We start from the raw sequence: 57,671 nt of genomic DNA on the forward strand, positions 1-57,671 counted from the left end.
GAGATAAAACCTTCAGCGACTGCTTATCCATCAATAGGTTTTGAGCGGGCGTTGCAGCCAACTGGCTTCTTCGAGCCGTTGTTCATCAACATCCTTTAAACGCCAGCCCCGCGCCAGTTGATGAACAACGTCCTCAGAAGCCTTAGACGCCTGGAACCTAGCGTCCGGTACCGCCGTATACGGTAGCCTCCCCGTCAGCATCCAGGTCGAAGGCAGTATGAACAGCCTGAACAGCCTCGTCGAGCTTTTCGATGTCGGTGATAACAGAGATGCGGATTTCGGAGGTTGAAATCATCTCGATGTTCACACCAGCTTCGCGCAGTGCATCAAAGAACTTGAACGAAATGCCAGGGTTAGCCTTCATGCCGGCGCCTACCAGCGAAAGCTTACCAATGGAGTCGTTGTACTGAACCTCAGCGAACCCCAGCTCAGCCTTATGGTTGGTCAGAACCTCAACAGCTTTACCGCCCTGAGCCTGATCCAAGGTGAAGGTAATGTCGGTGACGTTCGGACGGTCAGTAGGAACGTTCTGCACAATCATGTCGAGGTTCACGTCAGCCTCATTCAGCAGACCAAACACCTCAGCGGCAGAACCGGGAACATCGGGCACACCCACCACGGTTACCTTTGCCTGGCTACGGTCATGTGCAACACCAGAAATCAGAGGCTGCTCCAAGGGGATCTCCTTCAGGTTCTCAAACTTAAAATCTTCGGGGTTATCAGGAAGAACGATAGTGCCATCAAGCTGCGAGAACGACGAACGCACATGCAACTTCAGACCGAAACGACGCGCGTACTCAACACTGCGCAAGTGCAGAATCTTCGCGCCGTTAGCAGCAAGCTCAAGCATTTCTTCACTGGTAACAGTATCTAGCTTACGCGCAGAGGGTACGATGCGGGGGTCGGCAGTGAACACGCCGTCAACATCCGAGTAAATTTCACAGACGTCAGCGTCCATTGCCGCAGCCAAGGCGACAGCGGTGGTGTCGGAGCCACCGCGTCCGAGGGTGGTAATGTCGCCGGTTTGGCGGTTCATGCCCTGGAAACCCGCAACAATCGCGATGTGGCCTTCATCCACGGACTTCTGAATACGATCAGGATTAACCTCAACCAGACGAGCAGAACCGTGCACACCGTCAGTAATCATTCCAGCCTGCGAGCCTGTAAAAGACTGCGCCTTAGCCCCAAGAGAATTGACCGTCATTGCAAGCACAGCCATCGAAATGCGCTCACCAGCAGTCAGAAGCATGTCCAACTCGCGTGAAGGACCGGGCACAGCGTTCGTGGCTTCCTCAGCAAGATCAAGTAGCTCGTCAGTGGTGTCACCCATCGCTGAGACAACAACCACGACATCATTACCCGCCTTCTGGGTGTCCACAATGCGGCGAGCAACGCGCTTGATGCCGTCAGCATCAGCAACAGAGGACCCACCGAACTTTTGGACAATTAGGCTCATCGTTATCTCCAGTAAAACGTTTCTACATGCCGGTGCGGTTTGCCGGCTCACTTACATCCTATGGTTTTGAGGTCAGCAAACCACATTGTGTAGTGATTACTACTTTATGACGCGCTGTGACATACCCGCAGGTGAGATAGCGCATGTATTACATGGTGGACGCGAGTAGGTGGCAGTTCACGGCGGTATCCGCAGGGTGGGCGTTGAGTAAACCGTCGAAATGTAGGTGAAGTAGCGTGTTCTCGGAGGGGGCGGTAGCACTCGCTATGTCGGTGTGCGTCCGCTACACTGGTGAGCAGGCGCACAGCCGGTGCCCAGCGTCCTCGCCTACCCAGCGCGGTGAGGTACACGCGAAGGAGAGAGAATCTTCCGGCTGTCTTTACACCTTTTTCGACGCGCGTGAACCGTGCCTAAAACGCATAGCTGGGATGCGCCAAGGTAGGTTATTCGTGACTTCTCAGAAAAACTTTAAGACCCTCGTTCGCCAACGAATGGCTGAAACCGGGCAGAACTTTACCGCCGCTAGGGCACAGCTTCTTGAAGAATATGCGCAGCAAGTATTGGCTGCTGAAAATGAGCATCGCACCGTGGTTACACGCTTTTTCAAGGATGGGGCGCTCACCGCTTTCCCGTCTAAGCGCAAGGCGCGGGCGCACGTGTTGCTGTATCTGGTGAATCTCTTTGATGTCGGGGTTACGTATACAGAGAAGGACATCAACGAGAAGTTGCGCGCGCTGTGGCCAGATTTCGCGTATTTACGTCGCGAACTGATCGATTACGGGTACCTGCAACGAGACAATGCGGGCTCTTACTGGCTCACGAGCGTTGCGCCTAACCGGTGGGAGACCGTCCTTCACAGTGAGGCACCGGAGTGGGAAGCGCTGTGGCTACCTGCCTATTTGAATGGGCAGGTACAGAAGTTCAATCTCGATAACTAGGTGGGCGATGATGCTGACTCGTCAATTTTCAGCTCGCACCGCCCTGAACCTTCTGCTGTTAGGCATTTTTGTCTCTGCTCTTGGCACCGGTTTGTCTTCCATCGGTTTTTCTTTGCTTGCCGCTCAGGCGGGGCAGTCTTACCTGATGGCCGCTGTACTCGCTGCTCATCTTGTCCCCGGTGTGGTACTGGGACTGCTGGGAGGTCATCTGGCCGATAAACATTTGAAATGGTGGTGGTGGCCCGCGTCCCTGGTTATTAATGCGTGCATCATGGCGACTGTTGCGCTCACCCTCCACTGGGGCATCATTATAGCGGGGTGCGCACTGATGAGCTCGTGCACTGCGCTGGTGGGGCCGGTAGCGCAGAAACTGGTAGCCCACTACTCCTTGGACGCCGCAAAAACCGGTGCGCACCTGGCAACAGTTCAGGGGCTCGCGGGCGTTGTGGGCGTCGCCCTTGGCGGAGTGGGATTCGGCGCCGGCATCATCCAGTGGATGTTAGCCGCGGACGCGCTTGCCATGCTTCTTTTTGCGGGGCTTGGCGCCCTGGTGGCTACCCCCGGCGTCATTGTTTTAGATGACGCCAGTGACAAGACTTCCTGGACCACCGGAGTACGTCTTCTGTATTCTCCCGGCGTGTTTGGGCTACTGGGGTTCGCCCTCATTATCACTACAGTCACGAGTACCTCGCTTGATGATGTTTCCGGCGTCTTCGCGCTTACTTATTTTCTGGGGCTAACACCTCAAGAGTTTGGTGTCACGTCTGCTGCTTGGGGTGCGGGAGTCATCTGTGGTGGCTGGATGGGTAGGTTCATCGGCGATCACCCCGTTGCACAACACCCGCTGACAGCTTTGCCTATTGGTATTGCTCTCGGGAGCGTCGGGTTATTTCAGCCTTCGTTTGCTGTGATCATCCTGCTTTTTTGGGCGGGCGGAGCAGGAAACGGCATGTTCAACGCTGTCATTAACCGCGTCATTATTGGATCGGTCTCCCAAGAGTTTCAAGGACGCGCGTGGGCTGGTTTTCGCTGGGTGGTGTACGTATGTCTGCTGGCCGGCTACGCCATAGCCGCCTTTGCGGGGCAGGAGCTTGCCCTTCAGCTGATGGCGGTAGCGGGCATATCAGTGACGGTGTGCTCGTGTCTGAATTTGATAGTGCAAAGAAGAGTACGGAGGAAAAAATATAAAATTTGAACTCATGCGGTTTCGAGTACTCGCGGGGAAAGAAGCACGAGTGCAGGAGTGGATGGAGTTTCTCAATGCGAACATGCCAGCAGTAGAAGAGACCCTCGAACCTGAACAGATGTACGTGGAGTCCATCTTCGCTGAGCAGATAGACGGCGTCTATTACTTGTATTGGTACAGCGTGCAGGGCGATAACCCGCAGTCGGTTCATGACTCTGAGCATTGGCTCGACCGTAAGCATCTTGAATTTTGGCTGGAATGTATCGATCCCAACTACCCCGGGGTGAAACTGACGCCGAAGGTCTTGATGCTACTGCCACATGTGCGGGAATCTATGACGCCTCTACTGTAAGGTGCAGAAGTTCAGCCTCTAAACCGCGTCCTTCTTTTGGACGCTAGATAAACTTTCGGGCGTGGACTTCAACAGTCCACGCCCGAAAAGGATAGTCCGCGCTTGCGGTTTAGCGGCCGAATAGGCCCTTGCTGAAAGGCAAGAAACGAGTAATCTTGCGCCCTAGCAGTTTCTGGACGATCTTACGCGCGGTCTTATTCTTGAACAGGAAGAGAGCCACCTTCAACGGCACGGATGCGGGAAGGTACTTCAAAACCAGCATGATAAGTTTCTTTTTCTGGAGGATGCTCATAGTTTCTCCTTTGAGTAGACTGCCAATAAGTATACTGCCCAATTCTGAAAGTGTGTGAAAACTTCGGGGATGCATCCTGTCAGCTGTGGCGAGGTCCCAGGTTTTGTTCGAGTTCCCACTTAATGACAGGGAACTCGGGCAAAAAGTGGGAACTCGAGCGACTCATCGGATCCTATTCCCAGGGGTTCACGTACGTCTTCCCCGGAATAGGCGGAACATCCGGCTTTGCAGTGCGCAGCGGCGTCTTTCGCAATTCGGCCAACTGTCGCTCGTATTCCGCACGACGCGCGTCCTGACTCTCGCTAGCATCCTGCGACGTCGCTTCTTCCTCATCGAAAGCCGCAGCGGCACGTTCCTCTGCCGTCATTGAACCGGGGACGCGACGTGGAGCCTCCTGCCCAGCGGCGTCATTACTCTCTTGCGAAGCACCAAACTGGTCACTGGCTACCGGTAACGCCTGAATTTCCTGTTCTAACAAAGCCTCATTCAGACTGCCCTGCTCGCCTGCGCCTTGCCCACCGGCGTCCTGCTCAACCGCGCGATCAGAAGCTGACCCCTCGTCGTCGGTGCTACCTGTGTCTTCAGAATCATCAATGTCATCGAACATTGACCCGTTCCAGCGCTGACGCGGTGCAGACGGCTCAGCCGCCTTCTGTGCCTCAACCTCTGCGGTTTCTTCTTCAACAGCCTGCTCAAATTCCTCGGCAGCGTTCGCCTGCGTAAACCGCGTACCCTCCGAAATAATGCGACGGCCTTCGAGCGCGCGCCCCAGCGTAATCTCATCGGCATACTCAAGATCGCCACCCACCGGCAGGCCGGACGCCAAACGCGAGACGCGAATACCCAGGGGAGTGAGCATACGCGACAGATAGGTGGCAGTAGCCTCGCCCTCAAGGTTGGGATCCATTGCCAAAATAATTTCCTGGATGCGTTCATCCGACAGACGCGCCACCAGCTCACGAATACGTAGCTGCTCCGGTCCCATACCCGCCAGCGGGTTAATCGCACCGCCCAGCACATGGTAGCGACCTGTGAAGGAACGCGTGCGTTCCACCGCCACGACATCCTTAGACTCCTCGACCACACACAGCGCAGAAGGGTCGCGACGCTCATCCCTACAAATCACGCAGAGCTTAGTTTCAGAGACGTTACCGCACACCTCACAAAAACTCACGGTCTGCTTGACCTGCGTAATCGCACTTGAGAGTTTCTGCATCTCGGAGGCATCCGCATTCAAAATATAGAACGCGATACGCTGCGCAGACTTGGGCCCAACACCGGGAAGTCTGCCCAACTCATCAATCAAATTTTGGACGGCACCTTCGTACACATACACTCCTGACAATCGTTCAATGCTGTGTTAAGTAAAACCCCGTGGCGGCGAGGAAAATTCCGGACGCTTGGACAGCCCTCGGTGTGCCCGAGATAGAACCTGGGTGATTCGCTAGCAGTCCCCCTCACGCACTCGCGCGGGGCGCTCGCACGTGATTCACGCCAGCCCCGATGCCAGCTAGCGACTCACCCAGCTTCTACCTCTTGAGCCTTAGAAGTTGCTGGTTTCTTCAATCACTTTGCCGCCGAGAATTTGCTCGATTGCTTTTTGGCCCATGAGCACGGTTTCTTCGAGAGCGATGTCTTCATCTGACGGCACAAACTCTGTGGGTTCCTCAACCTCCGGTGCGGCTATGCTGTTCTGTTGCTTAGCGCGGCGTCCTGCCTCAAACTGCGCGGCGTGGCGCTCGCGGAAAGACAATTTCTTGCCGGGAACGCTAGGCTGCGCTGGTGCGGATGCGGGTGCCTCCGAAGCCGCCGGAGCAACTTGCGGCTGTGCCGGCGCACCTTGGAAGCCTTGCGTGCCGTTAGACAGGGGCGGGCGTCCGCCAGCAAGCGGCGCGCCAGCTAACGGCGCACCCGGTTGAGGCGTTACAGCCGGTGCAGGTTGTGCCTGCTGGAACCCTTGAGACTGGGCGAGCTGTGAGGACTGTACCTGCTCACGCTGAGGCTGTTCATGCTGAGACTGTGCTGACTGTTGCGCTGTCTGAGCAGAGTCGCTCACATAGCCAACCCCCGCAATGTACTCAGGCTCATCCTGCGGGCCCTCGTCAAAGTATCCGCCTTCATAATCGCCGTATTCTTCAGCGATTGGACGCGCGGGAGCCTGCGGCTCAGCTACTTTTGGGTTCTGCCCTGCCTGGGGTTCTGAAGAATCCGGCGCATCAGAGTTACGGCTATCATCCACAGAATCGGGAAGGTCCGTTGCGGTAGTACCGTCTGCAACAGGTTCACCCTCGGGCTCAACCGGTTGTGCGGCTGCCGGATGCGAGTCAGCCTCAGTGTCTTCTGCATCGTCATCGGCGGTTGCTTCGTCAGCAGCATCCGGGAAGTACTGAGTATCTTCGGTAGCGTTTTCTACCTGCTCACGCTGTGCCTGAGCGGTTGAATGGTCGACGGGCTCTGAGGCTTCTTGCTCGTGAGCGTCCTCAGCATCAAAACCGTTGGCTGCGCCCTGAGAGAGCTGGTCTTCGGGGTCGTTGCTCTGCTCCGGTGCAGGCTGAGCTGATTCCTGGATCGGTTGGCTATTCTCGGACTCTTCTGATGCTGACTGGCCGCGCGAAGTATCTGATGCTGGGGCTGGCTCACCACTTTGCGGAATGGACGCAACATCCCAGCTCGTGACGGGATTGTTCCAATCGTCCTGGCTCCATTGGGGCTCGGATTGAGTGCGCGGTTGGCCGTGCGCAGCCCATGCGGCTTCACCACTACGCGGACCTTCAGCGATTTCGAGATTCTGAGGACGCTCGTTGTGCTCATTTTGCTGCGGTGAGGATGCTTGCTGCTGTTGAGCCGGGTTCTGCGCAGGCTGGTTTTGGGGCTGCTGAGTCTGTGGATGCTGCTGTGGACGCTGGTTCTGCAGAGGAGCGCCGGGCTGCGGCTGAGACGGCGTGGACTGGCCATTAGCCTGAGCGGGCTGAGTCTGCGAAGCATCACCCTTATCTACCTCGGCACGCACTCGAACCTGCAAGCCTAATACGGCGTTGAGAGCGCTCTCAAGGTCGCCAATATGGTCTTTGACCTGGCGCAATACGGGCATGGTGGCGCGAATATAGAGCTGACCGTTTTCAAATTTAGAGGGGGTGCAGCGCGCCAAGAACTGTTGCGCAACTGGACTTTGCACGCGCGCAATGACGTCATGCCATGCGGTAAGAACCATCTGCACCACGTTCTCGCCCTGAGGGGCTGACTGCTGTGTGGGGTGAGCGGGCTGAGTTGGCTGCTGTTTCTGAGCCTGCTGCGCAGGGGTGGGGTTCGGGTTCTGAGCTTGGTTTTGCGTGGCCTGGTTCGGCGCTGAGTTCTGAGCACTCTGATTTTGCGCAGAAACCTGTTGTTGGGCAGTGGCGTGGGAGCTACCTTGCCCCTGCTGTCCTTGTCGCTGAGAGTTCCACTGCGCCAGGGGAGCGTTGCCCTGCGATGCTAAGGGTGCAGCATTCTGCGCCTGTGTTGGTTCCTGTGTCGGTGCTTGCTGTGACGCAGATGCTTGTGGTTGAGCAGTCTGGCCGCTCACCGCCTGCTGTCCACCTTGGTTACCCTGAACCGAGGCAGTCTGCTTACCCTGCGCCTGACGTGACGCGTTCAGCGCGGCTTGTACAGCGGCGCGTCCTGCCCCTTGGACGGGTGCGGGTTGCTCGCTGAGACCTTGTGTCTGACCAGCAGAAGCACCCGCTGAAGGCACTGCAATAGTAACGTCTCCACCGGAGATGCGTCGTTCAATGCGGTCCAAACGCGCACCAAAACCACCGGCACTTTGATCGGAAGTGGGCAGCATGATGCGCGCACACAAAAGTTCCAAGTGAAGCTGGGGGTTGGTGGCGCCACTCATCTCGTTCAGCGCCGTGTTTGTAATATCCGCCGCGCGAGAGAGCTCGCCCGCACCCAGCTTGTCTGCCTGGGCGCGCAGGCGCACAATGTGATCAGCCGATGCGCCATGCAAAATCTGCTCGGCAGCATCCGGCACAGCCTTGATAATAATCAGATCGCGCAGACGTTCAAGGAGGTCCTCGATAAAGCGGCGAGGATCCTGACCGGTCTGAATCACGCGGTCAACAGAGCCAAAGAGAGTAGCTGCATTGTTGGATGCGAAAGCCTCAATGACCTCGTCCAGCAACTCGCCGTGAGTAAAGCCAAGCAGCGCAACGGAAAGATCGTAAGTGACGCCGTCGGCATCTGATGCGCCGGCAATCAGCTGATCCAAGATTGAGAGCGAATCACGCACTGAGCCACCACCGGCACGCACTACCAGCTGCAGAACGCCGGGAGCGATCTTAACACCCTCTTCATCGGCAAGTTTCTGCAGGTAAGCAGTAAGAGTTTCAGGCGGAACAAGTCGGAAAGGATAGTGGTGGGTACGCGAACGAATAGTGCCCAGCACCTTGTTGGGCTCGGTCGTCGCAAAGATGAACTTGATGTGTTCCGGCGGCTCCTCAACGATTTTGAGCAGGGCGTTAAACCCCTCACGGGTGACCATGTGGGCCTCATCGATGATGAAGATTTTGTAGCGGTCACGCACAGGCGCGAAGGACGCACGCTCACGCAGATCGCGCGCATGGTCAACACCGCCGTGGGACGCCGCGTCCATCTCAATCACGTCGAGTGAACCGCCACCGTCGCGGGAGAGCTCACGGCAAGAATCGCACACACCACACGGGGTAGGCGTAGGGCCTTCAGCGCAGTTGAGGCAACGCGCCAAAATACGAGCCGACGTTGTCTTACCGCAACCGCGCGGACCAGAAAAGAGGTAGGCGTGGTTGACGCGGTTCTTCTCAAGCGCAGTCATAAGGGGCTCAGTCACGTGCTCTTGACCGATAACATCGGCAAAAGTTTCGGGACGATACCGGCGGTACAAAGCAGTGCTCACAGCTAAACCCTCATTTTTCGTTCAATTCAACAGGTGCGATGCGCGAGCTTTCGGCGCTCGCGTCAACGACTCTTACCAAGTTTAGCGAGGGGGACTGACAATTTAAGGGTGGTTCACGCCGAGCATGCTAAGACATTTACCTCATTAACGAACGGCCGCGTTGCAGACCGCTGGTGGCAAGCACTGTGCGATGGGCGGGGTGCCGGGGGGCGTCGGATGGGCATATAAAGCAGGACGCGCGTCGGCGGGATGTGCGTCTGCCGGGTGATCGCGTCGAGACTACCTGGGTGAAAAGTGACCACGTAAACGTCAAAATACTCCGAAAAGTAGGGTGATTGTGACGTTTTTATGGTCACCTTGACGGTTTTGTGGTCACACCCGCGGCAGAAACGGGCAGGCAGGAGGCGAGGGCTATCACCCGGATGCGGACGCGGGCGTTAAACAAAAAAGACCCCTCACGCACCCGTCAGAGCCCAGATACCCTTGCTACCTTCCGGTCCTGGGGGAGTTCTCCAAGATAACGCCACGTGAGAGGCAAGTAAAAGTCTACAGTAAAGATATAGCTGAGGCAATCTGCGACAGGACGCCCTAGTCAGCAACACCCTTCTTGCCAATCCATCTGCTCCCTAAATCAAGGATGCGAGCTTACACGCCTGCCTATAGTAAGACCTTGCACTCGCCTCACCTTCTGTCTTTAGTCGTTATCGGCGTTCTCACTGAGCTACCTCTAATTGCGAACCGTACACCTTATAAGGTAAGCTCGTATCTGTTCGCTTTCGTGACTGCGTATTTTGTGCAGAAGCAACGCTTGGAGGATTCGCCTAGCGGCCTATGGCGCACGCCTGGAACGCGTGTTGGGTTCACGCCCTCAGGGGTTCAAATCCCCTATCCTCCGCTATGAGAAAAGCCCCGGCTCATGTGAGCCGGGGCTTTTTAGTGTCTGTGCGCCGCCCCCTAGTTGGCGGGTATGGGGGGGATAGGCTGAACCCATGTCTACTATTGCAATTGCTGGAGCTTCCGGTTTTCTTGGAAAGCTCATTGTTGAAGAATCAAAGAAGCGCGGCCACGAGCTCGTTGAGATTTCCCGTTCAAAGGGTGTCAATCTAAGCACTGGCGAAGGCTTGGCTGATGCGCTCAAGAAAGCGGACGCTGTAATCGATGCTTCGCAGGTGGCGACTCCTGACGCTGCTGACCCCGTCCAGCCGATTGTTGATGCTGCTCAGACTCTGACTCGAGTGGCGAACGATCAGGGTGTTGAGCGCGTCGTGATGCTTTCTATCAACGGTGTTGAGAAAGAGAACTTGCAGGAGTTCCCTTTCTACAAGGCGCGTTTTGAGCAAGAAGGTGTAATCACAAAAAATGCCAAGTTGCCCGTCGTGGTGCGTAGTGCTCAGTGGTTTGAATTTGTGCTGAATCCCGCGGGCACCGAAGAAGCCGATCATGAAGTTCGCGTGCAGAACTGGGACATTCAGCCGGTAGCTACCCGTAGCGTCGCCCGTTTCTTGGTAGAAGCCGCAGAGGGTGAGCACGGTGAAGGTGTGGTGACCGTCGCCGGTGCTGAGCGCATCACCCTGCCACAGCTGACTGAAAAGGTTCTCGCAGCTAGGGATGATTCTCGCAAGGTGGTGACTGTCGACCCTGCGCTTGAAGGTTTGGGTGACGGTTCGCTTCATGCTCCTGCGGATGCGGTTATTCTTGAGCCGAACATCGAGCAGTGGGTGCGCGAGCAGGCATAAGGCGGTACTGGCCTCTGCCAAACCACCTCACCTTACCCCACCGCTCCTGTTCTCGGCGTTTAAGGCGTTTAAAGAGTCAGGACACGAAAACCTCCCACTGACGTGGTGTGAAACACCGAGAGGTTGTTTGTCACCACTAAACAGCCCACAAAATACCCGCACTTTGTTGCTTGTCCTGGCGTAAGGCATCTGCATAAAGTAAAGGTGACTGTCTATATGCCTTGTGACGGGTAAGTCCCCAACTTGCCGGTAGTCACAAGACATACATACTGGCTGTAACCACCTGAAATCCCCGTTTGAGGTTGCTACAGCAGGCATGAGAACCACAACTTATTGCGATGCAGCACCATTGCACCCGTGGATTCTTGGCGCAGTCCTATCTTTATCGACAATCCCAGGAAAATCCCAGACATATGGCTAATATCAGCTTTAACTCCCCGTACCTCAACGGTGTTGAACTGACCAGCAGAGAAGGCTGGTTTTTCGCACGCAAACTGTGTGCAGCACCTACCGCAGCACGCGCATCCGCTATTGAATCAATGGGCGTGGACGCGTGGATCGAGAAACAGCTAAACCCTGATTCTCTGACCGAAAGCGCCCAGTACAACAGCGAGCGCAAGGCAATTTTCCCTTCGTGCTTTATCAAGGCACCGGCGGGTAAGACTCTCGATAAGAATTTCTACGACACCTATCACGGTGGTAATCGTCACAAAAACTATGATGTGGCGACTTACGTTCTAGAGGCAGCTTTCCACCGTAGTTGGGCATCTGAGAAGCAGTTACAGGCTAAGATAGCTCAGTTTTGGGCTGATACTGTGGCTGCAAGCATTGAGAAGTCACCGGATGGTTTTCACGACTACGTGAACGTGCTTTTTGATGGCGCCCTCGGTAAGTACAGTGACCTGCTGTGGGAGCTGATCAATACTCGTACGATGAATCTGTTTCTCGATAACATCACGAATACTCAGTTCGCGCTGAATGAGAATATGGGCCGCGAGATTATGGAGCTACACACGTGGGGTACTGATAAGGGTTACTCGCAGGATGATGTGGTTGCAGTGGCTAAGCTCATGACCGGTTTTAAGGGTAATTATGATGGTGTATTGAGCGAGGCTCGTCCTGACCTTCATTTCTTTGGTCCGATTACTGTCTGCGGTCGTACCCTTGAGAACGGTGGTTCTACCGCTGAAGATATGTATGCAACTTTGCGTGAGTTAATTGATTATCTGACGCACGATCGCGGTACCGCCATGCGCATTTCGCGTCGTCTGATTCAGTATTTTGTGGGGGAGCACCAAGATTGGCAGGGGCTTCAGCAGAAAATGGCTGACGCTTATCTTGAGGCTGATACGGATATTCGTCCCGTTCTGCGAATTTTGTTTAAATCTGCTGAATTCCGTGCTTCGGGTGGTCAGACTATCCAGCGTCCGGCAAGTGTCTTGGCTTCGCTATTTGCTTCAGGAAAATTGAAACTCAAGAACACTAATAATCTTTCTGATATGAGCGTTATCTATACACCCTTGTACAGAGTGTTTATGATGCTTAGCTATTACTCGGCCGGTATGCCCTACACCGCACCGGCAACTGACGGTTACCCGCTGAGCCCGCGCGCGTGGATTAATTCCACCAATGTCAATAGCATCTCTAAGTTCTCGCGGTTTACCAACTACATTTCAACGTGGGACGGCAACGCGAAAGATAGTTTTGCTCGCTGGGCTGAGCCTATTGATTGGGCGGACGCGCTGGGTATCACGGTGGGTAAAACCAGCGTGAACGATGCGGCGCGCAAGGTTTTTGTAACCCTCACCGGTTATTCCATTGAGAACGAGCCCAACATTGTGGGGGCTTTGGCAACGTTCGCTAAGAACACGACCCCGGAGGCTGTCTCTGGTGATGCTCGTGTTGCAGATAGCGAACGCATCAGCAGTGACGATGAAGTAAAGCGTCTTGTTGAGGCTACTTTGACCGCTCCCCACTTCTTGCTTGTCTAAGGATTTACCGTGAAACATTTCAAAACACTTTTTCTAAAAGAAGACTCTTTGCATCAGGTGCATCATCACTCGGGTGATGACTCCCGTAATTTTCTGGTGGATACTCGCACCGGTGAGAACATCCGCTCTTTTGATCAGGCAAATAGCATTGCTTGTGAGCGCCTGAGTGAGAATGCTGGCGGTTTTGGCCGTCGTAGCCTGCTCAAGGGCGGCGCGCTGGGTGTGCTGTCGTTGAGTTCTATGATGTTGCATGAGTCGATTTACCCGCGCTATGCCTATGCGGCAGAACCTGTGGGTGATGGCACCGTGCTCGTTGTGGTCTACCTGCGCGGCGGCGCTGACGGGCTCTCACTCGTCACCCCATACAACGATGACCATTACAATGCCAACCGTAAGACCACGCGCAAGTCGCTGTCTATGAACGGTGCCTACAAGCTGGATGGCACCTTCATGCTGGCACCTGAGCTGTCCGGCCTGAAGAAGGCGTGGATTGCCGGCGACCTGTCGATTGCGCACTCGGTGGGTATCGACAACAACACGCGCTCGCACTTTAGCAACTACATCATTTCTGACCGCTCAGCACCGGTGCAGTACAAGACCGGCTGGCTGGCGCGTCTGCTGGATGCCACCTATAACAATGAGTCGCAGTTCCGCGCGTTTTCCCATGCCGGACGCGTCTCTGGCGCCTTCTACGGCCACGACCAAGAAATCCTGTCCATCAACGCGTTCAGCGATTTCAAGGTATCGACCTCCTTCAAAGACACTGAAACCATTTCTGCGGTGGCTTCACGCATCAGCCGAAATGTCGGTGGCGATTTGGGTGTCAGCGTCAAGACCACCCTCGGTGCTATGAACCAGGTTCAGGAGATCTCAAACGCCGGTTACAAGCCTGAAAACGGTGCCGATTACCCCGACACCGCGCTGGGCGCCGGTATGAAGGATATCGCTCAGATTATTAAGGCAAACAAGGGTGTGCAGGTAGTGACCGTTGACCAGGGTGACTGGGATACCCACCGTGGACAGGCAGATCGCCTGAATACCTTGGCAAAGGACTTGGGCGATTCCCTCGGCGCTTTCTACCAAGATATGGGTGCACTTCGTATGCAGAACGTCGTGGTCATGACTGTCTCTGAATTCGGCCGCACCACGGTAGAAAACCAGTCGCTAGGCACCGACCACGGCGCGGGCAACTTCTCATTCGTGCTCTCCGGCAAAGCAACCGGACGCATCGCCGGCGGCTCGTGGGGCGGACTCAAGAACGATGACGATAAAGACAACGCCATCCGCACCGACTACCGCTCAGTTGCTGCTGAAGTGATGTCGAAGGGCCTTGGCGTGGATTCCGCCCGCATCGCCCAGATCTTCCCCGAATTTACGCCCAAGCCGGTTGGTCTACTCGCATAAAGAAAAGACTTTCTTAACCAGCTTATAAAGTGCTCCCGATCTGATGCACCAGACCGGGAGCACTTTATTTAACAACGATTTTTAGAACAGCTGGTATGAGACCGATGGACGCACGTCTGCCAGCAGTCCCTCTCGCTTCACTCGCGCGGGGTGCTCGGAAGCGACTCACGTCGGCGACCCGTACTTACAAGGTGAAGAACGCGCGTCCATCGGTCTCTGCGCATCAGCATCGCGTCCGCTAACGCCGCAGGTTAGGATGCTCGCACTGCGCCCTCGTCCGGGGTGGCTGAGAGCTTTGACCAGTTGTACCAGCCGTAGATGGAGTTGAAGATGAAAGCGATGTACATGACCACCATGTCCATAGATCCCGCGGTGTCGCTGGTGAGCCAGAGGACGATTTGGGCGAGGTTGAGAACAATCCACAGTGCCCACTGTTCGCGGTAGCGGTAAACCATGAGAATCTGCGCGATAACGGCGATGGTGGTGGTAAATGAGTCAATGTAAGGCTGGTTAGAGCCGATGCTTGCAAGGAGCATGCCGTAGAGCCAGGTGCCCAGTGCCAGAATGACTGCTACCGCTGCCCAGCCGGTGAAAGCGATGCGCCTGGTTTTGACGTCCTTCGCATCGCCCTCGTTTGCCTGACGCGTCAGGTTTTTGCGCCAGGTGTACAGTCCCCAGAACTGGGTGAGCACGTAGAACACTGCGATCATGACCTCGCCGTAGAAGACCGCCTGCAGCGAAAGGTAGAGGTAGAGAACGTTTTGAATGACGCCGAAGAAGTAGTTTGAAATGCGTCCTTTGCCGACCAGCGCTACACAGATGACGCCACTGATTGCAACGATGGAACCAATGATTCCCTGGGGGTATACCACCGCAAAAATGACTTGGAGCAAGATGATGGCGGGGTAAAAGATTTTTTCAAAGGGCGTGTAGCCGACGAAGAGGTCTTCGTAGACTTTTCGACTGAAGCTTTTGTGGTGGATTGCAGGTGCTGTCATTCTTTTACTTTCGAAGAAATAGTGGAAAGACGGTGGGCGATGAGGACGCTAGTTGGCTAGCACCGCGTTGATGGCGGCTTTGGCTTGTTCGTAGCGGGCTGCGTATCCGTTGCCGGTGAGCGAGACGAGTTTATTTTCTAGGCCTGCGGCTTTTACTTCTTCCAGCATCAGGTCTGAGATTTCGGTGAGGTAGGCGTCTGTGTTGTTGGTTTGCGACCTGAAACCGTCGTCGGTGTAGCTTGCCTGGCTGACGGGTGGGATGAACAGAATAAGATCCCAGCGTGCTTTGGCGATGAGCGAGTCTGCCATGGGTTTGAGGGCTGTTGTCCAGTCGTCCATGGTCAGCGCACTGGCGGGGTCTGCTACCGATAGCGCCGCGTAGCATTTGGTGACCATCGCGTCGGTATCCATCAGCGCTAGCCCGCGGTTACCGGGATTATCAATGACCTCGCGGTTGAGCTGGTATTGGCCGGTGAAAACATTCTGGTAGTCCAGCAGGTCGTAGTCTTCATCGCGAATGTTCGCCTCGACCTGGTAAACCCGCGCGTACTCGTAGGAGTACGGTGCGATGTAGAGCTTGGCGAGGTCTTCGATCAGGGTGGTTTTACCGCCGGACGCTGCGCCCATGACTAGCACGTTCTTGGTGAAGAAACGTCTGAACGGGGGAGCGATGAAATCCCAGTAGTGTAGAGGATTCTCAAGGATGCGTTCGCTAGTGAGTGCGTCGTCGCTGCAGTCTTCACTGCACTCTGTGCCGGTGCGAGCTGAAAACGTAGAAGCATGCACGAGTTTTCCACCGGCGTCCTGAGCTAGGTGCTGGACGCGGGCGTCGTTCTCGGCGTCGTACCAGGTACGTGTGGCGGTGGCTTGGACGTGCTTTTCGCAGAGCTCTTCTATGGTCTGTGCGGGGAGCTCACTGTCGGTGACTGTTGCGAAGTCTACGATGACTAGTGGATCGTTTTTGAAGTATTCAGAGACATAGCGGTAACGCTTAATGTGAGTCATGCCGGCGTGACTACCTGCATCGTGCTCGTGCCCGGCGACAATTACTAAGGCGCCGCCGTCGTTTTCTTTCTTGGCACGTAAAATGGTGTCAATATGCGCCCGATGCAACGGCGCGAACGAACCCACCACTACACCTACGCCGGTGCCGGTGAGCTGTTTCTTGTACAGCATGTTGGTGCCTTTCGTTGCCGCGGTGAGGGGAAATCTACGTCAAAAGTTTTGCAGGTATTGAGCCCAGAAACAAGTTATAGTCATCTCGACACTAATTATTACTTCGGTGCGTTACGTAAGCGTTCACCGTCCGTCATATGACCGTTACATTTTTCAGCTTGCACGGTATCTATACACTGGATACTTGCACCCGCCATTAGTTCGTAGATAGAGAGTCTCGTGAATACGTCTACCTTCACTCACGACGCCCGTCACGGCCTACGCCTGCTCCCACCCGTTGTGATGGGATATTTTCCATTGGGGCTGGCCTTCGGTGCCCTCGCTACCGATGCGGGGCTACCGCACTGGGTAGCGCCGCTCACTGCTGCTGTGGTCTACGGCGGGTCTATCGAGTTTCTGATGATTACGCTTATTACCGGCGGCGCAACGCTTGTAACCATGGCAACTACCGCTTTCGCGGTGAATTTTCGCCACGTCTTCTACCCGCTGTCATACCCTCGTCATCTCATCCGCAATGCAGGTGGCTGGTTCTACGGCGCCTATTCACTGACTGACGAGGTATATGCCATTGTGAATACCCCGCACGGCCTCACCAATCAGCGGCAACTGCTGCTCTTTCAGGCAGGAGCACACTTCACATGGTTCTTCTCAACTCTGATTGGTGTTTTTGCGGGGCAAGCCATTCCCGAAAGTTTTCACGGTCTGGACTTTGCGATGGCAGGTCTCTTCACCGTGCTCGCCATCGACTTCTTTAGACACTCGCGTCAGTATCGACCGCTCATCTACGCATTTGCCGGATGCGCGGTAGCGTGGTTTCTGGCGCCCGGGGCTTTCTTGATGGTTGCCCTGGTTATCTTCGCGGCTTTCTGCGTAGCGGATGCTGTATATCAGGTAAAGACTGGGAAGGCGGGGCACTAAATATGCAGATTGATGTTTTGCACACCCTCGCTCTGATTGCTGTTGCCGCAGCTGTCACCTTTTCACTTCGCTTTGTGCCCATGCTGACCGTGCGCGCAATCGCCACCAACCCCTACGTGCTGGCCATCGGCAAAATGCTCCCCGGCGGCATCATGGTCATCTTGGTGGTGTACTCCATTAACCACGGCGAATTTCACGGCGCAGGGGGACTGCTCGCTCTAGCTGTCGCACTGGGATTCACCATCGGGTTGTACCTCTGGCGTAAAAATGTGTTGCTCGCACTCGTTGCCGGCGTACTTATCTACGGTGCGCTGACCTTCGGCTAACCCCGCCGCACACACCAACGCCGAGATCTCAAAACAACGGTGTTCGAGCCTCGGCATTTTTTGATGTTGGATGCGTCTGCGACTAAGAGACAGCTCTAAGAGCAGGCGCGCCGTCCAGCGGAACGGCATCCTCACCCTCAAAACGAGCACCCAGACCCATCTGAATAAAACGAATGGTAGAGGTAATGTGACGCTCGCGATCCTCGGCGGACGAGGCGTCCTCAGCGCGATCCGCGCTAGAAGTGAGTGAACCGTGAACCAAGTGTGCGAGCTCTTTAATGTCGTTTTCGGGAATAAAGTTTTGCTCAATCGCCTGCGAGAGAATGCCCACAAGAACCATTTGTAGTTCACGAACGTGCTTGCCGAGCTTGGCGAAAGACTCGGGGGAGAGCACAGAGCGCATTGCCGGGCCGGGAGGCATATGGCGGCGCGCCATGTCTTCAATCGAAAGACGGATGTAGATAGCGAGCTTATCAATAGGGTTTTCAACGCCCTCAAGATTTTCGCGTAGCTCGGTGATAAAACGCTCGGTTTCAGTAAGGGCATAGGCCACCAGAAGTTCACCCATGTCAGCGAAGTAATTGTAGACAGCGGTGCGTCCAATTCCCGCGTTCTTGGCGACGTCCGTCATGGTCAGACCGGGAAGGCCGTGTGAGTAGAGCAAACTACCGAAAGAATCGAGGATGGCGCGCTGGGTGTTTTCGCGCTGGGCTACGTTTGAGGCTGCTGAAATACGAGGCATATCGACACTTTACAATAAAACGTCACCAAGAATGAGCGGGGACGTGCTGCAGCGGCGTTTTCCCAGATAACTAACAGTTTCACCGGGGCACGACCCGCGCATCCGCGTCTCACATACCCGTCACACTTAGCATTCGCCCGTTTCAACCGCGTACAATAAAACGGCTCGGGTGGCAGACGAGCACACCCGGTTGCTTCACAACCTGCAGAAAGCAACGGGACCTATTCACGTACCGTCTTCATACAAATAAGAGAATATCTATGTCTGAACACACCACCACCCACACGCCCACCTACGCGCGTCCGGCACACACCTACTTCGACCTTCTTCTCGCGGCATCCGCAGTAATCCTGGTGATCTCAAACATCGCCGCCACCAAAGGCGTCGCGTTCGGCCCCATTCTCACCGACGGCGGATTCTTCCTTTACCCGCTGGCGTACGTCATCGGCGATGTGGTCTCAGAAGTCTACGGTTTTAAAAACGCACGACGCGTCATTCTTACCTCTTTCGCCGCAGCGGCTTTCGCATCCCTGTGCTTCTGGATCACCATCAAATTACCCGGCGCTGAGTTCTACGAAAACCAGAGCGCGCTAGAGACCGTACTGGGCCCCGTGCCACTGATTGTCGGAGGCTCTTTGCTCGGCTACCTGGTAGGTCAGCTGTTGAACTCATGGGTGATGGTCGCCATGAAAAAGCGCACTCAAGGACGCTTTCTCGCGGGGCGACTGATGGGCTCAACCCTGGTGGGTGAACTCGCCGACACCCTGATTTTCTGTTCGATTGCGGCACCTATCCTGGGTATTTCAACCGCACCGGACTTTCTCAACTACGTCATCGTCGGCTACATCTACAAGTGCGCGGTTGAATTCATTCTCATGCCTATCACCTACCCGACCATCAGCTGGTTCAAAAAGCATGAGCCGAGCTACGCGTCTGCACACGCGTAAGGACGGTTACCGCGCAACATCTTGCTTGCCTCAGCGGTGCTATGAATAAAGCTCTGAACGATCCTCTTTTGCATTGGGTCGACCTATAAAAATGGCGTCCCCTGCTACCAGCAGGGGACGCCATTTTAGTGACTGATGTAGCGAGGCAATTTATCGAACGACGCGTACGCCACCGTTAGCAGTCCACTTGAGGGTTGAACCGTTAGAGAACTTCACGGTTGCTGAACCATCGGAGTTGGTGACCTCGTCGGTGACGGGGAAGCCGAACTTCGAAACGTAACCGTTCTTCCACCAGTAGTTGTAGATCGCTCCCTTTGAGTTCATAGCGTGCGCACCGGTGGTTGATGACCACCAGATACCGGTTTCAGCCCAGTTAGCGTTGCGGAAGTACTGAACCGCGCCGCCAGCGGTCGGAGTCTCATCGGTGACGGGGAAGCCATCAGTGTTCACGCCACCGCGTGATTCCCACAGAGCCTTAATCGCGCCGTTACCGTTGACCAAATAAGCGCCGGTGTTCGGTGCCCAGTAGAAACGGTTTTGCTTAGAACCGTTCTGGAATACCTGACGCGCGCCGCCGCTACCAATGCCGCCTTCGTCCTCAACGGGGAAGCCGTACTTGCCGGTGCCGCCCTCATTGGTAAAACGTGAGCCGATAGCGCCGCGCTCAGCCACCAGGTGAGTGCCGTTCTGCGACGTCCAGTACAGCGCGTTCAGTGGGCCCGATGCGGGAGCGAACTTCTGCATAGCGCCACCGGGGATGCTGACCTCATCGAATGCGGGGTAACCCAGGCCGCGCTCGTAGTCGCTGTCGCGGTAGCGTGCGCCGATGCTCCCTGCAAAGTTCACGGAGTGCGCGTCGGTACGAGAGGTCCAGTAGATGGAGTAGTTCTTAGCGAATGCCTGAATAGCTCCGCCGTTAACACCTGAGAATTCGTTGGTGGTCGGTGAACCAAACTTGGTGATGCCGCCCTTTGACTTGTAGTAGTCGCCGATAGCGCCCTTGAGCGTGAACTGTGATGCCGGAACCGGTGCAAGGTCCGCTGCTGCCTTGACTGCCGCTGCGGCGTCTACCTGCTTGTAGCCCTGCAGGTTGTAGCCGGTGCTGGTGAGAATATTGCGGATCTGCTCTACAGTGATAGCGGGGTAGGCCTGCTTCATCAGTGCGATGGTGCCGGTGACGTAGGGTGCCGCCATGCTGGTGCCGTTCATGGTGCCGTAAGTGGGCGAACCGATGCTTGAGCTACCGGTGTTCAACGGGCCGAAGATGTCACGGCCGGTGGTACCGCCGGGGGCAACAACATCCAGCATCTCACCGTAGTTTGAGTACTCGGTCAGCGTGTACCACGAGGTAGATGCACCCACAACAATAGCTCGGTAGCAGTTAGCCGGTGAGTAGTTGCTAGCGCTCTGACCCTCGTTACCCGCTGCTACAACAACGGGTACATTGCGTGAGAGAGAATCATTGATCGCTGACTGCATCAAGTCCGAGCAGGTGTTGTCGGGGTATGCCAAAGACATGTTCACAACAGTTGCAGGACGCTTGTTGGTAGGAACACCGGGAACGTAACCGCCGGAGGTCCAGATGAGCGCATCAGCAATATCTGAAACGTAGCCGCTACCGTTGAGACCGAGCGCGCGACCGTAGGTGAGCTGCGCACTGGGTGCTACACCGGTGGTGCCGGTGCCGTTAGCGCGTGCCGCAGCGATGCCCGCCACGAAAGTGCCGTGCCAGTCAACGCTGGGGTTATCTGAACCCTGGTCGAGCGGGTTGGTGTCGCGTCCTCCGCCGTCACGTGACAGGCTGGGAGATGAAATGAAGTCGTAGCCGTAAGAGCCACTGGTCTCAAGATCCGGGTGTACAGAGTAGCCGGTGTCGACAATACCGATGGTCTGGCCAACTCCTGTGTACTTGCTCCACGCCGGTGCGACATCGAGGTAATCGTAGGTCAGCGCCCACTGCTTGGAGTAGTAGGGCTCAGAAGTGGATGCGAGAGCTTTCACCAGGCGGTCCGGCTCAGCGGACTCAACGCGCGGATCTTTCTCGAGATTTGCAATGACCTCTTTTTGCTCGTCGGGGTTCAGCATCTTATCCGCTGAAATTACACTGCTCTTCTCATCAGCGGCAGTGGTTTCTTTTAAAAGCTGTGAATTGTCAACAGCATCGCTTTCAGCTTCAACTTTATTCGCAACTTCTTCGCGAACTTCTTTGGGCTGCTCGTCTTTGAACTTGACGATGATGCGGTCGGTATCTTCAGAAACCTGCGTAGTTGTAGGCTGCTGGTTTGCTGGTGTGGGGAGGTTAGCCGCAGATGCGCCAGCGAAAGAAGTTGCTACCAGCGCGCATGAGCTGAGGATAACCGGGGGAAGGTATCTAAGTTTCATATTCAATTAAAAAAGGGGACAGGGGATAGGTATGTGTGGGTGCACCGGGTGAGTGTACCGTTCACCAAGAATAATAGGTTTTTTCTCACCTGTTTAGACATTCAGCAAAAAAATATTCAATATCTCATTTTGGCGGCTATGATTGCCAGTATTACTTTTTGCAGTCAGCAAACTGCTTGCCTCGTAAAGTACCTTTTCACCACGTTAGGTTTTCAATGGGTTCACACGCTACACAGGTGTCTACAGAAGAAAAAGGTAGGCTTTCCCGTTCGCTTTCGCACGGGCAGATGACCATGATTGCTCTCGGTCTTGCCGTGGGCACCGGTCTGTTTTTGGGTTCTGGCGGGGCGATTGCGATTGCTGGCCCTGCTGTTATTATCAGCTACGCTATTGGCTCTTTGATTGCGGCGGTGATCGCTGCATGTGCTGGTGAGATGGCTGTTCGTTACCCTGTTCAGGGTGGTTTTGGCACGATTGCAGGACGCTTCTTGGGCCCTTACGCTGGTTACTTGACGCGGTGGGCCTACTGGGCAACGATGGTCCCGCTCACCGGCGCCGAGCTGGTAGCAGTGGGCAAGTACATGGGCTACTGGTACCCTGACATTCCGCTGTGGCTGTGGGTTGTTGTTTCTGGCGCCATTATTGTTGCCTTGAACCTGACCTCCGTGAAGTCCTTTGGCACCATGGAATTCTTCCTCTCGTCCATCAAGGTTATTGCGGTTATCGTCTTTATCGTCTTCGGACTGGTCCTGGTTTTCTTTGGTCTGCCGAATACTCCTGCAACCGGTCTGGGCAACCTCACCAACGACGGTGGCTTCTTGCCCAACGGCATCTCATCCATCTGGATTTCACTGGCAGTCGTCATGTTCTCCTTCGGCGGTGTTGAGCTGATTTCCATCTCGGCAGCTGAAGCCAAAGACCCCGTGCGCTCAGTGAGCTCATCCGTCAAAGCGATGATGTACCGCCTGGCTACCTTCTACGTGCTCGCGATCTTCGTGGTCGTTGCCATGATGCCGTGGAAGCAAGCTGCAACACTTGAAGGTGAAGTCAGCAGCTCACCATTCGTCATGGTCTTCTCAGCGCTGAACATTCCCTTCATCGCAGGCATCACTAATTTCGTGGTTCTCACCGCAGCACTATCCGGCGCGAACGCGGCACTCTACGCAGCAACCCGTCAGATGCACGCGCTTGCACACGACTCCATGGCACCCAAAGCATTTGCCCGCACCACCGGCAACGGTATTCCCGCGCTGGCCTTGGGACTGTCAATGGTCGGCTCCCTAGTCGCGGTCGTTATGGCAATCACCGGCGTCGCTAACATCTTCGTCATGATGATGTCACTGGTCACCGTCTGCGTGCTCGTCGTCTGGTTCATGATTCTTACCTCCTACATGTTTTTCAAGAAACAAGAAGGTAACGCATCACCATTCCGCGTCTGGGGCGGACGCACCACAGCCGCACTTGCTTTACTGGGCGTCCTCGCAACCTTTGCCGCCATGTTCTTTACCCAAGACATGGCAATCTCAGCAACCGTGGGCGTCGCGTTCTTCGCCTTCATCAGCATCGTCTACTTTGCTTTCGTGCGTTCGCGCCAGAGCGTCAACCACGATGCTTTCACCGAAGCAAGCGATTACGCTAACCAGCAGCAATAGCATGTAAAGGGGCGGGGTAATACCCGCCCCTACGCATAACTTTTCACCACACACGCGAAAGAAAATCTCATGGCTTCTACATCAGCTCCGGCTGAAAGCAACCAGCTCAAGCGCTCGCTCTCTCACGGTCAAATGACCATGATTGTGCTGGGCTCAGCGCTGGGTACCGGTTTGTTTTTGGGCTCAGGTTCAGCGATTGCGCTGACCGGTCCGGCGATTATTATCAGCTACGCTATTGGTTCTTTGCTGGCTGCCAGCATTGGTGGTTCTGCGGGCGAGATGGCGGTGCGCTACCCGGTGCGTGGCGGATTCGGCTCTATCGCTACCCGCTATCTCGGCCCCTACGCAGGCTTCCTCACCCGCTGGGCCTACTGGACGGCAACCTGCGCTATCACCGGTATCGAGCTGATTGCGGTGGGTAGCTACCTGAGCTTCTGGTGGCCTGATCTGCCACTGTGGGTAGGCATCGTTGTGTTTGGCGTCTTGATTATTGCGCTGAACATTCGTTCCGTGAAGTACTTCGGCGCCATGGAATTCTTCCTCTCATCCATTAAGGTGTTCGCGCTACTGCTCTTCATCGTGGTTGGTCTGTGCCTCGTCTTCTTCGGCCTTCCTGGCCATGCCGCGTCCGGCGTTTCTAACCTGACCAATGACGGCGGCTTTATGCCCGGCGGTTTCACCTCGGTCTGGCTGTCACTGGCGATCGTGATGTTCTCGTTCGGTGGCGTTGAGATGATTTCAATTTCAGCGGCTGAAGCTGAAGATCCGGCTCGTTCGGTGCGTACCAGCGCTAAAGCAATGATGTGGCGTTTGGCGACGTTCTACGTGCTGTCCATGTTCATTGTGGTGTCTTTGATTCCGTGGCAGCAGGCTGCCGACTTGGAAGGCACCGTTGCCACCAGCCCCTTCGTGATGGTCTTTGCTCAGGTGGGCGTGCCCGCGATTGCCTCCATTACTAACTTTGTGGTGCTGATTGCGGCGCTGTCAGCGGCAAACGCTAACCTTTATGCTGGTTCGCGCCTGATGCACTCGTTGGCCTCCGACCGCATGGCGCCGAGCTCGCTGGCGCAGACCAGTAGCGCCGGTATTCCCGTGCGCGCAATGCTGGTCTCGCTCTCGGGCGTCGTTCTTGCTGTTCTGCTGGCAATTTTCTTGCCCAAGGCGGCATTCGGCGTCATGATGACGCTCGTGATGGTGTGCGCGCTGACCGTGTGGGTATTGATTCTGCTGGCGTACATTGCTTTCAAAAAGGTGGAAGGCAACTCGGCGCCGTTCCGTCTGTGGGGCGGACGCGTCACCGCCGGTGTTGCCATCCTGGTGCTGTTTGCGATTTGGGTTGCTCTCTTCAAACTGGACGGTAACGGCGTTCCCGCGACTGTCGGCGTGGTCTACTTTGTGCTGCTGACGATTATCTACTTTGCTGTGGTCAAGAACGTGCTGACTGTTGATGAGGACGCGTTTGCCGAGGCGCAGCGCGCAACCGAACACTACGAGAGCGACCGAAAATAAAAGGTTTTATCTTGGGTTGCACATGAGAATGATTTTCAGTATTATTGTAAGTACGAATTGCATGATACTTCAATGCGTTCATATGTCTGTGTGTTGAGAAAACCCCGCATCCCTTGTGGATGCGGGGTTTTCTTTTGTGCGGGCACGGGGTTGGGGTGCGTGGTGGGTGCGTCGGGCGTCTGGTGCGCTGGGTAAAGTGACCAGATTTGTTTCGTAGTGACCACAAAACTCTCAAGAGTAGGCGGTCTTTGGTGCTGAAAAGAGAGTTTTGTGGTCACCTCCCGGGGTGGTGCTGTTTTCCATACCTTGATTTGCAAACGATAATCATTATCAAATAAGCTAAGAGGTATGCAGATGACAGCTCTCTCATCCCTCAGCCTTTTTGCACGCACCGACGCTGCCGACCACTGGCTCACCTATTGCCAGCAGCACAGTACTGTGCATCAAGACAGCAGCCACACCTGCCAGGACGCGCCAGCCGACGTAGTCAGCTACGACAGCCTCACCAACGACGACGGCATCGAACTGCTGCGCACCCACACCCGCGCATCCGGCGAAAAAGAGCAAAGCCGCATCCATATAGACGGCGACTGCCTCTCATGTGCAACCCTCGCTGAAATGACAGATTACTTGCCAGCTATCGCTGAGCGCACCGAGCGTCTTTTGTTGATTCTTCCGCCCGGTGTGTCCATTAGTACCGCCCTGAAGGTCGCCAACGACTGCCCCCACATTGAGCTGGTTACCGCATCATTGGCAGTTCTAGATTCAGATATCGAAGATGATCTATGGTCTTCTGAAACTCTCAACGCCCGTGGCGTCACCGGCTCATGTGCCGATGAACGCACGCCGGGGGAATTCGTCGTAGCCGATCTCAGTTACGCAGACACCGCGCTGGTTGCCACCCACCCCTTTGACTGTGAGAGCTCGAACCATCGGCGCACCTTGGAACTGCTACGAAACATAGCTCCCCACCTCACCGTGATTTCCGTGGAACACAAAGAACCCGCCGAATGCGGCTACCACAATATCGTCGCGGCGCAAACCCGCGCGCGTCCGGGGCATCTGCACGTAACTGAGGACGTGTTGTTGGGCGAGAATGGCGAATTTTCCACCGCCGTCATCACCACCGAGAAACTCATCGACTCAGAACAGCTTGCGCAGCTGCTCCCTCAGATTGTTGAAGGTATGGTGCGCGTGCGCGGGCACGTGTGGCTCGATAGCCACCAGGATGACCGTGTGGCGGTTGAAGGCATCGGCCCGGTTGTCTGGTTGCAAACTCACGGCGCGTGGGGACGCAAGTTGCCGGCCACGCGCATCGCTCTCACCGGCGAGGACGTCAACGCCGCCGAGCTTCAAAAACTTTTAGAAACGTGCACCATTACCGGTGACGATATTGCGCAAGAACTTTTGCGTGCGGATCAAACATTGAAAGAAGGTTAGTGATGAAGGTACGTAACTCATTGCGTTCACTCAAGAAAATTCCCGGTGCTCAGATTGTGCGTCGTCGCGGTAAGACGTACGTGATTAATAAGAAGAACCCGCGTTTCAAGGCGCGTCAGGGCTAAGCTCTTCTTCCCGCCGAGATCCTGATTCATCGACGAAATCCTGATTTAAAACAGGATCTCGTCGATGAATCAGGATCTCGGCGGTTAAAGGCGGTTAAAGGCGGTTAAAGGCGGTTGAAGGACGCGCCGCCTCGCGTCCTAAGATGGAGCGTATGACTGATTCTGTTTTTGTGGTGGATGTTCCCCTGCGTTGGGGTGATATGGATGCGTACGGGCACGTGAACAACGTGACAATGATGCGCGTGCTTGAGGAAGCGCGTATCGCGGTGTTTGGTTTGCCGCCGTCCTCGGGCGAACCCGTTGAGCAGGCACCAAAGATTCCTCTGTTTGAGCAGTTGGAAAGCGGTGTGCAAGCGCTCGTTGTTGAGAACTGGGTGAAGTATCGCGCGCAGCTTGCCTACCGTGGTTTGCCCGCGAAAGTGGAGGTGCGCATCGTTGGGGTAAAGCCTGCAACGATTACTGTGAGCTACGAGCTGTTTGATGCGTCCACTGGCGAGCACTGTGTAAGCGGTACTACCACGCTGGCGTTCTTCAACACCACTACCGGTGGGCTCGTTCGGCTGACCAAAGACCAAAGGAGTATGCTTGAGGAGCACCGCGCATCGTAGCTAGGCTCGTTTGTGCGGTTTTTTGTGCTCAAAATTGTCGAGGAATAAGGGGCTAGTGTGACATCCGCTCGCGAACATATTGTGCAGATGATGAAGTTTGCTCCCGCGCAACGTGATCATGTGCCGGCTTTTCGTATTGCGCTGAGCGTGGCGATTCCGCTTCTTATTCTTCTTTTTACGGATCATCTTGAGCTTGCGATTTATTCGGCGTTTGGTGGTTTTACCGCTCTGTATGCTCGCAATGAGCCGCGCGCGTCTAGGTTTAAGCACCAGTCGCAGGCGGGCATCATTTTGTGTCTGTGCATCGCTATTGGCATGTTGCTTTCTGGTTTTCATGCTTCGATTTGGGTGACGACGCTGGTGTGTTCGGCAATCGGTGGTGTGGGCGCGATGGTGAGCACGGTGCTGAATCTGCGTCCAGGCGGTTCTCTTTTTCATATTTTTGCGACGGCTGCGGTGGCGTCGGTGCCTGTGGCGACGCATCCTGCTATTCCTCTTGCGGTGGCTATCGCATCCGCTGGTTTTTCGGTGGTGTTGGGTCTTGTCAGTAGCGTGGTGGGCGAGGGAATTAAGATTGTTTCTACTCCGCCGCCGCATTCTCTGACTCGCAATCAGTTGCTTGAGCAGGGCGTTATCTACTTTTTTGTAACGCTTATTGCCGGATGCGTGGGCTATGTGTTGGGGCTTTCGCACAGTTATTGGGCGATGGTTGCGGCTAACGCTATTGTGGTTGGTCCGAATATGTATGCCCGTTTTTATAGGGGCGTGCAGCGTACGGTGGGCACGTTTGTGGGTGTGCTGATTACGGCGTTTTTTGTGTCGATGCACCCGGACCAGTGGCATATGGCGGTGCTGGTGATCGTGTTCCAGTTCTTGGCTGAGATTTTTGTGTTGCGTAATTATGGTTTTGCCATGCTGTTTGTGACTCCGCTGGCGTTGTTTATGATTCAGTTGGCTAAGCCGCTGACCAGCTATGAGTTGTTGACGGATCGTATGCTTGAAACCGCTATTGGCGCGGTGGTCGGGATGCTGGCTGTTTTAGTAACGCGTAGCCCCGATAAGCTGGGTCAGGACACCGTGGCTATTCCGATTTTGCGTGCAGCTCGTAACGTGCGTGGCTCGGTGAGAAGCAATTTTGATCAGTAAATTGGCAGATAGCATCACCCGCGTCATTCTTGACCAGGGTCCTTTGCCCGCTGAATTTCATGAGCCGGGACGAGCAGGGTGGCTGTTATCTTTCAACAAACTGAATAAGGTGCTAGGAAACTAGCTTTCTTACACGATACAAAGATGCCCGGGAACGCGCACGCGTTCCCGGGCATCCGTGGTTTTTAGTTGCTTGTGGCAGGTGATAGCGATGCTGGTGAGATTGCGATCTGTCAGCCGGCGTTCTACCTACTTGCTCGCGTCCAGAAGTTTAGTGAGTCCCACAAAGGAGTCTTTCCAGCTGGTCAGCGTCTGCTCGTGAACTTCTTGAGGAAGTGGGCCCTGAGTGAGTTTGAGAATGGTTCCCTTGCCTACACCGTCCTCTGTAATCGCGGTGCCTTCTTCAAGTTCGATGCGTAGCGCAACCAGGGTGTCGCTGGGCTGACCTTGCGGGGTGGGCAGTGCCTCGCGGTACTCGAGCAGTTCAGGCTCTTTCATAGCGATAAAACGCATGTACATAGGTGCCTGAAACTTGGGATTGTGACGGTGCTTCATGACGAACTGCTTGCGCCCACCGTTGACGGGCTCCAACGTCAGGGTGTTGGGAACAACGTTCCAGTCTTTAGGGCCAAACCACTTGATAAAAAGCTTCGGGTCAATGAAAGCGTTGTAAATTTCCTGGGGAGTTGCGGCGAACTCGTGGCGGTAGGTGAGTACTTCTTTGGCGTCCAGGCTCTCGATAGTGAAATCTTGCATTAGTTCTCGCCTTCCTTCTGTGCGGGGTCTATCTGAGCGTCTTGTGCGGCTTCTGCTTCTCGGGCGGCTGCCTCTGCGGCACGTCGTGCCTCGGCTTCAGCTTTCGCCTTAGCGTTAGCCTCGCGTCGTGCCTGAGCTGTAGCGATGCGTTCTGCTTCTTTCACTGCCTTGCGTGCTTTGGCTTCTTCCTGCGCTTTGAGTTGAGCTTCTTTCTTGGCGTAGTAGCGGCGCAAGAACTCGTCACGGTATTCAAAATAGGTGCCGTTGTCGATGGCTTCGCGGGCGTCATCCACCATTTTCACGATAAAACGCTCGTTGTGAATGGATGCCAACGTTGCTGACAGACGTTCGTCTGCCTTGAAGAGGTGGTGGATGTACGCCTTGGTGAAGTGCGTGCAGGTGTAGCAGTCGCATCCCTCAAAAATAGGGGTGAAGTCTGTCTTGTAGCGCGCGTTGGTGAGGTTGAAGCGTCCGTCGGGTGTGTAGACGGCTGCGTTGCGGGCCACGCGGGTGGGCGAGACGCAGTCGAAGGTATCCACGCCGTTTTCGATGCCGACGAAGATATCGTCCGGTTCTGAGATACCCAGCAGGTGACGTGGCTTGTTCTCGGGCAGTTCTTCGGCGCACCAGCGCACGATAGTGCCCAGGTTTTCTTTTTCGAGCGCGCCGCCGATGCCGAAACCATCAAAGGGCATATCGCCTAGGTCGGTGCAGGCCTTGCGTCGAAGGTCTTCGTACTGTGCGCCCTGAATGACGCCAAAGAGCGCCTGGTAGGGCTTGCCGACGCGCGCCTCGCTCAGGCGCTGATGCTCTGCAATGCAACGCAAAGCCCACAGGCGGGTGCGTTCCAGCGCCTCTTCTTGGTAACCGCGGGAATTGTAAAGGGTGGTGAGCTCGTCAAAGGCGAACATGATGTCCGCACCGATCTGATGCTGCACCTGCATCGAAATTTCGGGGGTGAAGCGGTGAATGTCGCCGTTAATGTGGGACTTGAAGAAAACGCCGTCGTCATCAACGTGCGCCATGCGCTCTTTGCCGGCCGCGACATCATCGTCACCGAGCGGACGTCCGTCTGCACCCTTGGCGTTGGCGACGGTGCCCATGTCAATGACTTTTTTGAAGCCTGAACCAAGGCTCATCACCTGAAAACCACCGGAGTCAGTGAAAGTAGGGCCGTCCCAGTTCATGAACTTGCCCAGGCCGCCAGCAGCGTCCAAAACCTCGGGGCCAGGTTGCAGGTAGAGGTGGTAGGCGTTTGCCAAGAGTGCCTGAGAACCGAGTTCTTTCATCGCTTCGGGCAGTACAGCCTTGACTGTTGCCTTGGTGCCCACCGGTGTGAACGCGGGGGTCTTGATATCACCGTGCGGGGTATGAATGACGCCGGTGCGCCCGCGGAACTGTCCGCCGTTTGCTTCAATACGCGCCGCATCCGGGGTGCAGGTATCAGCAAGGCGGTTGCCTAGTTCGAATGAAAAATTGGGGTTTGAGAATTCGGTATTAGCCACGGTGCTTATTCTACTAGAGCTGTTTATGCGTGAGAGGGGAGTTGTGTTGTACTTTTAGCCTAAAAAGTGCAACACAACTCCCCTCTCGCGGTAGGTGTAGTCGACTGCGTAGATTCCGGAGCTGGGATTTTTATTTCATCGCGCGCTCGCAAAATATCCGCTCAGCCCCTCTGGAGAGGCCAAGCGTGGGGTTAGTCGTCTGAAACGGTGACGGTCACGGGAATGTTGCCGCGAGTTGCGTTGGAGTAGGGGCATACCTGGTGGGCTGCGTCGGCGAGTGCCTGCGCCTCATCATGTGCCATTTCAGGGATGATGACTTCGAGTTCTACTGCAAGACCAAAGCCCTCACCTTCTTTACCGATAGAAACTTTTGCGCCAACCGATGAACCCTCGATGTTCTTCTTCTGGCTGCGCGCTACCATCTGCAGAGCTGAGTGAAAGCACGCTGCATAACCTGCTGCGAAGAGCTGTTCGGGGTTGTTTCCCTTGCCTGAGCCGCCCATTTCGGTGGGGATTGCCAGGTTTGCTTCAAAGCTGCCGTCAGCGGTGCGGACGCTGCCGTCGCGTCCTGCACCTGTTGCGAGTGCTTCGGTGGTGTAAATGGCCTCCATGAGATTTCCTTTCGAGTGTTCTTCTCTAAATAGATTATACACAATTTAATTGTGTAAAAGTCAAGTGTGTAAAACTAAATGGTGAGCAACTGATATAAGATGAAAGTATGAGCACCACGGAATTATCACTCGATAAGCAACTTTGCTTCTCGCTTTATAGAACGAGCCGCGCCATCACACGCGCCTATCACGAGCTGTTGACTGGCTTGAATCTCACCTACCCGCAGTACCTCGTCATGCTCGTGATGTGGGAGGCAAAAGAACCGGTTGCGATGCGCGATCTCACTCAGCAGGTGGAGCTCGACAGTGGCACACTGACTCCACTCATCAAACGCCTTATTGCGGCTGGTTATCTTGAAAAGCAACGCGACCCTGCCGATGAGCGCCGCACCGTGCTCTTTCTCACCGCATCCGGCAAAGAACTTGAAGAAAAAGCTGCCCCTATTCCGCGGAAAATCTATGAGATGTGCTCGGTTGACGGTATGGACTTAGCGCTCATAAAGCGCGAACTTGACCGCCTAGCTGATCACCTTGGTGACCCCGCCTAAAGATTTACAAACACAAAGACATATCAGGAGATATCATGCGAGCTTTTGTGCTCACTCACTATGGTCAAGATGGAATCGAGTTGCAGAATGTGCCAGCCCCTCGCGTGGGGGAGCATGACGTACTCATCCGCGTCAAAGCAACCAGTGTCAACCCCGTCGATACCATGATTCGCGACGGTAAATTCAAGCCCATTCTCAGCCGCAAGCTACCGATGATTATGGGTAATGACGTTGCCGGGGTAGTCATTGAAGTTGGTTCGCAGGTTGCTGAGTTCTCGGTGGGCGATGAGGTGTACGCGCGACCACAACTCAACTCGTTCGGTACTTTTGCCGATGAAATTGCCATTCACGAGGACGCAGTTGCACACAAGCCTGAGTCGCTGAGCATGAACGAGGCTGCTGCACTGCCGTTGGTTTCGTTGACGGCTTGGCAGGCGCTGACTGAACGTTCCTCGGTGCGTGAAGGCACTAAGGTTTTGATTCACGGTGGTACCGGTGGTGTTGGCTCCGCAGCTATTCAGCTAGCTAAGGCACTGGGGGCTCATGTTGCTACAACCGTGAGCGGTTCTAAAGCTGACCTTGCTCGCGAACTCGGTGCAGACCTCATTATTGATTACCGCACCCAGAATTTTGAGGACGTCGTGAGCGGCTATGACGTTGTACTTGATACTCAGGGTGGCGAGACACTAGAGAAGTCTCTTGGGGTTCTTGCTCCCGGCGGTATTGCGATTTCAATCGTAGGGCCGCCCACTCCCGATTTTGCAGCTGAGCTCAAAAAGCCCGTTCTCAAACTGCCGATGTGGGCAATGAGCCGAAAGATGTTCAAACGCGCAAAACAGCTCGGCGTGGGGTATGAGTTCTTGCTGATGCACTCTTCTGGTGCTCAGCTTGAGAAAATGACCGAGCTGGTAGAAGCAGGCAAGTTCAAGCCTGTTATCGGCAAGGTTTTCCCCTTTGAGAAGACCCTTGAAGCTATCGACTTCAAGGCCGATAAGGGCAAGGTTGTGATCGAAGTGGAGCAGTAAAAACTGGCTTCGATAAGCTCAGCCGCCACGCGCGTCCTGTTCATTAAGGACGCGCGCGGCGGCTTTTGCGTTAAATTGAAGAGCGCGAAATAAAAGGCCTCGTCATTCTTGACGAGGCCTGATGCATACTGAGTAGAAGTAGGCTTTAGAACTTCTTAATCAGAGTCAAGTATTCGTTGTTTTCACCGTCTTCGGCGTGTTCGTTATCGGGTGCAACCGCCAGAGAAACAGCCGGCGCGCCGTTTTCGCGGGCCAGCTCAACTATTTCTTTCAACAGCTGCGATGCAAGGCCCTTGCCTCGGTAAGACTGCTCGATAGCAATTGCAATTTCTGGGGTGCGCTCGTCGATAAAACCAACGCCGTGGTTCTCGACATCGTCCCAAATCAGCCAAGTCCCACCTGCGGGGATGGTGTCGTCCCATGCCACTAGATAGACCGTCGTCCTTGGGATCCCAGCCATCAACGTAAACTTTGGTTTCTTTTTTAAAGCCCTCTGAGGGGGGTTTTGCTCTCATCGCCAAAAACGTCTGTAAGGAAGTTGAGACGAGCGATGCAGGTGCGATCTGCTTCGGTGGTCCTGCGAATATCAAACGTTGTTGAACAATCAGTCATATACATAGTTTACCTAACTAACATGAATTTGGGGTTATATGACGGGCTATGACTTGAAGTAAGTGCACTGTTTACCTGCGGGAGATAGAGTGAACAGCAACCACTACACCTTTTGAAAAGAGGACGCACCCATGGGTAAGAACAAGGCAAAGGCGCCGGAGCTCACCAAGGAACTCAAGCGCTCAGACAAAAAAGCGCAAAAGCGCTTTGTAAAAGCATTCGAGAAGTCTTTGGAAAAGCACGGCAGCAAAAAGCGCGCTTACAAGAAAGCGGAAGAAAAACTCGAGAAGAAGTTCGAACTCAAAAAGGGCGAATGGAAGCCCAGGGACTCTTCAGATGCTAAGAGCGATAAGAAAAAGTCTGAGAAAAAATCTAAGGCTCAGAAGGATGCAGGCAAGAAGTCTGTAGCTAAAAAGTCAGAGGCTCAGAAGAACGCGAAAAAAACAGCATCCAAGAAGGTGGAGTCCTCGAAAGCTGAGTCTAAGAAATCTGACGTCAAAACCTCGGCAAAGAAAAAGTCGGACAAGAAAAAGTCTGAGAAGCCGGTAAAGGCAAAGAAAACTTCTGACCAGAAGCAGGCTCAGAAGAAGGGTTCGAAGAAAAAGTCAGCCCCTCGGGTTGAGCAGTCCGTTGAGCCTGTCATTGAGGTTTCTGAGGATAGCGCAGAAATCATTGAACATCTCAAAGATGAGCCGGTTGAACAGACCGTGATTGAGGTGCAAGAAGTTGATCAGCCTGAGGATGCAGCTGAGACCGCCGAGGCTGTTGAGGCTGAGCCTGTGATGGAGCAACCTCGTGAGGTAGCTACCGAACTCACGCGTCCATTGCGTAGCGTCACCCGCGCGCAGTTGTACAAAGAGGCGCAGGAGCTGAAGATTCCCGGTCGTTCAACGATGAACAAGGAAGAGCTACTGGTGGCAGTAGAAGCCGCTAAGGCGTAATCCGGGTTGAAAAGTGGCGAGGCAGAAATGTCTCGCCACTTTTTGATTTAACTCGCACTCTCACAGAACCTTGGCCGCGAAGAAATCTACTTATAAGTAATATGACGTGATAATGACGTGGCGTGAGCGCATCAAAAATTTATCAGCGCCTTTCTGACATGGGTAAACATAATTTTTCTCGGAAACAAGAAAAATAAAACATATTAACTTTAGATTCCTAGTATTTTAATTGATTTCTCTCAGTAGTATTAGTTCTGCATACATACCCCCGTAAGTGACCACTTACATTCACTCTTTTTAGGAGTCCCCAATGGCTTCACGCCGCATACTTAAAGTAGCTACTGTCTCATCGGCGACTATCGCACTGGCAACCGGCTCGCTTCTCACCCCGGCATTCGCAGCGCCCCAAGACACCGCGTCCGATCCCAAAGTTGTGGCTATCAAACAGGCCAACTACGACCTCACTGACGGTTACCTAGTCACCACCGCAACTTCTAATATCGCGCAGGACGGCACTCCCAGTGGCTTTTTCACCATTGGCGCCGGAAAAATTGATGACGCGAGCATCGGCGTTGAAAACGCCACGATGACTGCTGGCGATAACCAGACCGTTCAGATTCTTGCGCCCTCAGCCGCAGACGAAATCACGCAGCAGGGCGGCCTGACCATTGCGGGTTACTGGACCTCCTCCGATGCAGACATCCTTACCGTCGATGAGGTCGGCAACATTACGGCGGTTGGTGAAGGCACCGCGTCTCTCAGCTTTACGCCCCTGTACGTTCAGGATGGCAAAATCATTGAGGCTGTTCCCGTGCTGGGCACTGAAATCACGGTAGAAGCTGCCGCGCAGGAACCCGCCCCCGAGGTAACACCTACACCCGAGCAAACTCCCGCTCCTGAGGTGACTCCGAGTCCGGAAGAAACTCCCGCACCCGAGGTGACCCCGGCACCGGTAGAAACTCCCGCACCCGTAACCCCCGTAGAATCTGAGGCTCCTGCACCTGTTGCGCCGATAGAGGAAGCTGCTCCGGTAGTCGCTCCTGTAGCACCAGTACAGCAGCCCGTCGCGCAGGCTGCAGCGGATCCCGCATCCACCGAATTCATTTACGAAAACTGTGCAGCGGTATGGGATGCAACCGGCGGCCCCATCACCTCCTCTGACTACGGCTACGGTGTATCGCTGGATAGCGACCGCGACGGCATCGCCTGCGAAACCCGCCCCGACTACGTCAACGAGGCAGGTATTTCTGATGCCGGCTACAGCTCAGAAAATGCTGCTGTGGTGAACTCTTCAGATACTTCCGGCTACGTACGTTCGTCGGAGAGCTCCTACTCCGATGCAGGCTTGCGTGGCTCACAGGATAGCTACTACGCAAGCTCTTACGATTCACTGGCGCACACCGGCGCTAATGCTTACGGCATTTTTGTTGCCGGTTTGGCGTTGCTTGGATTGGGTACCGCTGCGGTTCTCTTCTCGCGTCGACGCGACGCATAAGCGAGTGATTTTTAGCGGAGTTTAACGCACAACGGGGCTGGCAGGAAGGTAATCCCCGCCAGCCCCTTTCTTGTGTTATGGCGCTACTTATTCAGCTGCCAGAATTTAGTGGAGAGTGCGGTGGCGAATCCCGTCCAACCAGCGTACGGTGCAAGAGCCGCTGCGGCGGGCGTACTAACGGTTGCGGTGCGTCGTACGAGGTCTGCGGAACTTACGGCCAGAACTCCCGCATGGAGAGCCGCCAGACCCATGTTGTGCGAGCGGAAGAAGGTGTAGCTCCACGAAGCGTTGAGCACCAGGTTGGTAGCAAGAGCGATGGAGTAGGCACGCGCATCCTTCTTTCTACCGCGCTGTTTGAGCTGCGAGAGCACAAGCCCGCTGGTAGCTGCAATATCCGTATAGAGTGCAGTCCACGCAATAGGGAACACCTGGTTGGGCGGGTTCCAGTCGGGTTTCTTGAGGCTCTTGTAGTAGAGGCTGTTAGGGTCGGACGCGATGGAGCCAGCAACAGCGCAGGCTACAGTGCCTGCGGTGGTGGCGATGTAAGGAGTAAAACTAGGCATACTGTTAGTCTACGCCTGAACAGAAACCGCAGAAAATGACCCGGCATTTTTATGTCCTAACGGTTCTACAGGGTGCCGGTGAGACGGTCGTGGAGTTGGTGCGAATCGGAGTTGAGCCCTACCACGTGAACGGTTTTGCCTAGCTTGGCGTACTTCGTGGTGATGCCATCGAGTGCAGATACCGTGGATGCGTCCCACACATGCGAGTTCCGCATATCAATCGCAACGTGCGCGGGGTCGTTGGTGTAGTCAAAGAGCGTGTAGAGGTCATTTGAGGACGCGAAGAACAGCTCACCGTCCACACGGTAGGTGACGGAATTGCCGTCGGCTGAGAGCTGACGGTCCACCGTGACAAAACGCGCGACGCGTCGGGCGAAGAGTGCCATAGCGGTGAGAATACCGGCGCCCACACCCAGAGCTAGGTTATGCGTGAAGACGGTCAACGCTACCGTTACCAGCATGACGACGGTTTCTGACCGCGGCATGGTACGCAGCGTTTTCGGAGTAATAGAGTGCCAGTCAAAGGTAGTCAGGGATACAAAAATCATGATGGCAACGAGCGCTGCCATGGGAATGATCGCCACAATATCGCCGAGCACCAGTGACAAGACCAGAATAAAGAAGCCCGAGAAGAAAGTAGAGATTCGGGTGCGTCCGCGAGCGCCGTTGACGTTGATCATGGTCTGCCCAATCATGGCGCAACCGCCCATACCGCCGAAAATACCGGTGGCGAGGTTGGCTATACCCAGACCCCAGGATTCGCGGGTTTTGTTGGAGTGAGTATCGGTGATGTCGTCAACGAGTTTCGCGGTCATGAGCGATTCAACGAGGCCGACGAAGGTGATTCCCAGTGCGTAGGGCGCAATAATTTGCAGGGTTTCACCGGTGAGGGGAACATCCGGGAAGAAGAGCTGCGGCAGTGAGGACGGCAGTTCACCGTAGTCGCCGACGGTCGGTACCTGTGCTCCTGCAAGTCCGGCAAAGAGAGTGAGCACGATGATGACGATCAGCGGGGCAGGGATGGCTGAAGACAGTTTGGGCAGACCAAACACGAGTACAACGCCCACTGCGACCATGGGATAGACCAGCCAGGGCACGCCTATTAGTTGAGGTAGCTGCGACGAAAAAATCAGAATCGCCAGTGCGTTGACGAACCCGACCATGACCTGTCGCGGGATGAACCGCATCAGTTTGGCGACGCCGAGTGCCGCAAAGAGAATTTGCAGGATGCCGGCGAGTAAGACGGTGGCGACGAGGTAGTTCATGCCGTGGCTGGCAACCAGTGGTGCAATCACAAGGGCTGTAGAACCGGCTGCACCCGAGATCATGGCTGGGCGTCCACCGGTGATGGCAATGGTTATCGCCAAAATTACCGAGGTGAAGAGACCTACTTTGGGGTCAACGCCAGCAACAACGGCGAAGGCGAGTGCCTCGGGAATGAGCGCGAGTGAGGTAACAAGCCCTGCCAGAACTTCGATGAAGAGTAGCTGAGGCGAACGCAGGGTGCGCGCTACTGACTGCCGCTCAAGCGGGGTCAGTGTGTCTGGTGTGGAGGTCATGAGGTCTTTCGGAGGTGGGCTCAATGAGTTATAGGCAGGTAACGAGGCTCAACATACGCGTATCTCGCCAGCAGTCCCTCTCGCTTCACTCGCGCTGGGCGCTCGGAAGCGATTCACGCCAGCCCCGATGCCAGCAGGCGATATACGCGCATGCTGATCATGGTGGCAAGCGATACAGCTACCGGAATTTACGCAATGCGCGCAGCGGCTTCGAGAATCATCCATGCCTGTAGCTGGCTGGAAAGTTCCACGGCGCGTCCCGGCACGAGGCTTTCGGATGTGTGGGCGGTGACGTCCGGGGAGAAGAGCGCAATGGATTCGCCGCGGATTTCGTTGACGTCGATGCCGAACTCGTTGAGCGGTAGGTCGGGGTCGAACTCGCGTCGTCCCTCCCACAGAATACGGGCGGTATTGAGGACGAGTTCGCGGGCAGTTGCACGGGACGCGGCGTCCAATTCTGGGTTGGTGGATGCATCTGCCAGGTTGCGCGCGAGGATGCCGGTGAATAGTCCGCCGTCGCCGCTACCTTTGGTGGTGAGCACGCGAATAGCGGTGCCGTCATCGTTGAAGTCGCAGGTAAAGTGGTGGGCGACACCGCCGATGATATCGGCCGCGTGTTCGGTGCGGTAACGCCACAGGGGTAAATCATCGGTGGGTTCTAACTCAAGCAGAGCAGAGAGCACAGGGCCAGAGTTGTAGGAGTACAGTGCGCGTTCTACCGCGGTGTCGAAAGCGCCTGACTCGTTGGTTCCGGTGATGCGAATACCGTCCAGATACGCTGAATTGTCGTCATCCCACAGGTTTTCACCCAGCCAGTTCAGCAGGGGAGCGGCTTCATCGCCTCGGTGCGCGCGGACCAGTGCCAGCGCGGTGGGAGCGGTGGCGGGAGTGTTCTTGAAGTCGCGTTTTTTCGACCAGAACACGCCGCCGCCCAAAGAATCATCAATGGCGTCGGTGAGCTGGTTGTAGAGGGTGACTCCGGCATCTTGAGTGCTGATGCTACCAACGCCGTGAAGGGCGCGGTGCAGAGCATTGAGCCTGCCCAACGCTAGGGTCAACCAGGCCATGTCATCGTAGAAATCGTTGATGACGGTGCCGAAGTTACGGGTAACGATGCCGCGCTGAATTTCTTGCGCTTTACCCAGCCAGGCTTGCGCTGATTCGGTGTTGCCCTCGCGCAGCCGGCGGAATCCGGCGTCCACCGCGCAATCCAAGAAATGTGCCTGCCACCAGTAATGCCAGTGCGCAAAACGTTGTACGCGGGTTCGGTTGTCGGGTATCTGCACGGCTCCAATCAGTGTGCCGGGAATGCCGAAGGCACGACGTCCAAAATGCCGTACCACAGAGCGCGCTGCCACAGCGGCCGCGTGCGAATAATCGTGAGAAATGTTGGGGGTGCTCATTGAAAAATCCTTACGTGTGCTGTGAAAATTCTACGGCGCGAGTGCTAGCTTGCGGTGGCTTGTGATGGTGATATCTTCACCTGTTATCGGATGCGTGAAAGTAACGGTGCGTGCCAGTAGCTGTAGCGGTAGAGCGGGTTCATCGTCTGCAATGGGTAATGCGTACGGATAGAGAACGTCCCCGGCAATGGGCGCGCCGAGTGCCCACAGATGTGCGCGTAGCTGGTGGGTTTTACCGGTGATCGGGTCAAGCTTATAGTGCGCCATGCGCCCGCTTGGCAGAGGCAGCGCGGGGTTCTGCGTAGAGCGTTCAGGAAGAATCCCAGCAGGAAGATCAAAAATTTTCAGGCAGGTCACTATCGACCGCGCGTTGGTCTCTAACCCCTGGGCGGATGCCTCTTCTTGGCTGAGCTGGCGCACCTGCAACTGGCCGTGCGTTTTATCGATGCGAGTGTTCACCTGCACGCTGGCCCCCGGCTCAAGTTCAGGTACCGCGGCAGCCACCGCCTCGTAGGACTTTTCAACCCTACGGTTTTGGAACATCAGCTGAAAAGGTGCGCGGGCATCCTTCGTCTTAGCAAAAAGTACAACGCCAGCTGTGGGGCGATCCAGTCGGTGAATCGGAATCAGATCGGGGTTGTTCTCTCTCACCCGCAACTGCGCTAAAGCGGTGTGTGCTACAAAAGACCCATTGGGTGTGGTCGGCAAAAAATGCGGTTTATCAATCGCCAGCACCCACTCATCCTCATAAAGAACCGGCATATCAAACGGCACTTTTCGCTCGTTACCCAGCTCGCGGTAGTACCAAATCTTTTGCCCCGCCAACGGAGCTGTGGGGGCAACGTCCGCTCCCGTAGCATCCTTCACCTCGTGCGTCTCAAAACGCGCGGCAATAATCGCTGGATCATGCGGATAAAAACGATTGACCAAATACTCAAAGACGGTTCTCGCTCCGAAGGTTTCGGTAGGACGCGGCGGCTGAGCAGCTGCCGCGCTCGTAGCATCCTCACCGGCTAGCGGCAACAAAAGCGCAACGGGGTCAATGCCGTTTCGTTGCGGTAACGGCTGAACAAACTCGTGGCGGGATACTCTTCTAGGCACGGATTTATTCTACGTTGGCGTCTTGTGAACAGCCGTGAGCTGGCGCGGCGAGATAGCTCTCAGGGCTTTTTCACATTATCGAAGCGCTGAGAAATAGAACCTACTGGTCCGCTGTGCTTTGTATCGCCAGCTGGCATCGGGTCTGGCGTGAATCGCGTCGTGAGCGCCAGCGAACCACGCGAGAGGGACTGCTGGCGAGACAAAGCGCACGGAACTATCGGTGTTTATTGTTGTCTAGATGTATAGCACCTGGCAGGTGGGGCATCGGAAGCTGATGCGTGAAACCGTTTCTTCGGTTTGTGCGTAGCGGTCTGTCCCAAAACGCTTAGCGCCAGTTCCTAGGTCTGAGAGCTCGTCTTTGATGATGAACGAGCCGCACCGGTAGCAGGGACGGCCGCGCCTGCCGTAACACCACAGCGGTTCGCGTTCGGTGCGGGTTACGCGTCGCGGGCGCATCCTGTTAGCCGTAAGTAGTAGGTGCGCTATTTCGATGACGCGGGCAAGATCGGGCACAGCACCTACCTGCGAGCGCGGGTCAACTCCCGCGAGAAAGAGTGTTTCTGCGCGAAAGATGGTGCCGATTCCCATGAGGTTCTTTTGGTCTAGAAGCGCCGGGCCAATGAGCCGTTCTGGTTGTGCAAGAAGGTTGTTGAGGGCCAGTTGGGGGTTCCAGTCTGCTCCGAGAAGATCTGGACCGAGGTAGCCTAGTCGTTCTTTTTCCTCGGTGGTGGGAAAGATTTCGAGTAGTCCGAGCGTGAATCCGACGGCTGAGACAGGGGTGCTACCGGGTACGAGCTGCCCGTTTGCGTCCTGCCTGGCGTTGGCGTTGATGATGGCTCGCGCTGCCGAGGCTGGGCGTTTCCAGCGTTGGGGGTTGCCGTTGTCATCTACGCCGTAGATGTGCCAGATGCCGTCCATTTTCAGGTGGGAGTGCACGGTGAAATCGTCGATGCGAAGTAGAAGGTGTTTGCCTCGGGCTAGTGCGCCGTGAATGTGTTTGCCTGAGAAGTCGACTTCGGCGACGTCGGGGTAGCGGAAGCTGGTGCTGTGGGCGGTGCGTCCGGCGAGTGCTTTGTGCAGGCTGCGAGCTTGGCGCCAGACGGTATCTCCTTCGGGCATGGGATGTTTTCTCCGTAAAATAGATGTGGGCTGTGTGGTGGAACTAATGTGACAAGTTCCATAATAAATTAAATAAGTGTGCTGACTAGGTAAAATTGTGTAAAAATTTAAAATAAAGGGTGTTTTGGTGTATTGAGGTGTAGACGCTGTGGGGGACAGTCTGTTACATTAGAAGCCCTTGTTGTTTTATGAATCTTTCCCCGATTCAATACCAGGTAGCAACCTTTTAGGTTGCGACTATTTGCTACTGGCAATCCGCAGTTTAGGCTAAAATTCCAGTGGTTGTAACGGGTATGTGGGTGACTGAGAGTATAAAAGTTCTCTGCGATAGTCGCTGGCGATGCTCGTTGCATTGGTATGGTGCTAGTTCCCCTAGCAGATGCCAATAAATAGATAATTGTATATCCCCAAAATCGACGCGGCTCTTTTCTTCCCCTTATTTTCAGAGCCGCGTCGATTCTTTTAAAAATCGGACTTTTTATCGCTACTTTACTTACCGGTAGGTATGAATTATTTAACTCAAGTTAAATTTTCCACTGGGTTCGTCAATAGAGGTCTTAGTACTCTTTGCGCATACGTAGCCCTTTGGGAGTGGGGTAAAAGCCAGATTCCAACAGCCCATTGCGTAGCGCTGTCACGGGATGCTCACTAGGTGCTTCATCTTCTTGATGCCGTGCAGGTAGCGGAGCGAGCACATCAAGAATTGAATGTCCATTGACTTTTTCAATCATGATTTTTTCGGCAGCCCCTCGCCGCACCAGCTCACCAATCAGGGGAGCTGCGGCGCGTACCGCATCCGTATCTTCGGTGAAAATGAGCATGGTCTTCCCGCCACGCTCCACATAAAGTGTGAGCTGGCCGTCGACAAGAACTACGGCAGCGCCCGCCTTGCGTCCGGGCTTATGGCGCGCATTGGTAATCGTCTCTTCCAGACTTTCAGCTTCACCGGGTTCGGACGCGCGCTCCTCCAACGAGGGAGCGGCAGGCCAACTCAGGGTTGAGCCGTAGGGGTTCGCCGGGTCGGTTGCTGCTAAGAAAGTGACGGTTTTCGTGTGCTGATTCTCACCGGAATCACGATCGTACTCGCGCAGACGGTCAACGGTGTTGGCGGTGGAAAACTGCGCGGCCCCCAGCCCCTCGATAAAGTAGCCGCGTCGAGCCAGCCCTTTTTCTTCGGCGGCAGATAGCACCTTATAAACGGCGCTAAAACCACCGGGGATATCTTCAATAGCTACAGCACCGCGCGTGAGGATTCCGTAGCGGTCCATGAGCAACTCGCTACGTGCGTGCGCGGCGATGGTCGCATCCAGCTCTTCGGCTTCAACGCGCGACCAGCGTCCGGCATCAATGGGAGCAGCCGTTGGCGCTTCGGTTATCGAACCAAATCGACTGCCGCCACCAAAACGGGAACCACTCAGACGCGAGGCACCGCGACGCATCCCCACTGACCGTGCGCGTGGAGCTGGGGTAGCCACCTTGTGCGCGGTTGCGCCACCTGCCAGAAGAGCACGCACAGGAGCGAACGTGTCGTTGGTAATCAGCCCCGCCCACACCAGGTTCCACAGCGCACCCGAGATATCTTTGAGCGTTATAGGCGCATCGCCACCAGCTTGCGCCACGCGCGCTTGTAACGCTGATTGAATCTGATGAATGAACAGGCCACCGCCGCCTAGAACCTCAAAGACAGCGCGGTCAAGAGGCGCGAGCGTGTTGAGTGCTGTGGCGCGCTGATTAGCATCCGGGACAGTGAGCGCGGCTGCCTCGGCAAGATGAAGGCAGACCCAACCGTCGGTGCCGGCAAGATCGCCGTCGCCCGTCCACACGACATCGCCGGAGCTCATTGCCTGATCCAAGAGAGCCGGTGAGTAATCCTTGATGCGCGAGCGCAAGATCAGCGGCTCAAGCGCCGATGCGGGCAGGCGGACGCCGGCGAGCTGGTCGATGACGGTGAGCAGACCGTCGTAGCCTTCAAGCATGGCGGAATCGTCGCGTTTGACGCTTGCGCTAATTCCGCCTGTTGGTGCACCGAAGGTTCCCGGTGCCTGTTTTTTCTCCGTGAGGTGCCACGATTCAACGTGTTGCCAGGGTGGTAAGAATTTGCTGAAGATTTCTGGTGCTACGGGTTCAACGTCTTGCCGCAAGATAGCGAGCGAGCGGGAACGGAGCGTGCGAAGAACTTGGGTATCGACCCACTGTGTTCCGTTGGGTTCTACAGTTCCGGTGCGGCTGTGTGAGAGCTCTTCGTGTAGCTCGTCGGGTAGAAAATCGCCGGATGATACTCGGCGGTCGGCGGCTAGCGTCCGCAGGGCTGTCTCGACGATGGCAACGCCCAGCCCCAGCGCGTGCGCGGCTTGGTGCGCGGTAAAGGGCGCGTGAGTGCGAGCGTAGCGGGCTACGAGATCTAAGAGCGGTTCTTTCACCGGTTCGAGGAAGGTGAGCGGCACGCCCATGGGTAACGGAACGCCTAAGCCGTCGCGCAAACGAGCTGCGTCTTCTATGGATGCGTAGTGCGTGCGTCCGTGCAGGTTGAAGCTGAGCGCGCGAGTGTGCGCTACCAACTCCTCGAGATAAGTCTGTGCGGTATCAACGCTGACGGAGGTCTCGACGACTTCTTCCTCGTCTGTTGTCGCAGATGATGGTGCTTCTTCGCGCAGACGCGCAGCCATCGCTTCGGCGGTGAGTGGACCTAGCAGTCGTAGAAGATCCGCTGCGCCTTCGACTCCCTTGTACCGGTAGCCAGTAGCGGTGTGCTGCAACCGTGCCTCGACACTACGAATTACATTGGTATCGAGTAGCTCGCGGAGCTCGTCGCGTCCTAGAAGTTCTGAGAGCAGGGCTGGGTCAAGGGAAAGCGCGGCGGCGCGTCGCTCGGCAAGAGGTGAGTCGCCCTCGTACAAAAATTGCGCGACATAGCCAAAGAGCAGGGTGCGGGCAAATGGCGAGGGCGTTTCGGTCTCGACCTCGCTGATGCGAATTTTGCGGGCGTCCAAGTCCTTGTGGACGGCAGAGAGCGCGGGGAGATCATAAACGTCTTGTAAGCACTCGCGCACGGTTTCCAAAATAATAGGAAAGCTCGGGTACTTTCGGGCAACATCTAGTAGCTGTGCAGAGCGCTGGCGCTGCTGCCACAGGGGAGTTCGCTTGCCCGGATTCTTGCGCGGTAACAAGAGCGCACGCGCGGCAGACTCACGAAAACGCGAGGCAAACAGGGCGGATGCGCCCACCCGCTCGGTCACGATATCTTCGAGTTCATCGGCGTCAAAGAGAAAGAGGTCCGCGCCGGGCGGTTCTGCTTCCATGGCGGGGATACGCAGCACAATGCCATCGTCAGCTGCCATTGCTGAGGCGTTGACGCCAAACTGAGCTTCAGCGCGCTGGCCCACAGCAAGAGCCCACGGGGCGTGTACCGGCATGCCAAACGGCGAGTGCAACACAATGCGCCAGTCGCCAATTTCATCGCGAAAACGCTCAACTGTGAGGTGAATGTCGCTGGGAACAGCGCCCACTGCTTCTACCTGTTCACGGACGTAAGCTTCAAGGTTATCAGCCGCCCAGGTATCAAGACCGATATCGCTCAGGCGGGTGCGCGCATCCGCCGGGTTTTCTGCTAGTTCAGAGGCGAGTTCGTGGGTGAATTTGCCCAGAGCTTTGCCCAGATCAACGGGGCGGCCGCCTCCTTCACCGTGCCAGAAGGGCAGTTTGCCGGGCACTCCGGGGGCTGGGGTGACGCTGACGCGGTCGTGGCTGATATCTTCGATACGCCATGAGGACGCGCCGAGTGCAATAACGTCACCGGCGCGAGACTCATAGACCATTTCTTCATCGAGCTCGCCCACACGTTTGGGTGCTTTCGAGTCTTCTGAACCGACGATATAGACGGGAAAGAGACCACGGTCGGGAATAGTTCCGCCGGACGTCACGGCAAGACGTTGAGCGCCGGGGCGTCCTTCGATGGTGCCAGCGTCGCGGTCCCAAATGATGCGCGGGCGTAGTTCAGCAAATTCATCGGAAGGGTACTTGCCCGAGAGCAAATCCAGGGTCGCCTCAAATGCTGAGCGCGGGAGCGTGGCGAACGGGGCGGTATTGCGCAGCGCCTCAAACCAGGCTTCAACATCAATGGCCCCTAGCGCGCAGGCTGCCACGGTTTGCTGCGCCAAGATATCAAGCGGGTTGGTGGGAATAGCCAGCGGTTCAATCTGACCGTCCAGCATGCGGCGAACCGTCACGGTTGCGTTCAAAAGATCGCCACGGTGCTTGGGGTAGAGATAGCCGCGAGAAACTTCGCCCACCTGGTGGCCGGCGCGTCCTACACGCTGCAAACCTGAGGCAACAGAGAACGGTGCTTCAACCTGCACCACGAGGTCAACGGCTCCCATGTCGATGCCGAGTTCTAGCGAGCTGGTGGCAACAACGCACTTGAGCTGACCAGATTTGAGGGAGTCTTCAATGATTCCGCGCTGATCCTTCGATACTGAGCCGTGGTGAGCGCGAGCAAGAATAAGCGGGGCACCGTCGGTGTTTTGCGACATTCCCATCATCTGAGCGGGAGTTCGCTGCTTCTCCCGTGATTTCTCAAGCTTTTCATCGGCCTCAGGCTTTTCGATGCGCACAGCGTTTTTGCTCAGCGCCTGCGTCAGAATCTCGGTAATATTCTGCGGCTGACCAGAGGACGATTCAAGGGATTCACCGGCGGCCTCAGCGCGAGATCGAACGCGGTCGGCGTAAATTTCGTTGAGTCTGGCGGTTAGCTTTTCAGAAAGACCACGCGAGTTCGTAAAGACAATAGTCGAGCGGTTTTCTTCAATAAGATCAACAATGCGCTCTTCAACGTGTGGCCAGATGGACGCCTGATACCCACCGGTTTCGGTGGGGGTAGCGGGGGCACTGGTAGAGGGCTGCGGGGTGATTTCTTCAATCACCATGTCAGGGGTAGTAAAATCTGGTGCCTTAGATTCCACCGCACCCTCAGTTTCTTCCCCGGGGAAAACGCCAATCGCATCCGCCAGCGCAGAGTCCATGGACGCTTGAGAAGGTGGCATCGGAGACTGCTGCTCATGCGGAGCAAGCGTCTTACCGTCTTCTGACCGCTGTGCTCGCCCTGACGGCGGGATAATTCCCAGGGATTCAGCAAGTGTCAGACCTTGTGCGTTCGCAACTCCGGCGCTGCCAAGGTCTTCAGGCTCGCTTGCCAACGAGTCACCCTCAACCACGCCGTCGTCAAAACTAAAATTGGCAGATGCCTCAAAAGCCATGTCGCGTGCTCGCTCGCGTTCAGCTTCCTTGCGAGCGGCAGGTGGTAAGGCGAGGCTGTCCTGCGGGGGTTTGGTAGCAGAAGAGAATGAGTTATCGCCTTCGCCGTAGGCGTTTGGTCCACCCAGTACCGTCATATCGGGTACGGGAACAGAGACTTTCAAATCCCACTCTTTTTCAGAGGGCGGCTGCACAATATCAACCGGCGCAGTGCCACCGAGAAAACGCGCGACGGTAGACACCGGCTCAACGGTCGCCGAGAGGCCAATGCGCTGAGCGGGTACCTCTAAAATCTGATCCAGGCGTTCTAAAGAGACGGTAAGATGCGCGCCGCGTTTGGTGCCTGCAACCGCGTGAACCTCATCGATAATGACAGTGTGCACGCCGGTGAGCGTCGAACGCGCTTTAGAGGTGAGCATCAGATACAGCGACTCGGGCGTGGTAATCAAAATATTGGGCGGATGTGCAATGAGCGACCGGCGTTCTTTAGCGGGGGTATCGCCCGAACGCACACCAACGGTTACCTGCGGGGGAGTGTGGCCGTACTGTTTTGCTGTTTGCGCGATGCCGATCAGTGGCGCTCGCAGGTTGCGTTCCACGTCCACACCCAGTGCTTTAAGGGGCGAGATGTAGAGAACCTTCGTTCCTTCGCTTGCTGTGCCCGCTGTGCCATCTAGCTCGACAGACGTTTGGGGATCCTGCGCGTCGTGGTGCAGTTTATCGAGCGCCCACAAAAAAGCTGCGAGTGTTTTACCGGAGCCAGTGGGCGCAACGATTAAGGCGTGCCTACCTGCTGAGATAGCCTTCCACGCACCTTCCTGTGCTGCTGTGGGTGCTGAGAAAGCACCGCGAAACCAGGTGCGGGTGCTGGGGGAAAACTTTTCAAGGGCACTAACCATACGATCTATTATTCCAGCCTTGAAGCCCTATCAACGACGCGGCGTGGCTGTTGACGGGTATCACTTTGGTGAGGGTATGCTAAAAAGGAATTCTAGTTATAAAGTTGATACGGAAAATAAATTTCACAGATGAGAAAGCGAATTTTCATGGCACGTATTAACGAAGAATCCATTCAGGCTCTGTTCCACGAGCCCCGCACCGTTCAGTCTTTTTCCGATCAGGAAGTAACTGACCAGGAACTGCGCGATATCTACGACATCACCCGTATGGGCGCAACTGCCTTCAACTCGCAGCCCCTACGCATTACCTGGGTTCGCTCCGCTGAAGCACGCGAGCGTCTGGTGCCGTTCATGTCTGAGGGCAATCAGGCGCGAGTCTCCAGTGCTCCCGTTACCGCGATTTTGAGCGTTGATAAAAAGTGGCACAAGCGTTTTGCCGAGTTCGCGCCCCAGGCAGCTGCTCTTGAGAGCATGTTTGATTCTCAGCCCGAGCTCAGCGCATCCATGGGTATGAACAACGCTAATATGCAGGCAGGCTACTTCCTCACCGCTGTGCGCGCACTGGGCTTGGACTCCGGTCCCATGAGCGGCGCTGACTTCGCGGCAATTGAGAAGGAATTCTTTGCTGATAAAGACCAGACCCCCTTCTTGGTCGTGAACATTGGTCACGGCGGCGAAACCTCATACCCCCGCGGCGTCCGCTTTGATTTTGAGGATGCAACCAGCACCCTCTAAATCTGTAGAGCTTTGAGCGAGATAAAAAGTGCCCGGGCAGTTTCACTAGAAACTGCCCGGGCACTTTTGGTATAGAAACCTTCTCTAAACACTAGCTCCTACTTGACCCACGCTGAGCTGCTGGATCGAAGTGTCGCTGCATCCTTCTGAGGGGTAAGGAATAGACAGTGACTCGGTGGTCTGCGGTAGCTGGATGCGGTAACCGCTAGAGGTCACCGGCTTGCAACGGTCGCCAAAGAGATCCGCCCGCGTTTCGCGCAGAATCGCCGTGGTGCTGCGTCCCGGCTCAAGCGTCACTGCGCTGCTTGTCCACTCAGCAGCCAAGGACGCCGGCGCACCGATGGTCTGCCCCGCATTATCAACATAGCTGACGGTGGGGTAGCCAGAAATCGTGCACGGCGTAGAACCGTTATTGGTGAAGGTAAGCGTGAGGTACTGAGAGCCAGCCGCTCCCGCGCCACCCTTTGCTTCTGCCGATACAACGGTTTGCCCCAGGCTACACGCGTCATTAGACGCCTGGGCGGGCGTAGAAGCCTGCTCAGAGGCACGAGCCGATTCAGAGGGCTGAACAGGTTCGACGGTGGTCTCCGTGCCGGTGGGCTGAGATGATTCTTGCGGTTGCTCAGAAGGAACAACGGGGTCCTGCTCAACAACCGTCGGCTGAGCCGCCGTGGGGGAGGGGTCCTCAGAAGCAACACTCGCGCTCGCACGAGACGACTCCGAAGACTCGGTCGGTGTTGCAGAGCCAGTCGCCCCAGTCGGGGAGGCCTCGGCGGTTGCACTTGCGCTACTAGAAGGGGGAGCGGGGGATGGGGGCTGTAGCGCCGCGTCCTGCTGGGCCGAACACGCTGAAAGAAGCAGGGTCGCGCAGAGCGCCCCTACACCCAGCACAGAACGTGGTGAAAAGCCTGCCATAAATTACATCCCAGCTTTGAGGGTAACGGTCGCGCCGTCCATCTCTACAGAGTATTCAGTCTGGCATGCCAAACGGGAATTTTCGGTTGCAACATCGTCCAGCATCAGCAGAAGGTCAGCTTCAGCTTCGGTGCGCTCGCCGCTGGCTTCGATATGCTCAGGGTCGATGTAGGTGTGGCAGGTAGCGCAGGATGCGTTGCCGCCACAGGTTGCAAGTACGGGAAAGCCGTTTGCCAAGAGGGTGTCGAGAAGGGTCTGATCCTCATTCCATTCAGCGGGGCGGGTTTCGCCGCTTTCGTCGGTAACGTTGATGTTGACGCTGCTCATTAATTTTCTCCTGAACGATTGGGGGCGTCTGCCTGTCACTCTTATTTTAGAAGCTGTGGGTGACTTTCACGCACTACCTGCATCACATAGACCTTAAAAATGTATTGCTATGTGGTGAAGGCTGTCACACTAGGGGCTTTATTGGTTTGGTTAAACAAAAAATCCCCGCTTCTTTCGAAGCGGGGATTTGGTTTGTGCGCCCGAAGGGATTCGAACCCCCAACCTTCTGATCCGTAGTCAGATGCTCTATCCGTTGAGCTACAGGCGCATTTTGCAGTGGCTTTCAATCGCTTGACTGCCTCAGCAACGAGTAACACTCTACGCAGGTTTTGGGGAGCGTGCAAATCGAAATCGTGTGACTGTCATCTCAAGTAGGGGGTTTTGAGGGTAAAAAACCCGAGATTCCGCGGAAAAATCGCCCAAAAAATATTTTTTAGCGTCCTTTTGGCCATTCAAAATTCCCCGAAATTTCATAAATCGTGGTGAAACCGAGGACTTTATGGTTATCTGGTTACATCACGAAGAGGTGAGCTGTTTTTGTAAGACAACAGTCGCGCTATGTAATCGTTGAGGTTTCTAGCGCGTTTTTTCGTTCCCGGGCTTGGTAGACCGGTGAGCGACTATGAGGTTTTACGGAAGCGTCAAATAGTTCAGTACAGCGTAGTGCTGAAATATGGAGCAACAAAGGGGAAACGTCAGATGACTGACATTTCAATGGCAACCGCTTTGACAGCAGAAGCTGAGCAGAGCATCAATAATGCACCGACCAACTACACTGAGCTTGTTCAGTGGGTGCGCGAGATCGCAGAGCTAACGCAGCCGGATCGCATTGTGTGGGCTGACGGTTCCCAAGAGGAGTATGACCGTCTTGCTGGCGAGTTGGTGGATGCGGGTACATTTGTACGTTTGAGCGACCACGAGTTCCCGAATTCTTACGCAGCGTTTTCAGACCCGGACGATGTTGCCCGCGTCGAAGAGCGCACTTTTATCTGCTCGCAGACCGCTGAGGGAGCTGGCCCTACCAATAACTGGCGCGACCCCGCTGAGATGAAGCAGACCATGACCGAGCTGTACCGCGGTTGTATGCGCGGTCGCACCATGTACGTGATTCCTTTTGTCATGGGCTCACTGGATGCTAAAGACCCCAAGTACGGCGTTGAGATCACCGACTCCGCCTACGTTGTCTGCTCAATGCGCATCATGGCAACCACTGGTACCGATGTTCTTGAGAAGATGAGCAAGACTAACGCTTTCTTTGTCAAGGCGTTGCACTCTGTGGGTGCTCCCTTGGCTGAGGGGCAAGAGGATGTTCCGTGGCCTTGCAACCTCGAGAAGTACATTGTCCAGTTCCCTGAAACCCGTGAAATCTGGTCTTTCGGATCGGGTTACGGCGGTAACGCACTGCTGGGTAAGAAGTGCTACGCGTTGCGTATCGCATCTGCACTTGCCCACGATGAGGGCTGGATGGCAGAACACATGCTGGTTCTCAAAGTCACCAATCCCGCAGGTAAGAGCCGCTACGTTTCAGCAGCTTTCCCCTCGGCATGCGGTAAAACCAACTTCGCCATGATGGAACCGGCAATCGATGGCTGGAAGGCCGAGATGATTGGTGATGACATCGCGTGGATTCGCTTTGACGAGAACAATAAGGCTCGCGTTGTTAATCCCGAGGCGGGTCTCTTTGGTGTTGCCCCCGGTACCGGCTGGCCCACCAACCCTAACGCTATGCGTGCTATCGCTGAAGGCAACACTATTTTCACCAATGTTGCGCTCACCGATGACGGCAGCGTCTGGTGGGAGGGTAAGACCGATGAGGTTCCCGAACATCTGATTGACTGGCAGGGTAATGACTGGACCCCTGAGTCAGGACGTCCGGCAGCTCATCCCAACTCGCGTTTCTGCACCCCTATCTCCCAGGTAGATATGCTCGCTGAAGAGTACTACGCACCTGAGGGTGTTCCGTTGGATGCGATTATCTTCGGCGGGCGTCGCAAGACCACCGTGCCTTTGGTGTCTGAGGCTAAGAGCTGGGAGCACGGTGTGTTCCAGGGCGTTACCCTCTCGTCGGAAACCACCGCTGCCGCAAAGGGCGCGGTTGGCGTAGTGCGTCGCGATCCCATGGCGATGCTTCCGTTCATCGGTTACAACGCCGGCGATTACTTCCAGCACTGGCTTGATCTTGGTCAGAAGTACGGTGCCGAAAACATGCCAAAGATTTACTACGTCAACTGGTTCCGTCGCACCGCTGACGGCGGCTTTGCATGGCCGGGCTTCGGCGAGAACTCACGCGTGGTCAAGTGGATCTTTGATCGTTTAGAAGGCACTGCCGAAGGTGAAGAGACCTTCGTGGGTACGGTTCCGGGTAAGGATGATCTTGATGTATCGGGCTTGGAAATCTCTGACGAAGAGCTCAAGGCTGCACTGAATGTTTCAGCAGGCGAATGGGCACAGGAGCTTCCTGGTATCGACCAGTGGCTTGCAACCTTCGGTGACAAACTGCCTCCGGCTCTCAAGGACCAGCGCGACATTCTTGCGAGAAGCATCCAGCAGTAAGTTGATGTAGCACCTGCTGAGTCAAAGCGGCATCCGAGGACATCGGGTGCCGCTTTTGCGTGCTCAGGTAACTCGCAAACGTAGACCTAAATGTCGTCTGACCTGCGAGGAGAAAGAAATAGAGTTTATGGAAGGCGCAATCTCTGCCGGGGTGTAAAGTTACGTGTTGCTACGCGTCTGTTTGTGCGCAAACTCTGCAGGTTTATTTTCTTTAATACCCCTAGTGAAAAGGCTAATTTTTCTCGCGGGCAGCTGCTATCTTAGACAAGATTGTCTGTGGCTATTTTTTCTTATACATTCTAATTACTAAAACTTATGGTGCTCTCGGTAGAATTTATAGTGATAACAAATCATTAATGAAACTAACTAAAACTCTTAAATGAGGTAACAACCTCACCGACGCAGAGAGTTCGTACCGTTGGGTCTAGGGCAGTAGGCCTTGAAGGAGAGATCAAGAAGTGAGCAATTTGCTCAGCATTCGAGGGCTGACAAAATCACACGGTCACACCCGTGCGCTTCGCGGCGTTGATTTTGACGTTGATCGCGGAGAAGTTATTGGGCTTCTGGGCGAAAACGGTGCGGGCAAATCTACCCTCATTTCTATTCTCGGAGGCTACAACGTACCTGATAGCGGTATGATGACGATTGCTGGCGAGCGCTACGTTGCTGAAACTCCTGAAGAGGCAATGGCTGTTGGTATCGGTTCTATTCGCCAGAAATTCAAGGTTGACCCTGAGCTGACTGTAGTTCAGGCAATTTTCCGTGCGTCCTACCACGTCAATAAGCCCGCCGAAGAGTAGCGTGAGCGCGCCCTGGAGCTTCTGGGCCGCGTAAACCTTGATATCGACCCGGACGCTAAAATGGGAGATCAAACGAACGAAGCTGGTTTTGTGCATGAGGTTTCCGCTCTGCGTGATGTGGTGAGCCAGGTGCAGCGTCTGCGCATCAAGACCACCAATATTCAGGGAGAAATCGGTAACTTATCCGGTGGCGACCAGCAGAAGGTGGCGCTTGCCCGCGGGATGATCACCGAGTGCGACTTGTTGATTTTGAACCATCCCACGCGTGGCATTGACGTCGGTGCGCGTAGCGATATCTACGATATGCTCAAGAACCTTGCCGCTAACGGCACCTCAATTATGATTATTGGTTCTGAGATGAGCGAACTCGTAGAGCTGTGCCATCGCATTGCCGTGATGCGAGACGGTCAGATTGTCTCCATTCAGAACAATAAAGAGGCCAACGAAGACACCTTGATGGAAGATGTTCTGGGTGAGCAGATTTAAATAAAAATCCCGTGCTGAATAATCAGCACGGGATTTTTGTATCTGTACTTGAGTGGTAAAGGGTTACCTTTGGGCCAATTACAGGGAGATACGTGAAGAAATCGCGTTCAGCTTGTGGCGCGCCAGTGCGAGGTTAGCGGTGTTGCGATCAAGCACGATGTAGACGAACAGGCCTGAGGTTTCGGTGGTGTTCAGTACGTTGATGAGGTGGTACTGGTTGCCCAGGGTTATCATGATGTCTTCGATCTTCTGATCAAGACCGAGATCGTTCATGGTCTTGAGCTTTGCGCGGACAACGTTGGAGTTGCCTGCTGCTGCAACGGTGAGGTCGAAACCGGGGTTACCTGATGATGCAAGAGCCATGCCTGATGAAATATCTACCAGAGCTGCGCCGGTTGCGCCTTCAATCTGCAAAAGTTCCTGGATTGAATTATCGAGCTGCGACACCGGGATAATCCTTTCTTCTAGTGGGTAAGAACATGACGCAATACGAGATAGAAAAAATGATCGTAGCGTCCTACGCCTGTGCATCTTACCGCCTAGTAGCCTAGGCTTAGGAGTCGATTTGACCCTATGCGGGTATATGTGTGGAGGAAAAACACAACAGTGAAAGAATGTAAGCAATGTTACTCATTTGGGGTATGTGGTAATCCCAAAGGTAAAACTATTCTTATGTATGGAACTATCCATTCGAGAGGAAATCTATAGCGTATGAGGCTTACTGCTTTTTCTGATGTCTCACTGCGCGTGCTGATGCTCCTGGCTGGGGTAGATGGGCAAGAGCGCCTCTCGACTCAGATGATTGCCGAGGGCGTGGGTACGCCCTATAACCACGTGGCGAAGTCTGTTGCATTTTTGGCAGGACGCGGCTGGGTAGAAGCTACCCGCGGTCGTGCCGGGGGCGTCGTGCTTTCTGAAAAAGGACGCGCCGCTACTATTGGTGCTGTTTTGAGGGCAACAGAGGGCGACACGGCTATGGTCGAGTGTGAAACTCCCGGCGGTCACTCTGCGTGTCCTATGAATCAGTCCTGTCAGTTGCGTGGCATCTTGGCTCGTGCACGCGAGGCTTTTTTCACCTCTCTTGACGGCATAGTCATTGCTGAATTGCCTAATCAGAAGCAAATGGGGCCGGTTTTCGTGGAACTCGGTCTTGGCCCGCTCGAAAAGCGTTTGCCGCTGGCATCCTAAGTAAATCCGCTTTCTGACCACAAGAAAGCGGATATTTCTTAAAACAAAATATTGCATTTCATATGCTAAATTGGGTTTTGGTTTATTAGACAGAGTGTCACTAAGGAGACATTGTGCTATCTGAAAAGTCACGCCCCGTCATCGAGGCAACGCTTCCCGTTATTGCAGAACGCATTAACTTCATCACCCCCGAGTTCTACAAGCGTATGTTCGCAGCGCGTCCCGACCTCATGGACGGCATGTTCTCACGCTCATCACAGCTCGAAGGTACCCAGCCCCGCGCACTGGCAGGCTCAATCGCTGTCTTCGCATCATGGCTGGTGGAAAACCCTAACTCATACCCCGACGAAGTACTCTCACGCGTCGCCCACAAGCACGCTTCACTGGGCCTCAAAGAAGAGGAATACCCCACCGTTTACAAGTACCTCTTCGAAGCAATCGCAGCAGATCTCGGCGACGCTTGCACCGCAGAAGTAGCAGAAGCATGGACCGAAGTTTACTGGCTCATGGCAGATGCCCTCATCAAACTTGAAAAGGGCCTCTACGCTCAGCAGGCAAACGACGTTATGCAATCAGAATTCAAGCTTGTCAAGCGCGTCGAATCAGGCGAAGGCGTCATCGACGTAACCTTCGAACCTGCTGATGACACCCCCATGACCGATGCTGTTGCGGGCCAGTACATCTCCATCATCGCCAAGGCAAAGGACGGCCTGCGTCAGCCTCGCCAGTTCACTCTGCTTCCGTCAGAGAAGAACCAGCGTCGCGTAGCTATTAAGCTTGATCCCGAAGGCGAAATGACCGAGATCCTGCACGGCCTTAAAGAAGGCGACACCGTAGAAATCTCAAACCCCTACGGCGATGTCACCCTCGGCGCATTCGGCGACGATGAGTCAGCACCTCTGTACCTCTTCAGCGCAGGCATCGGCGTAACTCCCATGCTCGCATTCGTCTCAGAACTCGCTGAAAAGGGCTCAGAACGCGAAGTTGTAGCGGTACACGGCGACCGTTCAAACGACTCATGGCCGCTCAAGGACGACTACAAGGCCGCTGTAGAGAAGCTGAAGAACGGCAAGCTCATCACCTTCCTCGGTGAAGAAGGCCAGGGCGACTTCTTTGGCCGCGTAGACGTTGCAAAGATCGATGTACCCTCCAACGCGTCCGTTTACCTCTGCGGCCCTCTGCCCTTCATGCAGGACGTCCGCTCAGCACTCGTTGAGGCAGGCGTCCCCGGCAAACAGATTCAGTACGAAATCTTCGGCCCCGACCAGTGGATGCTCCACGACCAGGCACGCGCATCCTAACCGCGTAGCTGTGGCTGAAGAATAACTGAATAAAAAGATGTGCCGCGGGCACGCAGAAGAGCTTGATGTGTTGTGCTTATCTGCGTGCCCGCGGTCTTTTAATACCGTGGTTTCTGATGCAAAGAGACATATTCAGAAGGCCCCAAAACCTGCGCTTGTCTTTGAGATATCCCTACGAATAAGCCACAAAGAGACTTCTTATCGCCGAACGACTAGTGACGTTTGATGCGAGTAGTAATCTCCCAGAGAAGAACAACTGTGGCACCTATAAGTATTGGTACCAGAGGCGGATCAAAACATAACTCATAGAAGAATCTCATCCCGTGAGGGCGTACCAGTAGCAACACAATCGCTATAACTAATGGGATGCAGGCTGCATAGAGCATCTTGAGCGAAAACCACCTATTTTTGGCATAGGCACTTTGCCATTGCTCATCTGAGTCAGTAGGCAACAAACCCGAATTTTGGTTTTTCACAACTAGTGAACTCGTTGAATATAAACCAAGTAACGGTACAGCTACCCAACCGAAAGCACGAGCGAACGATACCGTCTGCCCGTCTATTTCTACAGTTGTGTTGAATTGTCCTGCTACAAACAGTGCGCATGCCAGCGCAATCACTATTCCTAAAGCAGTATTACGAGCTCTCACGAAATTAGGGGACGGCGGAAGCGGTTCAGGACGCCCCACAGTGTTTGTAGGGTCGTTGGCTTCCCACGGGTTCAGCTGTGGTTTCTCGGGCGACTGGTTCATAGTGTTTCTTTCAACGCTGTTCTCACCCACAGCTTACGGTGTTTCCTTCTTGAGACGTCATAAATGGGAGTTATTTTTCCTCTGTATTACGCGCAGTAGCGGTGAAGGTTTTACATTAGAAAAAGACGATTGCACGGCAAAATTTGAGTAGGTACGGATGGACGCGGGAACACTACTGCAGGCTCTTGCCATCATGACGGCAGGCTTCGGGGCTGGCTTTATCAACGTAATCGTGGGCTCAGGAACGCTCATTACCTTCCCGATTTTGCTGATGTTTGACTTCCCGGCGTTAACCGCCAATATGTCTAACAGCATCGGTTTGGTTGCAGGCAATCTCTCCGGGGTGTGGGGCTATCGTCGTGAAATCGCAGCTCAGAAGAAACTGGCCTTAAAACTCCTTCCCGCGTCTATTGTGGGCGGAGCTACCGGCGCGCTGTACCCTCCAGCGTCTTCGATCTTGCCGTGCCACTGCTTATTCTGCTGGGAATCATCATGGTGGCGATCACCCCGTGGGTACAACGTCGCACCGCTGAAAAGCTGGGAACCTCGCATCCGCACCCCGCGCTATCGTCTACGCCTATCGCGGTGAAGCGTCCCATTCTTACCTGGATTGTTGTCTTTTTGCTGGGCGTGTACGGAGGTTATTTTGGTGCTGCGCAAGGTGTGTTGATGGTCGGAGCCTTGGGCATGATGCTCGCGATTACACTGCAAACTCTCAACGCATTCAAGAATTTTCTGTGCTCTGCGGTGAACCTTTTGGCCGCTTTTATCTTTATCTCGTGTGCTTCGGAGCTCATCGATTGGACGGTTGTCATTATCATCGCGGTCGGCTCCACTCTCGGCGGGCTCGTGGGAGCTAAGGTCGGACGCAAGCTACCGGCGCCCGTCCTTCGCGTCGTTATTATTACGGTGGGAACCATCGCGCTGATCAACATGCTGGTGTAGCTGGGTCTTCGTACACTGATTCTCCCCACGTACATCGATAATCGGT

At 55.1% G+C, this 57,671-nt stretch carries 44 protein-coding genes, 2 tRNA genes, 1 other RNA gene and 3 pseudogenes; 26 read left to right on the forward strand and 24 right to left on the reverse strand.

The window, feature by feature from the left end; translation table 11 throughout:
- Positions 1–157 precede the first annotated feature (157 nt).
- Positions 158–1,456 (reverse strand): aspartate kinase, encoded by a 1,299-nt coding sequence (locus tag HF984_RS02755; protein WP_168614159.1) that lies wholly within the window; start codon positions 1,454–1,456, stop codon positions 158–160.
- A gap of 449 nt (positions 1,457–1,905) precedes the next feature.
- Here HF984_RS02755 and HF984_RS02760 point away from each other — a divergent pair, with 449 nt between their 5' ends.
- The 3 genes from HF984_RS02760 to HF984_RS02770 are packed head-to-tail and all read left to right on the forward strand — an operon-like array spanning position 1,906 to position 3,932.
- Positions 1,906–2,394: a DUF2087 domain-containing protein gene (locus tag HF984_RS02760; protein ID WP_168614160.1), complete on the forward strand. Its 489-nt coding sequence runs from the start codon at positions 1,906–1,908 to the stop codon at positions 2,392–2,394.
- Between the two features lie 7 nt (positions 2,395–2,401).
- Positions 2,402–3,589 (forward strand): MFS transporter, encoded by a 1,188-nt coding sequence (locus HF984_RS02765; protein ID WP_168614161.1) that lies wholly within the window; start codon positions 2,402–2,404, stop codon positions 3,587–3,589.
- A 52-nt stretch (positions 3,590–3,641) separates the two neighbouring features.
- The gene (locus tag HF984_RS02770) at positions 3,642–3,932 is read left to right on the forward strand and encodes a DUF6176 family protein (RefSeq protein WP_247596415.1); all 291 of its coding nucleotides are present in this window, start codon (positions 3,642–3,644) and stop codon (positions 3,930–3,932) included.
- Between the two features lie 109 nt (positions 3,933–4,041).
- Here HF984_RS02770 and HF984_RS02775 read toward each other — a convergent pair whose 3' ends face one another.
- The 4 genes from HF984_RS02775 to ffs all read right to left on the reverse strand — a co-directional run bounded on the left by HF984_RS02775 (position 4,042) and on the right by ffs (position 9,676).
- Complete coding sequence (locus HF984_RS02775; RefSeq protein ID WP_168614162.1) at positions 4,042–4,224, reverse strand: hypothetical protein; 183 nt, start codon at positions 4,222–4,224, stop codon at positions 4,042–4,044.
- Positions 4,225–4,396: 172 nt separating this feature from the next.
- The gene (gene recR / locus HF984_RS02780) at positions 4,397–5,554 is read right to left on the reverse strand and encodes a recombination mediator RecR (protein WP_168614163.1); all 1,158 of its coding nucleotides are present in this window, start codon (positions 5,552–5,554) and stop codon (positions 4,397–4,399) included.
- Positions 5,555–5,767: 213 nt separating this feature from the next.
- Positions 5,768–9,136, reverse strand: a complete 3,369-nt coding sequence (locus HF984_RS02785; protein WP_168614164.1) for a DNA polymerase III subunit gamma and tau — start codon at positions 9,134–9,136, stop codon at positions 5,768–5,770.
- Positions 9,137–9,579: 443 nt separating this feature from the next.
- An RNA gene (gene ffs / locus HF984_RS02790) (signal recognition particle sRNA small type) lies at positions 9,580–9,676 on the reverse strand.
- A gap of 270 nt (positions 9,677–9,946) precedes the next feature.
- Between ffs and HF984_RS02795 the strand changes: the two genes are divergently transcribed.
- From HF984_RS02795 to HF984_RS02810, 4 genes are all read left to right on the forward strand, one after another.
- Positions 9,947–10,031, forward strand: a tRNA-Ser gene (locus HF984_RS02795).
- A 94-nt stretch (positions 10,032–10,125) separates the two neighbouring features.
- Positions 10,126–10,872 carry an SDR family oxidoreductase gene (locus HF984_RS02800; protein WP_168614165.1) on the forward strand — a complete coding sequence of 249 codons (747 nt, stop codon included), beginning with the start codon at positions 10,126–10,128 and terminating at the stop codon, positions 10,870–10,872.
- A 413-nt stretch (positions 10,873–11,285) separates the two neighbouring features.
- A complete protein-coding gene (locus HF984_RS02805; protein WP_168614166.1) occupies positions 11,286–12,863 on the forward strand; it encodes a DUF1800 family protein in 1,578 nt (525 codons plus the stop codon).
- Positions 12,864–12,872: 9 nt separating this feature from the next.
- Positions 12,873–14,267, forward strand: a complete 1,395-nt coding sequence (locus HF984_RS02810) for a DUF1501 domain-containing protein (protein WP_168614167.1) — start codon at positions 12,873–12,875, stop codon at positions 14,265–14,267.
- Between the two features lie 251 nt (positions 14,268–14,518).
- Here HF984_RS02810 and pnuC read toward each other — a convergent pair whose 3' ends face one another.
- Together pnuC and HF984_RS02820 are read right to left on the reverse strand one after the other, a co-directional pair.
- The gene (pnuC, locus tag HF984_RS02815; protein WP_168614168.1) at positions 14,519–15,265 is read right to left on the reverse strand and encodes a nicotinamide riboside transporter PnuC; all 747 of its coding nucleotides are present in this window, start codon (positions 15,263–15,265) and stop codon (positions 14,519–14,521) included.
- A 48-nt stretch (positions 15,266–15,313) separates the two neighbouring features.
- Entirely contained in the window at positions 15,314–16,441 is a 1,128-nt protein-coding gene (locus tag HF984_RS02820; protein ID WP_168614169.1) for an AAA family ATPase, read from the reverse strand.
- Positions 16,442–16,660: 219 nt separating this feature from the next.
- Here HF984_RS02820 and HF984_RS02825 point away from each other — a divergent pair, with 219 nt between their 5' ends.
- Positions 16,661–17,359, forward strand: coding sequence for an AzlC family ABC transporter permease (locus HF984_RS02825; protein ID WP_168614170.1), 699 nt, complete (start codon positions 16,661–16,663; stop codon positions 17,357–17,359).
- Positions 17,360–17,361: 2 nt separating this feature from the next.
- On the forward strand, positions 17,362–17,685 hold the full coding sequence (locus HF984_RS02830) for an AzlD domain-containing protein (RefSeq protein WP_168614171.1): 324 nt from the start codon (positions 17,362–17,364) through the stop codon (positions 17,683–17,685).
- Between the two features lie 82 nt (positions 17,686–17,767).
- Here the strand turns inward: HF984_RS02830 and HF984_RS02835 are convergent, their stop codons facing one another.
- Entirely contained in the window at positions 17,768–18,427 is a 660-nt protein-coding gene (locus HF984_RS02835) for a TetR/AcrR family transcriptional regulator (protein WP_168614172.1), read from the reverse strand.
- A gap of 260 nt (positions 18,428–18,687) precedes the next feature.
- Here HF984_RS02835 and HF984_RS02840 point away from each other — a divergent pair, with 260 nt between their 5' ends.
- Positions 18,688–19,374 carry a queuosine precursor transporter gene (locus HF984_RS02840; RefSeq protein WP_168614173.1) on the forward strand — a complete coding sequence of 229 codons (687 nt, stop codon included), beginning with the start codon at positions 18,688–18,690 and terminating at the stop codon, positions 19,372–19,374.
- Between the two features lie 150 nt (positions 19,375–19,524).
- On the opposite strand, the gene HF984_RS02845 is transcribed toward HF984_RS02840, so the two are convergent.
- The gene (locus HF984_RS02845) at positions 19,525–21,756 is read right to left on the reverse strand and encodes a S8 family serine peptidase (protein WP_168614174.1); all 2,232 of its coding nucleotides are present in this window, start codon (positions 21,754–21,756) and stop codon (positions 19,525–19,527) included.
- Between the two features lie 215 nt (positions 21,757–21,971).
- Between HF984_RS02845 and HF984_RS02850 the strand changes: the two genes are divergently transcribed.
- The 6 genes from HF984_RS02850 to HF984_RS11665 all read left to right on the forward strand — a co-directional run bounded on the left by HF984_RS02850 (position 21,972) and on the right by HF984_RS11665 (position 28,236).
- Positions 21,972–23,408, forward strand: coding sequence for an amino acid permease (locus HF984_RS02850; RefSeq protein WP_168614175.1), 1,437 nt, complete (start codon positions 21,972–21,974; stop codon positions 23,406–23,408).
- A gap of 69 nt (positions 23,409–23,477) precedes the next feature.
- Positions 23,478–24,917 carry an amino acid permease gene (locus HF984_RS02855; protein WP_247596416.1) on the forward strand — a complete coding sequence of 480 codons (1,440 nt, stop codon included), beginning with the start codon at positions 23,478–23,480 and terminating at the stop codon, positions 24,915–24,917.
- 354 nt (positions 24,918–25,271) lie between these two features.
- Positions 25,272–26,357 carry a GTP-binding protein gene (locus HF984_RS02860; protein ID WP_168614176.1) on the forward strand — a complete coding sequence of 362 codons (1,086 nt, stop codon included), beginning with the start codon at positions 25,272–25,274 and terminating at the stop codon, positions 26,355–26,357.
- A gap of 2 nt (positions 26,358–26,359) precedes the next feature.
- A complete protein-coding gene (gene ykgO / locus HF984_RS02865) occupies positions 26,360–26,482 on the forward strand; it encodes a type B 50S ribosomal protein L36 (protein ID WP_168614177.1) in 123 nt (40 codons plus the stop codon).
- Positions 26,483–26,634: 152 nt separating this feature from the next.
- Entirely contained in the window at positions 26,635–27,090 is a 456-nt protein-coding gene (locus tag HF984_RS02870; protein WP_247596417.1) for an acyl-CoA thioesterase, read from the forward strand.
- A 57-nt stretch (positions 27,091–27,147) separates the two neighbouring features.
- Positions 27,148–28,236 (forward strand): FUSC family protein, encoded by a 1,089-nt coding sequence (locus HF984_RS11665; protein ID WP_168614179.1) that lies wholly within the window; start codon positions 27,148–27,150, stop codon positions 28,234–28,236.
- 249 nt (positions 28,237–28,485) lie between these two features.
- Here HF984_RS11665 and HF984_RS02880 read toward each other — a convergent pair whose 3' ends face one another.
- The 3 genes and pseudogenes from HF984_RS02880 to HF984_RS02890 form a co-directional block, all read right to left on the reverse strand.
- A complete protein-coding gene (locus tag HF984_RS02880; protein ID WP_168614180.1) occupies positions 28,486–28,992 on the reverse strand; it encodes an SRPBCC family protein in 507 nt (168 codons plus the stop codon).
- A 206-nt stretch (positions 28,993–29,198) separates the two neighbouring features.
- Positions 29,199–30,497, reverse strand: a pseudogene (gene tgt, locus HF984_RS02885) (tRNA guanosine(34) transglycosylase Tgt); the annotation flags it as partial.
- Positions 30,498–30,688: 191 nt separating this feature from the next.
- On the reverse strand, positions 30,689–31,108 hold the full coding sequence (locus HF984_RS02890) for an organic hydroperoxide resistance protein (RefSeq protein WP_168614181.1): 420 nt from the start codon (positions 31,106–31,108) through the stop codon (positions 30,689–30,691).
- A 107-nt stretch (positions 31,109–31,215) separates the two neighbouring features.
- On the opposite strand from HF984_RS02890, the gene HF984_RS02895 reads away from it, so the two are divergent.
- Both HF984_RS02895 and HF984_RS02900 read left to right on the forward strand, forming a co-directional pair.
- Positions 31,216–31,656, forward strand: a complete 441-nt coding sequence (locus tag HF984_RS02895) for a MarR family winged helix-turn-helix transcriptional regulator (protein WP_168614182.1) — start codon at positions 31,216–31,218, stop codon at positions 31,654–31,656.
- A 35-nt stretch (positions 31,657–31,691) separates the two neighbouring features.
- On the forward strand, positions 31,692–32,681 hold the full coding sequence (locus HF984_RS02900; protein ID WP_168614183.1) for an NADP-dependent oxidoreductase: 990 nt from the start codon (positions 31,692–31,694) through the stop codon (positions 32,679–32,681).
- A 145-nt stretch (positions 32,682–32,826) separates the two neighbouring features.
- On the opposite strand, the gene HF984_RS02905 is transcribed toward HF984_RS02900, so the two are convergent.
- The gene (locus HF984_RS02905; RefSeq protein ID WP_168614184.1) at positions 32,827–33,141 is read right to left on the reverse strand and encodes a GNAT family N-acetyltransferase; all 315 of its coding nucleotides are present in this window, start codon (positions 33,139–33,141) and stop codon (positions 32,827–32,829) included.
- A gap of 283 nt (positions 33,142–33,424) precedes the next feature.
- Here HF984_RS02905 and HF984_RS02910 point away from each other — a divergent pair, with 283 nt between their 5' ends.
- Together HF984_RS02910 and HF984_RS11670 are read left to right on the forward strand one after the other, a co-directional pair.
- A complete protein-coding gene (locus HF984_RS02910; RefSeq protein ID WP_168614185.1) occupies positions 33,425–34,234 on the forward strand; it encodes a ChaB family protein in 810 nt (269 codons plus the stop codon).
- 310 nt (positions 34,235–34,544) lie between these two features.
- The gene (locus HF984_RS11670; RefSeq protein ID WP_168614186.1) at positions 34,545–35,729 is read left to right on the forward strand and encodes an excalibur calcium-binding domain-containing protein; all 1,185 of its coding nucleotides are present in this window, start codon (positions 34,545–34,547) and stop codon (positions 35,727–35,729) included.
- Between the two features lie 83 nt (positions 35,730–35,812).
- Here HF984_RS11670 and HF984_RS02920 read toward each other — a convergent pair whose 3' ends face one another.
- From HF984_RS02920 to HF984_RS02945, 6 genes are all read right to left on the reverse strand, one after another.
- A complete protein-coding gene (locus tag HF984_RS02920; RefSeq protein ID WP_168614187.1) occupies positions 35,813–36,292 on the reverse strand; it encodes a TspO/MBR family protein in 480 nt (159 codons plus the stop codon).
- A gap of 65 nt (positions 36,293–36,357) precedes the next feature.
- On the reverse strand, positions 36,358–37,851 hold the full coding sequence (locus HF984_RS02925; RefSeq protein WP_168614188.1) for a SulP family inorganic anion transporter: 1,494 nt from the start codon (positions 37,849–37,851) through the stop codon (positions 36,358–36,360).
- A gap of 188 nt (positions 37,852–38,039) precedes the next feature.
- Positions 38,040–39,254: a glycoside hydrolase family 76 protein gene (locus tag HF984_RS02930; protein WP_168614189.1), complete on the reverse strand. Its 1,215-nt coding sequence runs from the start codon at positions 39,252–39,254 to the stop codon at positions 38,040–38,042.
- 30 nt (positions 39,255–39,284) lie between these two features.
- Positions 39,285–40,355 (reverse strand): pseudouridine synthase, encoded by a 1,071-nt coding sequence (locus HF984_RS02935; RefSeq protein WP_168614190.1) that lies wholly within the window; start codon positions 40,353–40,355, stop codon positions 39,285–39,287.
- Positions 40,356–40,589: 234 nt separating this feature from the next.
- Positions 40,590–41,474: a DNA-formamidopyrimidine glycosylase family protein gene (locus HF984_RS02940; RefSeq protein WP_168614191.1), complete on the reverse strand. Its 885-nt coding sequence runs from the start codon at positions 41,472–41,474 to the stop codon at positions 40,590–40,592.
- Positions 41,475–42,031: 557 nt separating this feature from the next.
- Positions 42,032–47,623: an Lhr family helicase gene (locus tag HF984_RS02945; RefSeq protein WP_247596418.1), complete on the reverse strand. Its 5,592-nt coding sequence runs from the start codon at positions 47,621–47,623 to the stop codon at positions 42,032–42,034.
- Between the two features lie 147 nt (positions 47,624–47,770).
- Here HF984_RS02945 and HF984_RS02950 point away from each other — a divergent pair, with 147 nt between their 5' ends.
- Positions 47,771–48,358, forward strand: coding sequence for a malonic semialdehyde reductase (locus HF984_RS02950; protein WP_168614192.1), 588 nt, complete (start codon positions 47,771–47,773; stop codon positions 48,356–48,358).
- Between the two features lie 84 nt (positions 48,359–48,442).
- Here the strand turns inward: HF984_RS02950 and HF984_RS02955 are convergent, their stop codons facing one another.
- The 3 genes from HF984_RS02955 to HF984_RS02965 all read right to left on the reverse strand — a co-directional run bounded on the left by HF984_RS02955 (position 48,443) and on the right by HF984_RS02965 (position 49,868).
- A complete protein-coding gene (locus tag HF984_RS02955; protein ID WP_168614193.1) occupies positions 48,443–49,273 on the reverse strand; it encodes a DUF4232 domain-containing protein in 831 nt (276 codons plus the stop codon).
- A gap of 3 nt (positions 49,274–49,276) precedes the next feature.
- The gene (locus HF984_RS02960; protein WP_168614194.1) at positions 49,277–49,600 is read right to left on the reverse strand and encodes a 2Fe-2S iron-sulfur cluster-binding protein; all 324 of its coding nucleotides are present in this window, start codon (positions 49,598–49,600) and stop codon (positions 49,277–49,279) included.
- A gap of 195 nt (positions 49,601–49,795) precedes the next feature.
- Positions 49,796–49,868, reverse strand: a tRNA-Arg gene (locus HF984_RS02965).
- 431 nt (positions 49,869–50,299) lie between these two features.
- Here HF984_RS02965 and HF984_RS02970 point away from each other — a divergent pair.
- Positions 50,300–52,153 (forward strand): phosphoenolpyruvate carboxykinase (GTP), encoded by a 1,854-nt coding sequence (locus HF984_RS02970; protein WP_168614195.1) that lies wholly within the window; start codon positions 50,300–50,302, stop codon positions 52,151–52,153.
- A 458-nt stretch (positions 52,154–52,611) separates the two neighbouring features.
- A pseudogene (locus HF984_RS11430) lies at positions 52,612–53,439 on the forward strand (ATP-binding cassette domain-containing protein).
- Positions 53,440–53,517: 78 nt separating this feature from the next.
- Here the strand turns inward: HF984_RS11430 and HF984_RS02985 are convergent.
- On the reverse strand, positions 53,518–53,886 hold the full coding sequence (locus HF984_RS02985) for a hypothetical protein (RefSeq protein ID WP_168614198.1): 369 nt from the start codon (positions 53,884–53,886) through the stop codon (positions 53,518–53,520).
- A 264-nt stretch (positions 53,887–54,150) separates the two neighbouring features.
- Here HF984_RS02985 and HF984_RS02990 point away from each other — a divergent pair, with 264 nt between their 5' ends.
- Together HF984_RS02990 and HF984_RS02995 are read left to right on the forward strand one after the other, a co-directional pair.
- Complete coding sequence (locus tag HF984_RS02990) at positions 54,151–54,627, forward strand: RrF2 family transcriptional regulator (RefSeq protein WP_168614199.1); 477 nt, start codon at positions 54,151–54,153, stop codon at positions 54,625–54,627.
- Between the two features lie 113 nt (positions 54,628–54,740).
- Positions 54,741–55,928, forward strand: coding sequence for a globin domain-containing protein (locus HF984_RS02995; RefSeq protein WP_168614200.1), 1,188 nt, complete (start codon positions 54,741–54,743; stop codon positions 55,926–55,928).
- Between the two features lie 212 nt (positions 55,929–56,140).
- Here HF984_RS02995 and HF984_RS03000 read toward each other — a convergent pair whose 3' ends face one another.
- Positions 56,141–56,680, reverse strand: a complete 540-nt coding sequence (locus HF984_RS03000) for a hypothetical protein (RefSeq protein ID WP_168614201.1) — start codon at positions 56,678–56,680, stop codon at positions 56,141–56,143.
- 193 nt (positions 56,681–56,873) lie between these two features.
- Between HF984_RS03000 and HF984_RS03005 the strand changes: the two are divergent.
- Positions 56,874–57,625, forward strand: a pseudogene (locus tag HF984_RS03005) (sulfite exporter TauE/SafE family protein).
- Positions 57,626–57,671: the final 46 nt, after the last annotated feature.

Source organism: Rothia terrae (genome assembly GCF_012396615.1).
Classification (GTDB): Bacteria; Actinomycetota; Actinomycetes; order Actinomycetales; family Micrococcaceae; genus Rothia; species Rothia terrae.

What these genes read in the sequence shown, in the direction of transcription:
- HF984_RS02755 (WP_168614159.1), bottom strand. Translation starts at nt 1,456, where the DNA reads ATGAGCCTAATTGTCCAAAAGTTCGGTGGGTCCTCTGTTGCTGATGCT.
- HF984_RS02765 (WP_168614161.1), top strand. Translation starts at nt 2,402, where the DNA reads ATGATGCTGACTCGTCAATTTTCAGCTCGCACCGCCCTGAACCTTCTG.
- HF984_RS02770 (WP_247596415.1), top strand. Translation starts at nt 3,642, where the DNA reads ATGGAGTTTCTCAATGCGAACATGCCAGCAGTAGAAGAGACCCTCGAA.
- HF984_RS02775 (WP_168614162.1), bottom strand. Translation starts at nt 4,224, where the DNA reads ATGAGCATCCTCCAGAAAAAGAAACTTATCATGCTGGTTTTGAAGTAC.
- HF984_RS02800 (WP_168614165.1), top strand. Translation starts at nt 10,126, where the DNA reads ATGTCTACTATTGCAATTGCTGGAGCTTCCGGTTTTCTTGGAAAGCTC.
- HF984_RS02805 (WP_168614166.1), top strand. Translation starts at nt 11,286, where the DNA reads ATGGCTAATATCAGCTTTAACTCCCCGTACCTCAACGGTGTTGAACTG.
- pnuC (WP_168614168.1), bottom strand. Translation starts at nt 15,265, where the DNA reads ATGACAGCACCTGCAATCCACCACAAAAGCTTCAGTCGAAAAGTCTAC.
- HF984_RS02820 (WP_168614169.1), bottom strand. Translation starts at nt 16,441, where the DNA reads ATGCTGTACAAGAAACAGCTCACCGGCACCGGCGTAGGTGTAGTGGTG.
- HF984_RS02830 (WP_168614171.1), top strand. Translation starts at nt 17,362, where the DNA reads ATGCAGATTGATGTTTTGCACACCCTCGCTCTGATTGCTGTTGCCGCA.
- HF984_RS02835 (WP_168614172.1), bottom strand. Translation starts at nt 18,427, where the DNA reads ATGCCTCGTATTTCAGCAGCCTCAAACGTAGCCCAGCGCGAAAACACC.
- HF984_RS02840 (WP_168614173.1), top strand. Translation starts at nt 18,688, where the DNA reads ATGTCTGAACACACCACCACCCACACGCCCACCTACGCGCGTCCGGCA.
- HF984_RS02845 (WP_168614174.1), bottom strand. Translation starts at nt 21,756, where the DNA reads ATGAAACTTAGATACCTTCCCCCGGTTATCCTCAGCTCATGCGCGCTG.
- HF984_RS02850 (WP_168614175.1), top strand. Translation starts at nt 21,972, where the DNA reads ATGGGTTCACACGCTACACAGGTGTCTACAGAAGAAAAAGGTAGGCTT.
- HF984_RS02855 (WP_247596416.1), top strand. Translation starts at nt 23,478, where the DNA reads ATGGCTTCTACATCAGCTCCGGCTGAAAGCAACCAGCTCAAGCGCTCG.
- HF984_RS02860 (WP_168614176.1), top strand. Translation starts at nt 25,272, where the DNA reads ATGACAGCTCTCTCATCCCTCAGCCTTTTTGCACGCACCGACGCTGCC.
- ykgO (WP_168614177.1), top strand. Translation starts at nt 26,360, where the DNA reads ATGAAGGTACGTAACTCATTGCGTTCACTCAAGAAAATTCCCGGTGCT.
- HF984_RS02870 (WP_247596417.1), top strand. Translation starts at nt 26,635, where the DNA reads ATGACTGATTCTGTTTTTGTGGTGGATGTTCCCCTGCGTTGGGGTGAT.
- HF984_RS02880 (WP_168614180.1), bottom strand. Translation starts at nt 28,992, where the DNA reads ATGCAAGATTTCACTATCGAGAGCCTGGACGCCAAAGAAGTACTCACC.
- HF984_RS02890 (WP_168614181.1), bottom strand. Translation starts at nt 31,108, where the DNA reads ATGGAGGCCATTTACACCACCGAAGCACTCGCAACAGGTGCAGGACGC.
- HF984_RS02895 (WP_168614182.1), top strand. Translation starts at nt 31,216, where the DNA reads ATGAGCACCACGGAATTATCACTCGATAAGCAACTTTGCTTCTCGCTT.
- HF984_RS02900 (WP_168614183.1), top strand. Translation starts at nt 31,692, where the DNA reads ATGCGAGCTTTTGTGCTCACTCACTATGGTCAAGATGGAATCGAGTTG.
- HF984_RS02905 (WP_168614184.1), bottom strand. Translation starts at nt 33,141, where the DNA reads ATGGCTGGGATCCCAAGGACGACGGTCTATCTAGTGGCATGGGACGAC.
- HF984_RS02910 (WP_168614185.1), top strand. Translation starts at nt 33,425, where the DNA reads ATGGGTAAGAACAAGGCAAAGGCGCCGGAGCTCACCAAGGAACTCAAG.
- HF984_RS11670 (WP_168614186.1), top strand. Translation starts at nt 34,545, where the DNA reads ATGGCTTCACGCCGCATACTTAAAGTAGCTACTGTCTCATCGGCGACT.
- HF984_RS02920 (WP_168614187.1), bottom strand. Translation starts at nt 36,292, where the DNA reads ATGCCTAGTTTTACTCCTTACATCGCCACCACCGCAGGCACTGTAGCC.
- HF984_RS02925 (WP_168614188.1), bottom strand. Translation starts at nt 37,851, where the DNA reads ATGACCTCCACACCAGACACACTGACCCCGCTTGAGCGGCAGTCAGTA.
- HF984_RS02930 (WP_168614189.1), bottom strand. Translation starts at nt 39,254, where the DNA reads ATGAGCACCCCCAACATTTCTCACGATTATTCGCACGCGGCCGCTGTG.
- HF984_RS02940 (WP_168614191.1), bottom strand. Translation starts at nt 41,474, where the DNA reads ATGCCCGAAGGAGATACCGTCTGGCGCCAAGCTCGCAGCCTGCACAAA.
- HF984_RS02945 (WP_247596418.1), bottom strand. Translation starts at nt 47,623, where the DNA reads ATGGTTAGTGCCCTTGAAAAGTTTTCCCCCAGCACCCGCACCTGGTTT.
- HF984_RS02950 (WP_168614192.1), top strand. Translation starts at nt 47,771, where the DNA reads ATGGCACGTATTAACGAAGAATCCATTCAGGCTCTGTTCCACGAGCCC.
- HF984_RS02955 (WP_168614193.1), bottom strand. Translation starts at nt 49,273, where the DNA reads ATGGCAGGCTTTTCACCACGTTCTGTGCTGGGTGTAGGGGCGCTCTGC.
- HF984_RS02960 (WP_168614194.1), bottom strand. Translation starts at nt 49,600, where the DNA reads ATGAGCAGCGTCAACATCAACGTTACCGACGAAAGCGGCGAAACCCGC.
- HF984_RS02970 (WP_168614195.1), top strand. Translation starts at nt 50,300, where the DNA reads ATGACTGACATTTCAATGGCAACCGCTTTGACAGCAGAAGCTGAGCAG.
- HF984_RS02990 (WP_168614199.1), top strand. Translation starts at nt 54,151, where the DNA reads ATGAGGCTTACTGCTTTTTCTGATGTCTCACTGCGCGTGCTGATGCTC.
- HF984_RS03000 (WP_168614201.1), bottom strand. Translation starts at nt 56,680, where the DNA reads ATGAACCAGTCGCCCGAGAAACCACAGCTGAACCCGTGGGAAGCCAAC.